Source organism: Natronobiforma cellulositropha (genome assembly GCF_025629245.1).
GTDB lineage: Archaea > Halobacteriota > Halobacteria > Halobacteriales > Natrialbaceae > Natronobiforma > Natronobiforma cellulositropha.
In genome coordinates, this window is the sequence record NZ_JANZXN010000006.1 from 53,692 (window position 1) to 108,757 (window position 55,066).

59 protein-coding genes and 1 pseudogene (2 of these 60 running past the window's edge) are annotated in these 55,066 nt (G+C 66.8%); 32 read left to right on the plus strand and 28 right to left on the minus strand.

The window, feature by feature from the left end:
• On the minus strand, positions 1-213 hold the 5' portion of the coding sequence (locus tag N0B15_RS03005) for a nucleotidyltransferase family protein (RefSeq protein ID WP_263017926.1). 756 nt of this gene lie to the left of the window's left edge; 213 of the gene's 969 nt are visible here — the first part of the coding sequence; it begins with the start codon at positions 211-213; its stop codon lies off the left edge, out of view.
• Positions 214-350: 137 nt separating this feature from the next.
• Here N0B15_RS03005 and N0B15_RS03010 point away from each other — a divergent pair, with 137 nt between their 5' ends.
• From N0B15_RS03010 to N0B15_RS03025, 4 genes and pseudogenes are all read left to right on the plus strand, one after another.
• Positions 351-647: a transcriptional regulator gene (locus N0B15_RS03010; RefSeq protein ID WP_263017927.1), complete on the plus strand. Its 297-nt coding sequence runs from the start codon at positions 351-353 to the stop codon at positions 645-647.
• Between the two features lie 161 nt (positions 648-808).
• Positions 809-1,171, plus strand: a complete 363-nt coding sequence (locus N0B15_RS03015) for a DUF7344 domain-containing protein (protein WP_263017928.1) — start codon at positions 809-811, stop codon at positions 1,169-1,171.
• A 29-nt stretch (positions 1,172-1,200) separates the two neighbouring features.
• Positions 1,201-1,417, plus strand: a pseudogene (locus N0B15_RS03020) (IS1595 family transposase); the annotation flags it as partial.
• 283 nt (positions 1,418-1,700) lie between these two features.
• Positions 1,701-2,057: a hypothetical protein gene (locus N0B15_RS03025; RefSeq protein WP_263017929.1), complete on the plus strand. Its 357-nt coding sequence runs from the start codon at positions 1,701-1,703 to the stop codon at positions 2,055-2,057.
• 497 nt (positions 2,058-2,554) lie between these two features.
• On the opposite strand, the gene N0B15_RS03030 is transcribed toward N0B15_RS03025, so the two are convergent.
• Positions 2,555-3,325, minus strand: coding sequence for a hypothetical protein (locus N0B15_RS03030; protein ID WP_263017930.1), 771 nt, complete (start codon positions 3,323-3,325; stop codon positions 2,555-2,557).
• 70 nt (positions 3,326-3,395) lie between these two features.
• Between N0B15_RS03030 and N0B15_RS03035 the strand changes: the two genes are divergently transcribed.
• Positions 3,396-4,472, plus strand: a complete 1,077-nt coding sequence (locus N0B15_RS03035; protein ID WP_263017932.1) for a saccharopine dehydrogenase family protein — start codon at positions 3,396-3,398, stop codon at positions 4,470-4,472.
• Positions 4,473-4,488: 16 nt separating this feature from the next.
• Here N0B15_RS03035 and N0B15_RS03040 read toward each other — a convergent pair whose 3' ends face one another.
• The 5 genes from N0B15_RS03040 to N0B15_RS03060 form a co-directional block, all read right to left on the minus strand.
• Positions 4,489-5,358 carry an aminotransferase class IV gene (locus N0B15_RS03040; protein WP_263017934.1) on the minus strand — a complete coding sequence of 290 codons (870 nt, stop codon included), beginning with the start codon at positions 5,356-5,358 and terminating at the stop codon, positions 4,489-4,491.
• Positions 5,355-6,020 (minus strand): anthranilate synthase component II, encoded by a 666-nt coding sequence (locus N0B15_RS03045; RefSeq protein ID WP_263017937.1) that lies wholly within the window; start codon positions 6,018-6,020, stop codon positions 5,355-5,357. The genes N0B15_RS03040 and N0B15_RS03045 overlap by 4 nt, the downstream gene beginning before the upstream one ends.
• Entirely contained in the window at positions 6,013-7,617 is a 1,605-nt protein-coding gene (pabB, locus tag N0B15_RS03050) for an aminodeoxychorismate synthase, component I (RefSeq protein WP_263017938.1), read from the minus strand. Before pabB ends, N0B15_RS03045 begins: the two co-directional genes overlap by 8 nt.
• A gap of 151 nt (positions 7,618-7,768) precedes the next feature.
• Positions 7,769-8,401, minus strand: a complete 633-nt coding sequence (locus N0B15_RS03055) for a helix-hairpin-helix domain-containing protein (protein ID WP_263017939.1) — start codon at positions 8,399-8,401, stop codon at positions 7,769-7,771.
• Between the two features lie 56 nt (positions 8,402-8,457).
• Positions 8,458-9,264, minus strand: a complete 807-nt coding sequence (locus N0B15_RS03060; protein WP_263017941.1) for a shikimate dehydrogenase — start codon at positions 9,262-9,264, stop codon at positions 8,458-8,460.
• A 108-nt stretch (positions 9,265-9,372) separates the two neighbouring features.
• Here N0B15_RS03060 and N0B15_RS03065 point away from each other — a divergent pair, with 108 nt between their 5' ends.
• Positions 9,373-10,323 (plus strand): calcium/sodium antiporter, encoded by a 951-nt coding sequence (locus N0B15_RS03065; protein WP_263017943.1) that lies wholly within the window; start codon positions 9,373-9,375, stop codon positions 10,321-10,323.
• Here N0B15_RS03065 and N0B15_RS03070 read toward each other — a convergent pair.
• Positions 10,320-10,745 carry a VOC family protein gene (locus N0B15_RS03070; protein ID WP_263017944.1) on the minus strand — a complete coding sequence of 142 codons (426 nt, stop codon included), beginning with the start codon at positions 10,743-10,745 and terminating at the stop codon, positions 10,320-10,322. The two genes, N0B15_RS03065 and N0B15_RS03070, sit on opposite strands and share 4 nt — an antisense overlap.
• 123 nt (positions 10,746-10,868) lie before the next feature.
• Here N0B15_RS03070 and N0B15_RS03075 point away from each other — a divergent pair, with 123 nt between their 5' ends.
• Together N0B15_RS03075 and ftsZ are read left to right on the plus strand one after the other, a co-directional pair.
• A complete protein-coding gene (locus tag N0B15_RS03075; protein ID WP_263017945.1) occupies positions 10,869-12,284 on the plus strand; it encodes a D-aminoacyl-tRNA deacylase in 1,416 nt (471 codons plus the stop codon).
• 133 nt (positions 12,285-12,417) lie between these two features.
• Entirely contained in the window at positions 12,418-13,548 is a 1,131-nt protein-coding gene (gene ftsZ, locus N0B15_RS03080) for a cell division protein FtsZ (RefSeq protein WP_263017946.1), read from the plus strand.
• A 94-nt stretch (positions 13,549-13,642) separates the two neighbouring features.
• Here ftsZ and N0B15_RS03085 read toward each other — a convergent pair whose 3' ends face one another.
• Complete coding sequence (locus tag N0B15_RS03085) at positions 13,643-13,975, minus strand: 2Fe-2S iron-sulfur cluster-binding protein (RefSeq protein WP_263017947.1); 333 nt, start codon at positions 13,973-13,975, stop codon at positions 13,643-13,645.
• Positions 13,976-14,145: 170 nt separating this feature from the next.
• On the opposite strand from N0B15_RS03085, the gene N0B15_RS03090 reads away from it, so the two are divergent.
• Positions 14,146-15,549, plus strand: a complete 1,404-nt coding sequence (locus tag N0B15_RS03090) for a geranylgeranyl reductase family protein (protein ID WP_263017948.1) — start codon at positions 14,146-14,148, stop codon at positions 15,547-15,549.
• A gap of 77 nt (positions 15,550-15,626) precedes the next feature.
• The gene (locus N0B15_RS03095; RefSeq protein ID WP_263017950.1) at positions 15,627-16,151 is read left to right on the plus strand and encodes a plastocyanin/azurin family copper-binding protein; all 525 of its coding nucleotides are present in this window, start codon (positions 15,627-15,629) and stop codon (positions 16,149-16,151) included.
• Between the two features lie 44 nt (positions 16,152-16,195).
• Here N0B15_RS03095 and N0B15_RS03100 read toward each other — a convergent pair whose 3' ends face one another.
• The 3 genes from N0B15_RS03100 to N0B15_RS03110 form a co-directional block, all read right to left on the minus strand.
• Positions 16,196-17,299, minus strand: a complete 1,104-nt coding sequence (locus N0B15_RS03100) for an outer membrane protein assembly factor BamB family protein (RefSeq protein WP_263017952.1) — start codon at positions 17,297-17,299, stop codon at positions 16,196-16,198.
• Entirely contained in the window at positions 17,296-18,564 is a 1,269-nt protein-coding gene (locus N0B15_RS03105) for an amidohydrolase (protein ID WP_263017954.1), read from the minus strand. The genes N0B15_RS03100 and N0B15_RS03105 overlap by 4 nt, the downstream gene beginning before the upstream one ends.
• A 66-nt stretch (positions 18,565-18,630) precedes the next feature.
• Positions 18,631-18,969: an uS10/mL48 family ribosomal protein gene (locus N0B15_RS03110; RefSeq protein WP_263017956.1), complete on the minus strand. Its 339-nt coding sequence runs from the start codon at positions 18,967-18,969 to the stop codon at positions 18,631-18,633.
• 109 nt (positions 18,970-19,078) lie between these two features.
• Here N0B15_RS03110 and N0B15_RS03115 point away from each other — a divergent pair, with 109 nt between their 5' ends.
• The 3 genes from N0B15_RS03115 to N0B15_RS03125 all read left to right on the plus strand — a co-directional run bounded on the left by N0B15_RS03115 (position 19,079) and on the right by N0B15_RS03125 (position 21,601).
• Positions 19,079-19,516: a bis(5'-nucleosyl)-tetraphosphatase gene (locus tag N0B15_RS03115; RefSeq protein WP_263017957.1), complete on the plus strand. Its 438-nt coding sequence runs from the start codon at positions 19,079-19,081 to the stop codon at positions 19,514-19,516.
• A 246-nt stretch (positions 19,517-19,762) separates the two neighbouring features.
• On the plus strand, positions 19,763-20,446 hold the full coding sequence (locus N0B15_RS03120; protein ID WP_263017959.1) for a DUF4013 domain-containing protein: 684 nt from the start codon (positions 19,763-19,765) through the stop codon (positions 20,444-20,446).
• 84 nt (positions 20,447-20,530) lie between these two features.
• On the plus strand, positions 20,531-21,601 hold the full coding sequence (locus N0B15_RS03125; RefSeq protein WP_263017960.1) for a DUF5787 family protein: 1,071 nt from the start codon (positions 20,531-20,533) through the stop codon (positions 21,599-21,601).
• Positions 21,602-21,626: 25 nt separating this feature from the next.
• On the opposite strand, the gene N0B15_RS03130 is transcribed toward N0B15_RS03125, so the two are convergent.
• Complete coding sequence (locus tag N0B15_RS03130; protein ID WP_263017962.1) at positions 21,627-22,130, minus strand: DUF5797 family protein; 504 nt, start codon at positions 22,128-22,130, stop codon at positions 21,627-21,629.
• A 153-nt stretch (positions 22,131-22,283) separates the two neighbouring features.
• On the opposite strand from N0B15_RS03130, the gene N0B15_RS03135 reads away from it, so the two are divergent.
• Complete coding sequence (locus N0B15_RS03135) at positions 22,284-22,538, plus strand: DUF5789 family protein (protein ID WP_263017964.1); 255 nt, start codon at positions 22,284-22,286, stop codon at positions 22,536-22,538.
• Between the two features lie 55 nt (positions 22,539-22,593).
• Positions 22,594-22,902 (plus strand): transcription factor S, encoded by a 309-nt coding sequence (locus N0B15_RS03140; protein WP_263017965.1) that lies wholly within the window; start codon positions 22,594-22,596, stop codon positions 22,900-22,902.
• A gap of 355 nt (positions 22,903-23,257) precedes the next feature.
• Here the strand turns inward: N0B15_RS03140 and N0B15_RS03145 are convergent, their stop codons facing one another.
• From N0B15_RS03145 to N0B15_RS03155, 3 genes are all read right to left on the minus strand, one after another.
• On the minus strand, positions 23,258-23,986 hold the full coding sequence (locus N0B15_RS03145; protein ID WP_263017966.1) for a methyltransferase domain-containing protein: 729 nt from the start codon (positions 23,984-23,986) through the stop codon (positions 23,258-23,260).
• Between the two features lie 70 nt (positions 23,987-24,056).
• Positions 24,057-24,422: a nascent polypeptide-associated complex protein gene (locus tag N0B15_RS03150; RefSeq protein ID WP_263017967.1), complete on the minus strand. Its 366-nt coding sequence runs from the start codon at positions 24,420-24,422 to the stop codon at positions 24,057-24,059.
• 92 nt (positions 24,423-24,514) lie between these two features.
• Positions 24,515-25,006, minus strand: a complete 492-nt coding sequence (locus tag N0B15_RS03155) for a PUA domain-containing protein (protein ID WP_263017968.1) — start codon at positions 25,004-25,006, stop codon at positions 24,515-24,517.
• Between the two features lie 133 nt (positions 25,007-25,139).
• On the opposite strand from N0B15_RS03155, the gene N0B15_RS03160 reads away from it, so the two are divergent.
• Entirely contained in the window at positions 25,140-25,328 is a 189-nt protein-coding gene (locus N0B15_RS03160; RefSeq protein ID WP_263017969.1) for a hypothetical protein, read from the plus strand.
• Here the strand turns inward: N0B15_RS03160 and N0B15_RS03165 are convergent.
• Both N0B15_RS03165 and N0B15_RS03170 read right to left on the minus strand, forming a co-directional pair.
• The gene (locus N0B15_RS03165; protein WP_263017970.1) at positions 25,325-25,822 is read right to left on the minus strand and encodes a LabA-like NYN domain-containing protein; all 498 of its coding nucleotides are present in this window, start codon (positions 25,820-25,822) and stop codon (positions 25,325-25,327) included. The genes N0B15_RS03160 and N0B15_RS03165 overlap by 4 nt on opposite strands.
• A gap of 78 nt (positions 25,823-25,900) precedes the next feature.
• The gene (locus N0B15_RS03170) at positions 25,901-26,728 is read right to left on the minus strand and encodes a M48 family metallopeptidase (RefSeq protein WP_263017971.1); all 828 of its coding nucleotides are present in this window, start codon (positions 26,726-26,728) and stop codon (positions 25,901-25,903) included.
• A gap of 347 nt (positions 26,729-27,075) precedes the next feature.
• On the opposite strand from N0B15_RS03170, the gene dapA reads away from it, so the two are divergent.
• The 6 genes from dapA (at position 27,076) to lysA (ending at position 31,790) form a co-directional block, all read left to right on the plus strand.
• On the plus strand, positions 27,076-27,999 hold the full coding sequence (gene dapA, locus N0B15_RS03175) for a 4-hydroxy-tetrahydrodipicolinate synthase (RefSeq protein WP_263017972.1): 924 nt from the start codon (positions 27,076-27,078) through the stop codon (positions 27,997-27,999).
• Positions 27,996-28,760, plus strand: coding sequence for a 4-hydroxy-tetrahydrodipicolinate reductase (gene dapB / locus N0B15_RS03180; RefSeq protein WP_263017973.1), 765 nt, complete (start codon positions 27,996-27,998; stop codon positions 28,758-28,760). Before dapA ends, dapB begins: the two co-directional genes overlap by 4 nt.
• Positions 28,760-29,590, plus strand: coding sequence for a 2,3,4,5-tetrahydropyridine-2,6-dicarboxylate N-succinyltransferase (locus tag N0B15_RS03185; protein ID WP_263017974.1), 831 nt, complete (start codon positions 28,760-28,762; stop codon positions 29,588-29,590). The genes dapB and N0B15_RS03185 overlap by 1 nt, the downstream gene beginning before the upstream one ends.
• A gap of 277 nt (positions 29,591-29,867) precedes the next feature.
• Complete coding sequence (locus N0B15_RS03190; RefSeq protein ID WP_263017975.1) at positions 29,868-30,113, plus strand: AbrB/MazE/SpoVT family DNA-binding domain-containing protein; 246 nt, start codon at positions 29,868-29,870, stop codon at positions 30,111-30,113.
• The gene (locus N0B15_RS03195; RefSeq protein WP_263017976.1) at positions 30,103-30,471 is read left to right on the plus strand and encodes a type II toxin-antitoxin system VapC family toxin; all 369 of its coding nucleotides are present in this window, start codon (positions 30,103-30,105) and stop codon (positions 30,469-30,471) included. The genes N0B15_RS03190 and N0B15_RS03195 overlap by 11 nt, the downstream gene beginning before the upstream one ends.
• 83 nt (positions 30,472-30,554) lie before the next feature.
• Complete coding sequence (lysA, locus tag N0B15_RS03200; protein ID WP_263017977.1) at positions 30,555-31,790, plus strand: diaminopimelate decarboxylase; 1,236 nt, start codon at positions 30,555-30,557, stop codon at positions 31,788-31,790.
• Positions 31,791-31,822: 32 nt separating this feature from the next.
• On the opposite strand, the gene N0B15_RS03205 is transcribed toward lysA, so the two are convergent.
• Entirely contained in the window at positions 31,823-32,347 is a 525-nt protein-coding gene (locus N0B15_RS03205; RefSeq protein WP_263017979.1) for a GNAT family N-acetyltransferase, read from the minus strand.
• Positions 32,348-32,452: 105 nt separating this feature from the next.
• On the opposite strand from N0B15_RS03205, the gene N0B15_RS03210 reads away from it, so the two are divergent.
• Complete coding sequence (locus tag N0B15_RS03210; RefSeq protein ID WP_263017980.1) at positions 32,453-33,538, plus strand: M20/M25/M40 family metallo-hydrolase; 1,086 nt, start codon at positions 32,453-32,455, stop codon at positions 33,536-33,538.
• Positions 33,539-33,559: 21 nt separating this feature from the next.
• On the opposite strand, the gene N0B15_RS03215 is transcribed toward N0B15_RS03210, so the two are convergent.
• Positions 33,560-33,760, minus strand: a complete 201-nt coding sequence (locus N0B15_RS03215; protein ID WP_263017981.1) for an HVO_0649 family zinc finger protein — start codon at positions 33,758-33,760, stop codon at positions 33,560-33,562.
• Between the two features lie 143 nt (positions 33,761-33,903).
• Between N0B15_RS03215 and N0B15_RS03220 the strand changes: the two genes are divergently transcribed.
• Positions 33,904-35,763, plus strand: coding sequence for a bacterio-opsin activator domain-containing protein (locus N0B15_RS03220; RefSeq protein WP_263017983.1), 1,860 nt, complete (start codon positions 33,904-33,906; stop codon positions 35,761-35,763).
• A 155-nt stretch (positions 35,764-35,918) separates the two neighbouring features.
• On the plus strand, positions 35,919-36,107 hold the full coding sequence (locus N0B15_RS03225; RefSeq protein ID WP_263017984.1) for a DUF1328 domain-containing protein: 189 nt from the start codon (positions 35,919-35,921) through the stop codon (positions 36,105-36,107).
• A 266-nt stretch (positions 36,108-36,373) separates the two neighbouring features.
• On the opposite strand, the gene N0B15_RS03230 is transcribed toward N0B15_RS03225, so the two are convergent.
• The 6 genes from N0B15_RS03230 to N0B15_RS03255 form a co-directional block, all read right to left on the minus strand.
• Entirely contained in the window at positions 36,374-37,639 is a 1,266-nt protein-coding gene (locus N0B15_RS03230) for a sensor histidine kinase (protein WP_263017985.1), read from the minus strand.
• Between the two features lie 20 nt (positions 37,640-37,659).
• On the minus strand, positions 37,660-38,856 hold the full coding sequence (locus N0B15_RS03235) for an FIST signal transduction protein (protein ID WP_263017987.1): 1,197 nt from the start codon (positions 38,854-38,856) through the stop codon (positions 37,660-37,662).
• 108 nt (positions 38,857-38,964) lie between these two features.
• Positions 38,965-39,330 carry a hypothetical protein gene (locus tag N0B15_RS03240; protein WP_263017988.1) on the minus strand — a complete coding sequence of 122 codons (366 nt, stop codon included), beginning with the start codon at positions 39,328-39,330 and terminating at the stop codon, positions 38,965-38,967.
• A gap of 51 nt (positions 39,331-39,381) precedes the next feature.
• The gene (locus N0B15_RS03245; RefSeq protein ID WP_263017989.1) at positions 39,382-39,891 is read right to left on the minus strand and encodes a hypothetical protein; all 510 of its coding nucleotides are present in this window, start codon (positions 39,889-39,891) and stop codon (positions 39,382-39,384) included.
• 214 nt (positions 39,892-40,105) lie between these two features.
• Positions 40,106-41,215, minus strand: a complete 1,110-nt coding sequence (locus tag N0B15_RS03250) for a glycosyltransferase (protein WP_263017990.1) — start codon at positions 41,213-41,215, stop codon at positions 40,106-40,108.
• Between the two features lie 50 nt (positions 41,216-41,265).
• Complete coding sequence (locus N0B15_RS03255; RefSeq protein WP_263017991.1) at positions 41,266-41,745, minus strand: hypothetical protein; 480 nt, start codon at positions 41,743-41,745, stop codon at positions 41,266-41,268.
• A gap of 819 nt (positions 41,746-42,564) precedes the next feature.
• Here N0B15_RS03255 and N0B15_RS03260 point away from each other — a divergent pair.
• From N0B15_RS03260 to N0B15_RS03290, 7 genes are all read left to right on the plus strand, one after another.
• Positions 42,565-43,578 carry a Cdc6/Cdc18 family protein gene (locus N0B15_RS03260; RefSeq protein WP_263017992.1) on the plus strand — a complete coding sequence of 338 codons (1,014 nt, stop codon included), beginning with the start codon at positions 42,565-42,567 and terminating at the stop codon, positions 43,576-43,578.
• A 148-nt stretch (positions 43,579-43,726) separates the two neighbouring features.
• Positions 43,727-44,374 (plus strand): hypothetical protein, encoded by a 648-nt coding sequence (locus tag N0B15_RS03265; protein ID WP_263017993.1) that lies wholly within the window; start codon positions 43,727-43,729, stop codon positions 44,372-44,374.
• Positions 44,374-44,664, plus strand: a complete 291-nt coding sequence (locus N0B15_RS03270) for a DUF8156 family protein (RefSeq protein ID WP_263017994.1) — start codon at positions 44,374-44,376, stop codon at positions 44,662-44,664. The genes N0B15_RS03265 and N0B15_RS03270 overlap by 1 nt, the downstream gene beginning before the upstream one ends.
• Positions 44,665-46,851 (plus strand): type B DNA-directed DNA polymerase, encoded by a 2,187-nt coding sequence (locus N0B15_RS03275; protein ID WP_263017996.1) that lies wholly within the window; start codon positions 44,665-44,667, stop codon positions 46,849-46,851.
• A gap of 109 nt (positions 46,852-46,960) precedes the next feature.
• The gene (locus tag N0B15_RS03280) at positions 46,961-50,911 is read left to right on the plus strand and encodes a PAS domain S-box protein (RefSeq protein WP_263017998.1); all 3,951 of its coding nucleotides are present in this window, start codon (positions 46,961-46,963) and stop codon (positions 50,909-50,911) included.
• Positions 50,908-51,372, plus strand: coding sequence for a response regulator (locus tag N0B15_RS03285; protein WP_263018000.1), 465 nt, complete (start codon positions 50,908-50,910; stop codon positions 51,370-51,372). The genes N0B15_RS03280 and N0B15_RS03285 overlap by 4 nt, the downstream gene beginning before the upstream one ends.
• Positions 51,369-53,090, plus strand: coding sequence for a bacterio-opsin activator domain-containing protein (locus tag N0B15_RS03290; protein ID WP_263018002.1), 1,722 nt, complete (start codon positions 51,369-51,371; stop codon positions 53,088-53,090). Before N0B15_RS03285 ends, N0B15_RS03290 begins: the two co-directional genes overlap by 4 nt.
• Before the next feature lie 83 nt (positions 53,091-53,173).
• On the opposite strand, the gene N0B15_RS03295 is transcribed toward N0B15_RS03290, so the two are convergent.
• Positions 53,174-53,767, minus strand: a complete 594-nt coding sequence (locus N0B15_RS03295) for an HdeD family acid-resistance protein (protein ID WP_263018004.1) — start codon at positions 53,765-53,767, stop codon at positions 53,174-53,176.
• A gap of 109 nt (positions 53,768-53,876) precedes the next feature.
• Positions 53,877-55,066, minus strand: partial view of an archaeosine synthase subunit alpha gene (arcS, locus tag N0B15_RS03300; protein WP_263018005.1) — the 3' portion only. It continues 583 nt past the right edge of the window; only the last 1,190 of its 1,773 coding nucleotides appear in the window; its start codon lies beyond the right edge, outside the window — the gene reads right to left on this strand; its stop codon occupies positions 53,877-53,879.

Below are 55,066 nucleotides of genomic sequence, written 5' to 3' on the forward strand. Positions count from 1 at the left end.
GAACGGACTCTCCTCGAGGTGGGCCTCGAAGTCGGGGGCGAAGCGCTCGTTCGTGCTGACGAACACCTCGTCGATCCGGTCGTCTCGCTCGAGGTCGACGAAGATACGGTCGATGACGGTCGACTCGCCGATGGGGAGGAACATCTTGGGTCGGCGCTTCGTGATGGGCCACATCCGGGTCGCGTATCCGCCCGCGAGCACGACGGCTTTCATTACTCGCTCGTTCTCTGCCGGAGTGTAAGTCACTTACTCTTTTTCCGGTCGGTCGGGCTAAATAGAATTGTGGTGGCGTGGAAAAACACGCCGACGCGAGGCGAGGCGTTATGTGGCCGCGCTGCCTGCGTTCGTGTATGCGCGTGAGTGACGAGACGACGCGCCAGCGGATACGCGAGGCGCTCCGATCGGAACCGGCGACGCCGAGTTCGCTGGCAGCAACGTTCGATCTCACCCCCGACGCCGCACTGGGACACGTCGAACACGTCGCACGGAGCGTCGACGGAGCCGACGACGACGAGCAGGTCCTCGTCGCCCCGCCGACGTGCACTTCGTGTGGCTTCGACGACTTCGACGACCTCCTGAACCGGCCGTCGCGCTGTCCGCACTGTCGGGGCGAATCGGTGAGCGAACCGACGATCACGATCGAGTGAGATCCCTCGCGATGTCGACACGCCTATTTACGCGGACGGATACTGCTCGAACAGACCTTCGAGTGTGCGACCAGTCCGTGTGTACGGCCTTCGACCGACGAGCGACTGGTTACAGACCGGTGTACGCCCCCGAACAACGCCTCCGTAGGTCCGGAGAACGCATGACGACTACCTCGCCACCCTCGGACGGAGACTGCATCAGAACCGTACTGGCGATCCTCGAGTGGATCGACGACAACGACGTCTCGGATGCAGCGCTCTCGGAGGCGTTTCACATCCTGATGGACGAGCGCCGGCGGACCACGCTCGAGGTCGTCCACACCTACGGCGAAGCGCTCACGCTCGCCGACGTCGCCGAGGAGGTCGCCACTCGAGAGTACGACCGTGCGGTCACCGACATCTCGGCCGAGACGATCAGCGAGGTGTACATCTCGCTGTACCACGACCACCTGCCGCGGCTCACCGACGCCGGACTGCTCGAGTACGAACAGGAGCGCGACCTCGTCGCACCCGGCTCGGCCTGAGTCGGCCAGCGTTTAGCTAAAGACCAATTCTAACCGTCAATACCGACGGGTTTCGAGAAGACGGCCCCTGAAGGAGGACGACGCATTCGACCGCGAGTACGTCGTTCATGGGAAATGCGCGGATGAAGACATCCGCGTCAATACCTGCGAGAGCCACGAATCGCTGGTTCGGCATGGCTGTCGCCACATCGAGGCATCTCGAAGGATAAACTCACACAGTACCGAGCCAGGTGGTGTTTAGTTTAGCTCGATCCGCCGATCCGTTGGCCGCGAACGCCCAGAAAGCCCCGACGCTCTCGAGGGCTGCGACTCGCTGTCGTTCGAGAGAGCAGCGCTCTCTCGTGACTGAGCGAATCGGAGATTCGCGAGGTCACGAAACGGCTGCGCCGTTTCGAACGATCTCGCACCTCGGGAGCGTCGCCCCTTTCAGCCCCAGCCAGCGGCGGTTGGTCGGCTGGTTTTCGCCTAACTAAACACGACCCCGAGCCAAGGCCAAACATATAAATGTACCCAGGTTGTAACTTGTCCCATGCCATTTGAAGAAATTACAACAGGATCAATTATTGTTATTATGTTCTCAGTTTCTATGGTAGTAGTGAGTGCAGTAAGCCTCATTGATATAGTTCTAGCCTCTAACAGCGTGAAGAAATCACGAGGTGGAAAAGTAATTTCATTTGGCTGGATACTCGTTGGGACAGGAGGCATTGGAATGATTGCATTGGTCACAACAGATACTACGATTTCTGTACCACTTGCATTTGTGGGACTTCTCTTTACACTCAGCCTGCTCAGCTACGAGGCGATCCTTTATAATAGAAGTGGAATGGATGATAGGGTGCGCCCAAGTGCGCAGTGGTTGTTAAATCACACTAGAGGGAATAAATGACGACTTCTTCTGGAAGACCTGAAGGGAGAGCAATCCGGGACAGTTCGAACACTGATATCGCTGCACCATAGGCGTTGCTCCGTGTCGCGTATATCTGCCACACTCATAGAGGTTGGTTCTGCTGCAATTATCGTGCTTAGTTAAGCGAGTTCCACCAAACGGCGAAGGCTTGTAACCGAGTTCGGCGGTTGTTGGATCAACGTAACTGAAGCTATTACTGAACGAGGAAGTACGTAAATTCGGTCCAGTCGCTACAACCACTAAGGCGGGCGATTTTCGCCGTGAATCAGCTGAAAATCACCCGCCTCATCCATCAGCCTTAATTAAACGCGACCAGATATTCAGTCGGAATAGATAAACCAACAAATTGTAAAGTCAGATATGCTTTTGAAAGCTCTCTAAATATAAGCCGGTCACATCCATAGGGAGGGTTAATATCGCACCACCCATACCAATAAAAATTATATATATTCTTGAGACGATTATATTAATGTATTTTATTGTGGTTGGAATGTTATTCCAATACCCGGTACTGGGGGGGCTGCAGGATAATGACGAATACGAACACCGCACCCTTCATTGGCCTCAAATATTAGCGTTGCACCGAGACCTGCGAGGACAGCAGCAACCCCCGAAACGACGCTAGCAGGAGCACCGATCCCGGTGGAAGCAGCAATCTTTGCTCCAATCACACCTGCTGCTGCTCCAGATGCCATCGCCGCCGCGATATTACGGCTCAGGCTATCGTCGAAGTAAAACGCGTGTCGTACTCCTCCACGCCAGGTGGTTTCTGCTTCATAATCGTTTCTTCCGCAGAGAGTATTGGTTTGCTGTGATTGACGATGTACGTTGAGTCCACTCGACGAACGCACCGAAACGTTCGTACTTGGTGGCTGTGATGGACCATGTTCGTTAAGTCCCTTCTGCGTTGGGACTACCCATGGTTCACCATCTCTTTCTTCAAATCGGACATAACCATCAGATTTGGCTTCATTCAATCCTTCCACCCCCATCTGCACGTACCCATCAAGGTCGGTGTGCGAGACATCTGCAGTACTTTTTTCCGCTTGAGACGAGGAAACAGACCTCTCTGGGCCTCTATACACGAGCTCTCCATCTTCAAGTTCAACTTCCACTTCTTTTGAGTCGGTGTTTTTCCCCTTGTTCGCTTGAGCACTCGTCATCAGTGCTGTAGTTGTGAACAAACCAGCTGTGGCTGTTCGTACAAATTTCCGTCTCGTCTTTGGATCCCAGTCGCTATTGTTCACGGAAATTGTATTTGCGCATTGCCGACACATAAATGTTATTGATTTAGGACCTCTTGGAATGAAGACGACGATGGACACCCTTCTCGTCTACGGCTCGTACGGCTACACCGGCGACCTGATCGTCCGCGAAGCACTCGCTCGAGGCGGTGCCCCGGTCCTCGCCGGGCGCGATCCGGATCGGCTCCGCGAACAGGCGGACGCCCACGGACTCGAGCACCGGGCGTTCGCCATCGAGGACGACGCCACGCTCGGCGGCGAACTCGAGCCGTTCGACGCCGTCGTAAATTGCGCGGGTCCGTTCGTCGACACCGCCGACTCGCTCGTCTCGGCCTGTCTCGAGGCGGGCACCGACTACCTCGACATCACGGGCGAGTACGAGGTGTTCGCTCGGCTGGCGGCGACCGACGAGCGAGCGCGAGACGCGGGCGTCACGCTCCTCCCCGGCGTCGGATTCGAGGTCGTCCCCTCGGACTGTCTGGCAGGCTTTCTCGCCGGCGAACTGCCCACGGCGAGTGACCTCACCCTCGCGATCTCGGGGAGGCCGTCGTTCTCGCGCGGCACCGCCCGAACGCTGCTCCGGTACCTCGGTGACGGTGGACTGATCCGCCGGGACGGGCAGCTGTACCGGGTCCCACGCGCCCACGACACGCGCGAGGTCGACTTCGGCGACGGCCGGGGACCGACGAGGGTGGTGACGGCTCCCTGGGGCGACATCGTCACCGCCCCCTACAGCACCGGCATCGGAAACGTCACCGGCTTCGCCGACGTACCGAACCCCGCGATCTGGGCGATGCGAGCGAACGACACGCTCTCGCTCGAGCGCGTGCTCGGCTCACGGCCGCTCAGAGCGGCGCTCGAGCGACTGGTCGACGTCGGTGTCGGCGACCCCTCCCCGGCCGAACGCGAACGTGACCGGGTGACGATCTGGGGAGAAGTGACCGACGGCGAACGGACGGTCAGCGCCAGGCTCGAGACGCCGGACCCCTACACGCTGACCGCCGAGTCGGCCGTCGTCGCCGCCGAGCGACTCCTCGATGGTGGCGTCGACGCTGGCTTTCAGACCCCGGTCACCGCCTTCGGCCACGAGGTCGTCACCGAGTGCTCGGGCGTCGAGGGTCCCTTACTCGAGACTCGCGAGGTCGCCTGAAGCGCGAAATGCGTCCTCAGGTCCCGCCGTAACAGGTCCGTTCGACGCGTTTGTCGAACAGCCGCGAGAGCAGCGCCGTCACCGGACCCGCGTCGACCGCGAGTCCGTCGACGCTCGTCACCGGTCTGACCTCCCAGGTGGTGTTCGTGAGGAACACCTCGTCGGCTTCGCGGACGGCCGTCGGCTCGTAGAAGCCCTCGGAGACGGGAATCCCCGCCTCTTCGGCCAGCTCGAGGACGACCGCCCGTGTGATGCCGGGGAGGACCGGTCCCGCCGTCGTCGGCGTGTGCAGTCCCGATTCGGTGACGAAGAAGACGTTGCTCGTCGTCCCCTCGGCGACGTAGCCCTCGAGGTCGCGCACGAGCGCCTCGTCGGCGTCGTAGAGTTCGGTGCGTGCGAGGATCCCCGGGAGGTAGTTGTGCGTCTTCGCCGCCGCCGGAAGGGACGCATCCGGGACGCGCCGGGCTTTCACCGTCTGGAGCGTCGCCGGGCCGTCGTAGACCGGCTCACCCTCGAGCCCGCCCCGCGGAAGCGGTTTGACGTAGACGACGACCGTCGGCTCGACCGCGGGCCGTGGCGTGAGCGTCCCCGGCTGGACGCCGCGCGTGATCGAGAGGCGGACGTAAGCGTCTGCGAAGTCGTTCGCCACGAGCGTCTCGTCGATCCGGTCGCGAAGCGCCTCCCGTGAGAGACCGTGCTCGAGCGAGAGCGCGTCACAGGTTCGCTCGAGGCGCTCGGCGTGAGCCGCCCACTCGAAGAGGTCGCCGCCGTAGGCCCGGAGGGTCTCGAACGCGCCGTCGCCGTAGCGAAAGCCACGGTCGTCGACCGACACCGTCGCCTCGGCACGCGGGACGAGGTCGCCGTCGACGTGGTAGTAGGTCGTCATCGCACACTCCGCTCCCTGGTGGCGAACGCACAGAAGTTCTCGATGAGGCGTTTGCCCACCTCGAGTGAGATGCGTTCGCCTGCGAGCGAAGGGGTGCCGGCCTGCTGGCCGTCGTCACTCTCGCGCGTCAGGATGCTCTCGGGGTGGAACTGGACGCCGAGGTGTGGTTTCTCGCGGTGGGCGACCGCCATGAGGACGCCGCGCTCGTCGGCGGTCCGGGCGGTCTCGCGGAGGGGCGCGGGTAAGTCCTCGCGTTCGACGGCGAGTGAGTGGTACCGGCCGACCTGGAACGTCTCCGGCAGCCCTTCGAAGAGTCCGCGGCCGTCGTGGGTGACCCGCGAGGGCTTGCCGTGGACGACCGTCGGCGCGTGGACGACGGGCGCACCGTTGGCCGCACACAGCGCCTGGTGGCCGAGACACACCCCGAGGATGGGAATCTCGGTCTCCGCGAACAGCGGAATCGAGATGCCCGCCTCCTGGGGAGTCCCCGGTCCCGGCGAGACGACGATGCCCGTCGGCTCGAGGTCGCACACCTCGGCGACGGTGAGCGCGTCGTTTCGCTCGACGAGCACCTCGTCGGCCACCTCGCCGACGTACTGCACGAGGTTGTAGGCGAACGAGTCGTAGTTGTCGACGACGAGGATGCGAACGTCCTCAGACACCGCGATCACCCGCGTTGGCGTGGCCGTTACCCTCACGCCGCTCGCTCGCACCCTCGAGTGCGCGGCCGCCGTCTGTCTCGAGGTCGACCGTCATCGCCGCCCGGTCGCCGAGAGCCTCGTCGACGGCGGTGACGAGCGCGCGCGCCTTATCGAGCGTCTCCTCGTACTCGCGGTACGGCTCCGAGTCGTGGACGATACCCGCCCCCACCCGGAGGTGGTACTCCTCGCCGTAGCGGACCAGTGTCCGGATCACGATGTTGAGCGTCGCCCGGCCGTCGAAGCCGAACAACCCCACACTGCCGGTGTAGGGACCGCGCCGGGTCGACTCGAGTTCGTCGATGATCTCCATCGTCCGGGGCTTCGGCGCGCCGGTGATCGTCCCGCCAGGGAAGACCGCCGCGATGGCGTCGGCGAGCGAGCAGTCGCCTCTGAGGGTGCCGGTGACGTTCGAGACGAGGTGCATCACCTCGGAGTAGCGATCCACCCGCCGGTACTCCTCGACGGCGACGCTACCGTACTCGCTGACCTTCCCCAGGTCGTTTCGCTCGAGGTCGACTAACATCGCGTGTTCGGCGCGCTCTTTCTCGTCACCGAGGAGGTCCGCCTCGAGCACCGCGTCCTCCGCTGGGGTCGCCCCCCGCGGACGCGTCCCCGCGATTGGCTCCGTCCGCAACCCGTCGCCGACCCGCTCGAGGAGGAGTTCGGGACTCGCACTCACGAGGTCGGCCGACGGAAACTCGAGCAGGCAGGAGTACGGCGCGGGGTTGACACTGCGCAGCGCCTCGTAGGCGGCGACCGGGTGGACCGCCGCCGGGGCGACCAGCCGCTGGGAGACGTTCGCCTGGAAGGTCTCGCCCTCGTGGACGTACGCTTTGACCCGGCGAACGCGCTCTGCGAACGCCTCGCGGCCACAGGCGCTCTCGAAGCGCGCCTCGTCGGCGCGTACCGGCGGCTCCTCGAGCGGTGGCTCACCGCTTCCGAGTACGTCCGCGAGTTCCAGCGCCCGCTCGAGACCGCGCTCGTAGGCGTCGTCCGCGTCGTGGTCCTCGACGCGCGGACACGCCGTGATCCGGACCTCGAGTCCGCCCTCGTCGGTCTCGGCCGGCGACTCCCAGGAGACCAGCCGATCGAACAGCGCCACCTCCAGGTGGGGCAGCCCACGGTCGTCGACGGCCGACGCGGGCAACGCCTCGAGTTCGCGCGCCACGTCGTAGGAGAGCCACCCCACGACACCGCAGGGGTAGGCGACCGAACAGTCGCCGCGAACGAGCGTCTCACCCGCCAGCAGCCCCTCGAGTGCGGCGAGTGATGGTGCCGTCGTCACACCGTCAGCCGCCTGCGAGCGGACGGCCGCGTCGGGGTACGCCGTCAGCCGCTCGAGCGGGTCGACACCGAAGTAGTTCCCACCTGGCTGGCCGCCGCTCGTCTCCAAGAACACCCCCGGACCGTCGAACGCGTCTCGAGCGCGCCGGTAGGCGAGAAACGGATCGTCGACGCGGGTTCGGACCTCGACGGGGATACGTGCGCCCGCTGGCGCGTCGTCGCTGGCGTGTCGAAACGCCGCCGCCGTCGTCTCCACCCGAACCCGATCCCTCATAGTCACGAAAACGTACCGCCCGCGTAATCCTCTTGCGGTTTCTGCCGATTCCGCCGGCACCTTGCTACGGACGCCCACCGCATCGATGAACGCGAGAGCGGGTGCGTCCGGCCGGCGTTACGGTCGGTGAACGGCCGCGAGAGCGGCGATATCAGCGGACCTTCGCCTGGTCGATCCAGCCCTGGATACGGGTCGCCGAGACGTCCGTCTCCGCCTCGAGGTCGTCCGCGTCGGCGGCCGCAAGGTCGGCGACCGTCTCGATACCCGCACCGTTCAGGCGGTCGGCGTAGGCCGGGCCGATCCCCTTGATCACGTCGACGGATTCGGACTCGACTGCGGGTTCGCCGCTGGTTTCGGCGTCGGGGACCGCGTCGTCGCTGTCGGGACCCGCCACTTCGGCCGGTTCGGCGGCCGAATCGTCCTCCGGCTGCTCGATCAGCGACCCAGTCGAGGCACTGGCCGTCGTCTCCGCTGCGGCCGGCTCGTCCGGGTCGACGTCCTCCTCGGTGGTGTCGGCGGCGTCTTCAGCATCGGGGGCCGCCACCTCCTCGTCGGCGTCGTCGGCGTCGTCGGTTGCTTCGTCGGTCTCGCTCGTCTCGGAGCGCACGGCGTCCGCAGTAACCGATTCGCTGGTGTCGTCGCCCGTCTCGTCCGGTTCGTCCGCCGAGACCGGCGACTCCTCACGCTCACGCTCGACGGTAACCGAGACGTCACTGCCAGGACGGTCGGCCGACCCCGACCCGCCCAGCCCCAGCAGCGATTTCAGTTTCTGAAAGATTGCCATTGCCTCGAGAGTAGTGGGTTCCGACACTTAAAGCCGGCCGATTAGCGACAGACGGTCTACAGGCGCGAACGCAGCGCCTCGTTCATCGCCTCGACCGGCGCGGACTCGCCGGTCCAGCGCTCGAGCGCGTCGACACCCTGATAGAGCAACATCCAGGCGCCGTCGACCGTCTGCGCACCCGCCGCGGCCGCCTCGCGGAGCAGGCGCGTCTCGAGTGGCCGGTAGACCGCGTCCATCACCGCGAGGTCGCCGTGGAGCGCGTCTGCGGGCACCGGCGTCTCGTCGGACTCCATGCCGACGCTCGTCGCGTTGACCAGCACGTCCGCCGAGGCGAGCAGCGAGGACAGTTCCTCGAGTCCGTGGCCCGACGCGCCGGGAACCGCGTCCGCGAGGCCGTGAGCGGCCGACTCGGTCCGGTTCGCGACCGAGACGCTCGCCCCGGCGTCGGCGAGACCGAAGGCGATGGCCCGTCCCGCCCCGCCCGCGCCGACGACGACCGCCGTCGCCCCCTCGAGCGCGACCTCGTGGTCGGTCAGCGCGCGCAGCGCTCCGCTGGCGTCGGTGTTGTGGCCGGTCACCGTCTCGCCGGAGAAGTCGAGGGTGTTGACCGCGCCGATGCGCGTCGCGAGGTCGTCCGCCTCGACGAGCGGGGAGGCGAGAACGTCCTGTTTGAACGGAATCGTGACGTTGAGTCCGGTGATGCCGAGCGCTTTTGCGCCCTCGAGCGCCGTCTCGAAGGTCTCTCGAGTCGGTTCGAAGGTGACGTAGCGCGCCTCGAGACCGAGCGCGTCGTAGGCGGCTTCGTGCATCGGTGGCGAGAGCGAGTGACCGACGGGGTTGCCGATCAGACCGAAGACGTACATACCCACCCCTCTGGGGGCGAGCGGTATAATCGATACGGAGTGGCCACCTGTCGGTGTTCCCCCGCCGGTTCCGGACGGTTTTTAGGACGCTCGAGAGTAGCCACAGGCATGGTCGCCACCGAGAGTACTGTCGTCTCCATCGCGTTCCTCACCGGTGGCGTGCTCCTGTTGTTCGGTGGCGCGGAGTTGCTCGTTGCCGGGGCGGGACGGCTGGCGCTCGGTCTCGGCCTGCGCGCGGCGACCGTCGGCGTGACGGTGATCGCCTTCGCGACCACCGCACCGGAGCTGTTCGTCGCGACGATCGGGGCGCTCGACGTCTCCTCGGACATCGGTCTCGGTGCGATTATCGGCTCGAACATCGCGAACATCGGTCTCGTCCTCGGTCTCTCGGCACTCATCCGGCCACTGTCGATCAGCAACACCGTCATGCGCCGTCACGTCCCGTTCATGGTGTTCGCCGCGCTCCTCCTGGTCGTCCTCGGAGCCGACGGCACCATCGGCCGACTCGAGGGCGTGGTCTTACTCGCCGCCCTCGCCGGATTCACCGGCTACCTCGTCTACTACGTCAACGCCGATCCGCTGACGGTCGACACGAGGAAACCGGGTGCCGGAGCGGGGGTGAACCCGCGAGACGTCGCGTTCGTCCTCGGCGGCCTGCTCGCGCTGGTCGTCGGTTCGCGCTGGCTGATCACCGGCGGGACGAGCCTGCTCGCCGAACTCGGCTTCTCCGATCTGTTCATCGGACTCACGGTCCTCGCGCTCGGTACCTCGCTGCCGGAACTCGCGGCGTCGGTCGTCGGCGCGCTCCGCGGGAAGACCGAGTTCAGCATCGCCAACGTCGTTGGCTCGAACATCTACAACGTGCTCGCCGTGCTCGGCATCGTCGCGCTGATCGTCCCGATCGAGATCTCGAGTTCGGTACTCCGGTTTCAGCTCCCGGCGTTGGTCGCCTTCACCCTCCTACTGGTCGCGATGATGGGCTACGGCCGTCGGCTGAGCCGCCTCGACGGGGCGGTACTCGTCGGCTGTTACGTCGTGTTCGTCTCTCTCCTGTTCTAGTCGTCGGCGGTCTCCGCTGCCTGCGTCGCCGAATGTGGATCCCACGCGACCTCCCAGAGGTGGCCGTCGGGATCCGCGAAGTACCCCGAGTAGCCGCCCCAGAAGACGTCCTGGGCGGGCTTTTCGATCGTCGCACCGGCCGCCTCGGCCTCGGCGAGCACCGCATCGACCTCGTCTCTCGAGTCGGTATTGTGGGCGATCGTCACCCCCGAGAAGCCATCACCCGTCGGGGAGACGGTCGCGTCCTCGGCGAGCGCGTCCCACGGATACAGCGCGAGCCACGTACCAGACAGCGTGAAGAATGCGATGTCGTCGTCCGGGTCACGCTCTCGCAGCGGCAACGAGAGACCGTCGCGGTAGAAGGCGATCGAACGCTCGAGGTCGGAGACACCCAGTGTGACGATACTGACGTGTGGATCCATGCCCCGCGTACGAACTGCACACTCGTATACGCTCGCGTGGTCGCACACGACTCGAGCGTCACGGACCGATTCCACGGGCGAAAAAACGGAGCGTATTCAGGGCTCGCCCGCCCAGAGACGAGCGTGATCGCCATCGTCGAGAGCCGCGCCGACCGCGCCTCGAGTCACATCTGCGAGCACCTCCTCGCGCTGGCCGACTGGGAGGAACGCATCGACGACTCGAGAGCCGACGGCGACGGCGGCGGCAGGTGGTACCGGACGAGCGGCTTCGAACTCAGACGCTTCGACGAGCGCCACTTAGACCTCGAGCGGCCCGTCGAGGCGTTCGACGGCGACCCCGAGTTTCTGGTGTTCGCCTCGCGCCACGCGGGCGACACCGGCCCGCTGCTGACGGGACACTTCACCGGCAACGTCGGCCCGGCGGAGTTCGGCGGCGAGGACCACGCACTCGCCGAGGCGGCCCCGAACGCCCTCGCCGCGTTGCTCGAGGCGTTCGAGCGCTACGCCCCCGACGGCTACGAGGTCGGTCTCGAGTGTACCCACCACGGTCCGACCGACGTCGGCTGTCCGTCGCTGTTCGCCGAACTCGGGAGCGCCGACGAGCAGTGGGACGACCCCGCGGGTGCCGAGGCGGTCGCCCGCGCCATCCTCGCACTCGAGGGCGTCGCGGCGGACGGCGACCGACTCGAGAGCCACGGCGAGCCGACGCCACGCCGCCACGTCGTCGGTCTCGGCGGTCCACACTACGCGCCGCGGTTCGAACGGATCGGTCGGGAGACGCCGTGGGCGGTCGGCCACGTCGCGTCGGACTGGGGGCTCGAGGCGCTCGCAGCGAGTGACGCCGGGAGCGAGACCCGCCGGCGGGTGATCGGGCGCGCGTTCGAGGCGAGTGCGGCGACGGTCGCCGTCGTCGACGGTGACCACCCCGACCTCGCCGCGCTCGTCACCGACCTGGGTCACCGCGTCGTGAGCGAGACGTGGCTGCGCGAGGTCGGCGACCGGCCGCTCACGGCGGTCGAGCGAGTCGAAACCCAACTGGGGGCGGTCGACGACGGCGTCCGCTTCGGCGAACACCGGGGAGCGTTCTCGGTGGTCGACCTCCCGACCGACCTCGTCGCCGCCGCCGAAGGGGTCGACCCCGACGCGGTCCGGGCGGCGCTCGAGCGCCGAACCGTCGCGTTCGAGACGAGCAACGGGGCGAGCCGAAGCGGGGCGCGGGCGGCGTTTCCAGACGGTGAGGGTGCGTATCTCGGCCTGGTCGGCGACCTCGCGGGGATTCTCGAGGCGTCCTACGACGAGGTTCGCATAGAAGTGGAGGAGGCAGACGATGGGCCAGCGCAGGCAGGGCAGGTCGTCGCCCGGACCCAGGCGTTCGACCCGGAGCGCGCCCGCGCCCTCGGCGTCGAGGCGGGACCCGACTTCGGCGCGCTCACCCGCGGCGAGTCGGTCACCGTCGACGGCGAGCGTGTGCAGCCCGCGGACGTCCACGTCGAACGGGTACGGCAATTTTCACTTACCGGCGACTCGAGCGAGGAGTAATCGGCCGACCGCACGCAGTCATTCGATTTTTCCGCGCGTGTGTGTCAAAAGTAATTATGGGTTGGGTGTCAGACACGCGTCTGACGGTCGGGGGGAAAGATAATTACGCTCGCCCTGCTAGGGTGGGTCAAGAATGGACTCAATTGTCGAGAACGCCATCGACGAGGCCGAAAACCGGGAGGATGAGCCAGTCCCGGACTCGGAGGACTCGCGCGGGGCGAACCCCTCCGGAACGATGACCGACGAGGAACTGGCCGACGTCCTCCAGGACCTCCAGACGGACATCACGGTCGTCGGCTGTGGTGGCGCAGGCGGCAACACTGTCGACCGCATGCAAGACGAGGGCATCATCGGCGCGAAACTGGTCGCGGCGAACACCGACGTCCAGCACTTAGTCGAGATCGAAGCCGACACGAAGATCCTGATGGGCGAACAGAAGACCTCCGGACGGGGCGCGGGGTCGCTCCCGCAGGTCGGCGAGGAGGCCGCTCTCGAGAGCCAGCAGGACATCTACGACGCCATCGAAGGTGCCGATATGGTGTTCGTCACGGCAGGTCTCGGCGGCGGCACCGGGACGGGTTCCGCCCCCGTCGTCGCGAAGGCCGCCCGCGAGTCCGGCGCGCTCACCATCTCCATCGTCACGACGCCGTTCACCGCCGAAGGTGAGGTGCGACGCACCAACGCCGAGGCCGGACTCGAGCGCCTGCGCGACGTGAGCGACACCGTGATCGTCGTCCCGAACGACCGCCTGCTCGACTCGGTCGGGAAACTCCCCGTCCGCCAGGCGTTCAAAGTCTCCGACGAGGTCCTGATGCGCTCGGTGAAAGGCATCACCGAACTCATCACCAAACCCGGCCTGGTCAACCTGGACTTCGCCGACGTACGCACCGTGATGGAACGCGGCGGCGTCGCCATGATCGGTCTCGGCGAATCCGACTCGGAGGCGAAAGCCCAGGACTCGGTGAAGACCGCACTCCGCTCGCCGCTGCTCGACGTCGACATCTCGGGAGCGAGTTCCGCACTCGTCAACGTCACCGGCGGCAACGACATGTCCATCGAGGAAGCAGAGGGCGTCGTCGAGGAGATTTACGACCGGATCGACCCCGACGCGCGCATCATCTGGGGAACCTCCATCGACGAGTCGCTCGAGGGCAGCATGCGAACCATGATCGTCGTCACGGGCGTCGAGTCGCCACAGATCTACGGCCGGCCCGAGACCGAAGCCCCCGCCCAGCAGGGGAGTGACATCGACTTCGTCGACTGATCGGACTGCAGAAGATAGAACGGTTCTTCTCGTCGACTGATCGGACTGCAGAAGATAGAACGGTTCTTCTCGTCGGCTGCTCGAGAGCGCTTCGCTAATCGTCAGCGGCCGCGCCAGCGTCGGCCGCTGTCTCCGCGTCCGCTTCGATACTCGGTGGATACTTCCCGCGCTCGAGTTTGAGATCGGAGAGCGGCCGGGCCATGCAGGTCAGCGCGTAGTTCTCGGCTTCCTCTTCGGTGAACCCGCGGGCAGCAGGCTGGGTGACCTCGCCTTCGATGATCTCGGCCGTACACGCCAGACACATGCCGACGCGACAGGAGTACTCCTGGGCGATTCCCTCCTCGAGACAGCGGCTGAGGATGGTCTGTTTCTCCGAGCAGGTGATCGTCTCGCCGGTGCCGACGAATTCGACGGTGTACTCTGTCATAGCGGCCGCTACGGCAGAGACCACTAAAACTCTTTTAGTACCGATCTGTCGTGGTGGGAGCAACGAAATTTCGGAAGCGAGATACGTCCGCTCGGTGAGACGAAAACCGGCCGCCGCGGCGCACCCATGCACACATAAAACGTTTTCTCGTCTCGGTGAACACACGGGGTATGAGCACAACGGACGGGTCGGCGTCGCCCGGCGCTGGCACCCAGACACCGGACGTGGTCGTCGTCGGGGCTGGCACATCGGGCTGTTACGCCGCCGCGACCATCGCACGCGAGGGCTACGACGTGGTCGTCCTCGAGCGAAAGACCGAATCGGAGGCGGGCCACATCGCCTGCGGCGACGCGCTGAAAGGTGCCGACGCCTTCCCCGAGGCGATTCCGAAGTCGAGACTCGAGCCGGCGATGACGAACACGGACGTCGACCACGGCCGCTTCGAGATTCCACAGGAGGATACCGTCCTCGAGATTCCGGTCCCCGGCGAACTCGCCGTCATCGACCGCTTCGCCTACGGCCGGGCGATCATCGAGGGGGCCGACGACGCCGGAGCCGACTTCCACTACGACACCGTCGTCCAGGACGTACTCCAGGACGACGACGGCCGTGTCACCGGCGTCCGCGCGATGCGCCGGGGCGAACCGCTCGAGTACCACGCCGAGGTCGTCATCGACGGGGCAGGGTCGCTCTCGTTGCTCCAGGACAAAGTCGACTTCGCGGGCTCGACGTTCGACACGAACGTCAACTACTCGCAGTTCTGTTCGGCCTACCGCGAAATCGTCCACGTCGAGGAACCCGTCGAGTGGTCGGACGCGCTGGTGTTCAAACCGACCGAGCGCGCGGCGGGCTACCTCTGGTACTTCCCGCGGACGGAGACGGAGATCAACGCCGGACTCGGCTTCCAGATGACCGAAGCACCGATGAAACTCGTCGAAGACCTCAAACGCGACCTCAGAGACCGCCCCGAGTTCTCGGGCGCACGCGTGAGCGACAAACTCGGCGCGGCGCTGCCGACGCGTCGACCCTACGACTCGGCGATCCACCCCGGCTTCGTCGCCGTCGGTGACGCCGCCGGCCACGTCAACCCGACGACAGGCGGCGGCATCGCCGGTGCAGCCTACGCCGGGAAGTACGCCGGCGAGCAGGTGATCGAAGCCATCGACGACGGCGACGTGAGCGAAGCCACCCTCTGGCGGTACAACGAGCGCGTGATGGACCACTACGGGGCGCGTTACGCCGCCCTCGACGTCTACAACATTCTCTCGACCGCCGTCGACGTCGACGACCTGATGGGCTTGCTCGCCGCGATGCCCGGCGACAAACTCGCCGAGGCACTCTACTCGGGCAGTACGAACATCGGTCTGAAACTCAAACTCGAGGCGCTACTGAAGAGTCGCGGCCACTGGGGCACCATCTGGAACCTCTACCGGACGAAACGCCGCGCCGACGAGATTCTCGCCCACTACGAGCGCTACCCCTCGAGTCCCGACCGGTTCGCAGACTGGCAGGCAGAACGCGACCACCTGATGGACGCCGTCTACGAGACGACCGGCGCCGATCCGAAGTACTGACCGGGTTATTCTCATCAGCAGTTATTCAATCACATAACCAATGACAGTTATTGCTACATGTATGGAACGCTCGGAAGATGAGGGAGACTCTCACGCGGCGAGACGTGGTGACGGCGGTCGGTGTGAGCACAGCAGTGGCCGTCGCCGGCTGTCTGAGTGACGGCGAGGACGACGCGCTCGATCACACCGGCGAACCCCACCTCGAGATCGCCGTCGGTGACGACGGTGAGGACGCCTTCGACCCACACGAGGTTCGGGTGAGCCAGGGGACGATGGTCCACTGGGTCGCCGCCTCGAGCGGCCACACGGTCGTCCCGACCGATCAGCCCGACGGTGGCGGGTGGGACGGCTCGGACGGGCCGATCGACGAGGGCGACGAACACGTCTTCACCTTCGAGACGCCCGGCGAGTACGAGTTCGTCTGTGAACCCCACGAAGAGGGAGACATGGTGGGAACGGTGTACGTCGAAGAGGGACACGTCGACGATCACAGCCACGACGACGACCACAGCCACGACGACGACCACAGCCACGACGACGACCACAGCCACGACGACGACCACAGCCACGACGACGACCACAGCCACGACGACGACCACTGAGGTCGCCACGTGGTCGTCCGGTGGGGCCGAACTCGAGTGCTCGATCAGCGGCCGTCGCCGTAGGCGAGCAGTTCGTGTTCGGCCATCGAACCGGCGACGTATACCCTTCTGTCGCCCACACCGCACGCGTACCTCGAGCGCACGCCCGTGTCGACGTCGAAGTGCGTCTCCCCGCTGTGGCGGTCGAGTCCGTACAGTCGGTGTGAACACGTCGCGACGTACACCCACTCGGGAGTGACGATCGGCTGGCCGAGGAGACCGCTCGAGGCGACCACCCAGTCCCACTGGAAGGTAGACAGGTCGAGCGCCGCGAGGCGGGTTCCGACGGCGACCAGGAGCCGCTCGCCGTCGGACGCCAGGTGAGCACGCCAGCGCAGGTCGCCCTCGCCCAGGGAGACCGTCAGGTACGCCTCGCCGTCGAGTGTTCGAGCGTGGAGCGTCTGCTCGCGGTCGACGTACCACACCGCCCCGGCGACGACTGGGGTGGGTGACAGCAGGCCAGGAGTGGAGACGGTCCAGCGCTCCTCGCCCGTATCAGCGTCGATGGCGACGAGCCACTGGTTGTCGTAGCCGTCGTCGCGGCTGGCGACGACGAGTCCGTCGGCGACCGACACCGGGTAGTGTGACGTTCGCCCACCCAGTGAACACGACCACAGTCGCTCACCGGTCTCGACCTCGACGGCGCGCACGGTCCGCCCGGCAGCGAAGATCGCTCGCCCCTCGGAGACGACCGGCGCCCGGTGGACGCCCGCGTTCGACGCACCACACCGGTAGCGCCAGCGCTCCTCGCCGGTCTCACGCTCGAGCGCGTAGAGGTAGTTGTCGATGCCGTAGCCGCCGACTACGAGCGTCTCCTCGAGAACGGCGGGCGGGGTAGACCTCCCGGGCATCGTCACCTTATAACGCACGTCGCCGCTCGCCGCATCGAGCGCGAGGAACGCACCGTCGAGCGAGACGTACAGCCGCCCGTCGGCGACGAACGGCGCGGCGGTCACCTCGAAGTCGGACCGTGACCAGGCGAGTGCGGGTTCACGTGCCGGGACGACGGCGTCGTGACAGTAGTGCTGGCCCGGCGTCCCGCCGAGCGTCTCGGGGGGCGTCACCGCACCCTCGGCCGACGTGCTCGCTCGAGTGGAGTCACCGGTCACACCCTCTCGCGGCCGATCCGCTCGATCGTTCCCGCGAGGACCTCGACACCGTGGCGGATGCTCTCCTCGTCGACGTCGAACGTCGCCGTGTGGTGGCCACCGGGGTGGTCGGTTCCGATACCGACGTAACACGCGAGACCGCCGTGTCGCTGGACCTCGCGCATGAGAAACGTGGCGTCCTCGCTCCCGCCTAACTCGTCGCGCTCGAGGACCGTCTCGACGCCCTCGACAGCTCTCGCCACGTCGGCGACGAGCGAGACGAGGCCGTCGTCACTCCGCGCGCTGGGTGCCCGGGCGACGACCTCGGTCTCGAGGGCACAGTCGTGCATGGCCGCGGCCGACTCGAGGACGGTGCGCGCTCGCTCTTCGACGTACTCCATCAGTTCGGTCGTCTCGCCACGAACCTCGGCGACGAGGTGAGCCTCCTCGGCGATGACGTTCGCCGCGCTGCCGCCCTCGACGACGCCGACGTTGACGCGGGTCGCCCCGTCCGAGTGTCGCGAGATTCCGTAGAGGTTCTCGATGGCCGTCCCCAGCGCCTGGATCGCGTTCCGTCCCGCCTCCGGACGGCCGCCCGCGTGGGCCGACTCGCCGGTGAACGTCGCCTCGAGGTGAGTGACCGCGAGGAAGCCATCGACGCCCGCGACGACCTCGCCGGTCGGGTGGTCGAGACCGACGTGCACCGCGAGCAGTGCGTCGGCGTCCTCGAGGTGGCCACCCTTCGCCATCGCCGCCCCGCCACCGACGACCTCCTCTGCGGGCTGGAAGAACACCCGGAGCGTGCCCGTAAAGTCGCTCGCCGTGACGGCGTCGATGACGCCGACGCCGATCGCCGCGTGCGCGTCGTGGCCGCAGGCGTGCATCGCTCCCTCGTGTTCGGATCGAAAGCCCTCGGCGACGGGGCGGTGTCCGGGGTCGGCCGACTCCGGGCGCGCGAGTGCGTCGATGTCGACTCTGAGCGCGACCGTCGGGCCGGCACCCCGCTCGAGCGTCGCCACCAGGCCCGTGTAGCCGCCTGCGAGACGGTCGAGGACTTCTTCGTCGGCACCGGCCGCCCGCGCGCGCTCGAGCCAGCGTCCGCGCTCGTCGGCGTCGGGGACGGCGAGGCGCTTCTCGCCGGCGAGCGCGTCGGGACCGACGGCACAGGAGGCGTCTCTCGAGTCGAGTTCCTCGAGGATGCGCGCGGTCGTGTAGAACTCACACCAGGCGGGTTCGGGGTGTCGGTGGAGGTCGCGCCGGAGCGCGATCAGTCCGTCCGTGTCCATGACCGTAGCGGGAGGCGAGCGGGCTAAAGCGTGGCGACAGGCCGGGCGGCGACGGCGAACGGCGCGTCAGTTGCGCCCGCGGCCCATGCCGTGGATCTGTTCGATCTCGACTTCGACGTGGACCGAGTCCGGAAAGCTCCGGGAGGCGAGCGTGCGCGCGAACTCGTCGTGGCCGTGAATCTCGAGGTCGCGGGTGAAGACGGTGTAGTCCCAGGAGGAGAAGGTGCGCTCGTCGTCGGCGTGGAGACGGCAGTGCTGGGGGACACGGAGCGTACGCGGCGGACGGGAGTGTGGTCCCTTCAGCGCCGCGCCTTTGCGTGCTGCGGTGGCTTTGAGGTCGTCGACGGTGCCGTCGAGGGCGGCCCGGTCGCCGCTCTGAAGCGTGAGGCGGGTGACGAATGTCATGGACGTTCTGCTATTCGTGTCCACGGCCGAGGCGTAAAAATCTGCTGAGATGGCTTCGAGAGACGGCCACTCCGATATTCTCTTTACCACTCACACACTATCCGGTGTAATGGCAGTCGAAGCTACGAGCGCAGGTGCGATCCTCTTCCGCGACACGCGGGGCCGGCGCGAGTATCTTCTACTCAAGAGCCGCCCGGGCGACTGGGAGTTTCCAAAGGGCGGTGTCGAGGGAGATGAAGAACTACAGCAGACGGCGATCCGCGAAATAAAGGAAGAGGCAGGTATCGACCAGTTTAGACTACTCGACGGCTTTCGCGAGGACTACCACTACGTCTTCGAGGCCAACGGCACGACGATCCACAAGACCGTTCACCTCTTCGTCGCGAAATCGTTCGAAGCGAGCGCGGAGCTCTCGAAAGAACACCGCGACCTCCAGTGGCGCGACTACGAACAGGCGGTCAACACCGTCACACAGGACGGCCCACGGGAGATCTTAGAGCACGCACACGAGTTCTTAGACGAACTCGAGACCAACGGCGGCTACTGAGCTACCCGGTGACCGTCGGTGGGGGCGAGAGCGGACGCGCTGGCTCGAGTGGTGTCCAGACCGGAAGGCGCCGAACTGTCGACGTGGGCAGCCAGCCGGCACCTGTTCGGCCGAAGGGAGACATTTTCTGAGAGTTATCGAAGATTCTATAACGATAAACGGCGACCGGTGACCGGTTCGTCGAAATCGACAGGCAAGAACATATAAATAGTGTTCGTGAGACGCAGGTACTGGGATTGTGATACAATGATAGAAGATGGACTTTCGTACCCAGCACGCGGTGAGTGGGCCAAACGAACGATTATCGGCGGTGTGTTGCTGCTCTTCGCGTGGCTGATCCTCCCGGCGCTCATTTTCATGGGCTACATCGTGAACGTGCTCAGAACGACGGCGGACGGCGACGAGGAGCCACCGGCGTTCGAGGACTGGGGGAAACTCCTCGTCGACGGACTGCTCGCGATGGTGATCGCACTCGTCTACGCGATCGTTCCCGTCGTCCTCTACATGATCGTCTCGGCGGTACTGGTCGGCGGCAGCGCAGCCATCGGCGGCGACGGCGGCGGGTTCCTGGCAGGATTGCTCTCGATGCTCCTGTTCCTCCCGGTCTTACTCGCCATCTACTACGTCGTCCCCGCCGCGTTGACCAACTTCGCGAAGGAGGGATCGATCGGGGCAGCGTTCGACTTCGGCGCACTGAAACCGGTCGTGCTCAGCGTCGACTACCTCGTCGCCGTCCTGTTCCCGCTGGTCATCGCCGTCATCACGTACATCGTCACGTTCGTCCTGGCGATCACGTTCATCGGACTGATCCTCGTGCCGTTCGTCCAGTTCTACGGTAACGTCGCCATCATGCGGATGTTCGGCGTGGCGTACGCGAACCGGACGGGAGACAGCGCGCGGGCGACCAACCAGCCCTCGGCCCCAGCGTAAGACAGTCGACTACCCGCGTTTTTTGGCGTCCACCCCACGAGCGGAGCAGACAGCTTGTTAGTCACCGCGGACGAACCCCCGTCAGTGACTCGAGCGACCACGAGCGAGTTCGCGTTCGAACTCCGGGTCTGTCGCTGGGCCGAACGCTGCTGGCGGCCGGCGGCTGACTCGGCCGTCATCGTCGCGCGCCAGCTGGGGACGAGAGACCGCCGGTGGGACACGCTCGTCCTCGAGTGTGATCCCGACGGCCTGCGCGAGCGGGCGCGGTTCGGACCCGAGCGCCTCGATTCGAACCTGCTCGACGTGATCGGCCACGCCCCCGCTGAGTGGGGCTACTACCGCGAGGCCCTCCCCGATCCCGGCTACCCCTGGCGCTACGTCCGCGAGACGATCCACGAGGCCGACGACCGGGGCATCCTCGAGACCCGCCGCGCCGGTAACCGCATCGAGATCCGCCGGAAGTGGCCCTACCCCGACTGGCTCGAGCGCCTCGTCGTCGTCGAGAACAAACCCGACCTCGACGCGAGCGCCGCCCGGCGTCTGGGAGCGCAACTCGAGTTCGACGTCGCGCTGGCGCTCGCCGACGAGGTCTGGGTCGCCACCCGGCGGACGGGCGAGCGCGTCGAACCGGCGCTGTTCGAGGACCTGCCGGTCGAGGCGGGCATCCTCGCGTTCGACCCGGAGACGCTCTCGGCGTCGGTCGTCTGGCATCCCAGAACGCTCGCGGTCGACCGGCCGGGGACGCAGATCCTCGAGCGCCCCTCGGGAACCGCACGCGACGCCTCGGCCGCGCGCTTCGCGTACGTCGACCCCGACGTGAAGGCGCGGACGCGACTCGAGATCGCCGAACGCGCCTACGAACGCGGCTGGCGCTCGTTCGTCGAGACGATGCGCCCGGACTGCCGGGGCTTCGAGTTGCGCGCCGTCGCCGACCGGCCGACACGCGACGGCGAGTGCGAGCCACGCGGCTCACAGCTGTTGCCGTACTGTCGGGCGCTCGAACGCCAGCCGCGCGCCGCCGAGTGCAGCGGGTCGTGTCCGGCGTTCGAACCGGAGCCACCGGCGTGGCGGATGCGAGGGTGGCCGCTCGAGGGCGGGCCCGGGACGCGGTGTCGGGCGCTGCTCGAGGCGCGCAAGCGACGGCGGCGGCCGTAGAAGAGTCGAAAGCTGTCGTGGGCGCTCAGTCGGCGACCTCGACCTCGAGGTCGTCGCGCTCGACGGTCAGCCGAAAGGTCGGCACCGTGCGGTACTCGACTTCGACGACGTCCTTGCGCCGGAGGCTCTGGAGTCCGCGTCTGACCTCGTCGGTCTCCGGGTCGACGTCGAACTCGTCTCTAACCTTGTGGAGCACCGAGACCACGCTCTCGGAGGTCTCCTCGGGTCCGGCGAGGACGGCGACGATCTGTGCGTGGAGTTCGGGGACGCGGATGCGCGAGGGCGGTCCCTCCGACTCGGGGTCGATTTCGACGCCGGGTTCGACGTCGACGAGCTCTGCGGCCTCGGCGGTCGCGCGGATCAGGCTGTTGTCGTCGCGAAAGTAGTAGTCTTTGAGCTCCTTCTCGAGGTACTGGTGGACCTCGCTGCCGCTCTCCAGTCCCCAGCGCTCTTGCAACTCGGCGTTCTTCGTCGGCTGTAACTCCACGACGTCCGCCAGTCGTTCCGTGGCTTCCTCGGAGAGCGTCATCGTCCGAAGGTATGCGAATCGAGTACTTTTGCGTTGCGTCACGGGACCGACTGGAAGCGAGCGTCCGTCAGCCCGCTCGAGAGCCATCGACGAGCGAGAGAGTCACTAGGACCGTCGGAACGTTACAAGCCGTCGGCGAGCGAACGGACGGGTATGGACACCGTCAAACTCAGCCGCGTCGAGACCGCCCTCGAGGAACTCACCTATCCGGTCGCTCGAACGACCGCGAGCGACCAGCTCGCAGGAACCACGCTCTTGCTCGCCGACGGCGAGCGTGACCTCGGTGAGTTAGTCGGGCGCATCGAGAGTCCGCGCTTCGATACGGCCGAGGACCTCGGATCGGAGCTACACAACGTCTTACCGCGCGAAGCGGTCGGCGAACCCTACCAGTCGGAGGGGGAAGGGTGAGGCGTACGGGCAAACGCGTGGCTTAAGTCCCTCGGCCGACGTAGCCCGGATACCGATGGAGTTCTGTGACGAGTGCGGTTCGATGATGAAAGCCGACGACGGGACGTGGGTCTGTGCACAGTGTGACTTCACGAAGCCGAAAGGCGACGCGGCCCACTACACGCTGACCGAAGGCCAGGAAGCCACGGAGGTCATCGAGTCCTCCGAGGAGAGCGCCCTCCCCGAGACGGACGCACGCTGTCCCGAGTGTGGCAACGAGAAGGCCTACTGGTACATGCAACAGATCCGCTCGGCCGACGAGTCAGAGACGCGCTTTTTCATCTGCACCGAGTGTGAGTACAAGTGGCGCGAAGACGACCACTGACGCCTCTCTCGAGGTGAAGATCACGACCGGCAGCAGCGTCGTCCGTGCTCGTCGACCACACAGACCCAGAGTGACCGTCGACGACGGCGACCCCGGTCAGTGTCGCCGTCGTTCCACGAGTCGGACGACGCCGGAGACGGCGTCCCGGCCACGAGAGGGAAGGAAACGGTCCCTGCCGCGGCCACTCGATAGACACGGCCCGAATACTGCACTGCCATCGGCAGTCCGACGCCGTCACACACCCGCCGTCCGCAGTGTGTAGGCCTACCGACGCTGGACTGCGGGCGAAGAGATGGACGTTGTAGATAAATTATCGTGGCCTAACGACGTAGAAAGGCGCGTCGCGGACCCTGATTCACTCCCGCCGTGCGACCGTCAGGTAGCCCGTGTGGCCGACCGGTGCGGTCGACGGGCGCGTCCCGCGCTCGTCGACGTCGAGTTCGCGCTGGATCGTCTCACGGGTGACGATCGAGTCGAGACCGCTCTCGCGGGCGGTCTCGACTACCACCCGCGTGGTCTCGACGAACGGGCTGTAGACGGCGAGAAAGCCCCCCTCGACGAGCAGTTCCGGGGCGCGTTCGACGACCGCCGGCGCGTCGCCGGTGTCGAGAGTGAGCACGTCGAAGCGCTCCGTAGCGAGGTCGTCGACCTCGTCGACGACGTTCCCCGTCCGGACCTCGACACGCTCGTCGACGTTCGCGAGCGCCATGTTCTCGCGGGCGACGTCGGCGAACTCGGGGTTTCGCTCGTAGGTGAGCACCGACGCACCGGCGCGCGCCATCGACGCGGCGAGCACGCCCGTTCCCGTCCCGGCGTCGAGCACCCGGTCACCGGTGCCGACGCCCGTCTCGCCGATGACGAGACCGACGTCTCGCGGCACCATCGGCGCGCCGGTGCGCTCGAAGTGGTGAAAGAGGTCCGGCCCACGGAGCCTGCGAACCCGAAACTCGGTGCCGAGGTGGGTCTCGAGCGTATCTCCCGGTTCGACGTCTTCGGGCACCTCGAGCACACCGAGGTCGGTGCCGAGTTCCTCGCCCGGTTCGACGAGGTACTCGCGGTCCTCGCCGGTGAGCAGCACCGTCACCGGTGGCTCACCCCGAGTTTACACAGCGAGTGTGTCTCACCGCCACGGCCGAGGGCGGGGCGTCTCACGGTCACTCGAGGTCGGCGACGGCACCGGCGAGGTCGCCGTCGTTGGTCTCGAGCGCCGCGCGGGCGTCCTCCTCGCTCGCGCCGGTACGGTCGGCGACGATCTCGACGTCGGCGTCGGGAATCGCACTCGCCGCGTCGGCGTCGGTCTCGTCGTCCGCCCGCTCGCGCTGTTCGGGCGAGCCGATGATCTGGTAGGTCTCCTGACCGCGAGCGTCCATCTTGGTCACGTCCGGACTCGTGAAGACGAGGTCGTGGTCTGCGGTGCGGATGACGACCTCCTCGGCGTCGAGTTCCTCGACGTCGATACCCATCTGCTTCATCATCTGTTCCATCTTGCGCGGATCGAGTCCGCCACCTCCTCCAAACATACCCGTCACGTTGCCAGCCGGGGCAAAAAGACTACCGAACGATCGTTCTGTGCGCGTACCGGTTGGCCGCCGCATCCGAGCGCCGTTCGCACCTAGTCGGCGTCGGCCGGAGCGACCCCGTCTCGAACGCTGACCGCCATCCCCGACTCGAAGTCGGCGATGGCGTCGGCCGACAGCTCCGCCCGGCCGACGGCGAGCAACTCGCCGCGCTCGTGGGTCACCAGCACCTCGTCGCCGGGTCTGATCTCCGGACCGACCCCGCGGACGAACTTCGCGAAGACGTTCTTCCCGTCACGGACGAACGGTTCGCTCTCGTCGTCGACGATCACCCGGTAGGCGGGCGACTCGAGCGCTGCAGCGAGCCGTCGCCCGCCCTCGAGTCCCAGCGTGAACCGCCCGTCGGTGCCGTAGGAGACGAGGCGGCCACCGTCGACGTGTAGCTGCTGAGGGCGACCGGAGGACGTCCGTTTGACCGTCACGGCTTCGTCGGCTGGGAACAGCGCCATCCCGGCGCCCCGGCCGAACTGGTAGTCGGCGATCGTACGGAGGTCCGGAAGGTCGTCGTCGGTTCGCTCGTCGCTCATACACCCCGTTGTGCTGGCTCGGTCGAAAGCCCTTCGACCGCAGCCGGCCAATATATTTCGGCGCAAAGCATACATATGAGAAGAGTATCTCGAAGGGAGAACGTTATAACGAATGGTTAGGAAGTGTGGGTAGATGGATGTCACGCAGGTCGGACTCGGTCTCGTGCTCGTCGGCAGTGGTGTGGCGGCGCTCGCGAGTCCGTCGCTCGTCGACTCGAGTCTGGTCGTTACGGCGCTCGCGCTCGCGACGGTCACGCTGGCTGGCGGCGTGTTGCTGGTCACTGCCGCCCGGGAACGGCAGAAACAACGCCAGGGTGGCTAGAGCAGGAACGTCTCGTGACGCTCGCCGAGGTCGTGAAACGAGTCGGCCTCCCTGATCAACTCGTCGGCGGTCGAGGATTCGAACGCGAGCACCTCGACGCGGACGCCCTCGTGGCGTAAGTGCGAACACAGTCGCGAGAAGTCACCGTCGCCGGTGCAGAGAACCATCGTGTCGATGTGATTGGCGAGCGTGATCGCGTCGAGGCTCATCCCGACGTCCCAGTCGGCTTTCTTCGTCCCGTCGGAGAAGCGCTTGATGTCTTTGATCTTCGTCTCGAAGCCGATGTCGACGAGCGCGTCGAAGAAACTCTCCTCTTCGGGCGAATCCGCACGGATGACGTAGGCGATTGCACGGGTGAGCTGGCGCCCCTGCACGGCGTTCTCGAGCAGCGCGGAGTAGTCGATGTTTCGGCTGTAGATACTCTGGGCCGTGTGGTAGAGGTTCTGAGCGTCGACGAGTACGGCGACGCGCTGTCCCGGATGGATCTCTGTCATTATTCCTACAGTGTGCGGCCGAGACTCAAAATAGCTTCCTTCACGCGGTTGAAACGTGGCCGTGAGAGAACGTAGCGCTCAGCTTCGGAGTTTCTGAATGCGCTTCTCCGCCGGCGGGTGCGTCCGGAGCAGGCTCTGGAGTAAGCCGCCACTCGAGTTGAAGATACAGAGGGCGGCGACGCTGTCGTCGACGGTCGATTCGCGCCCCTCCGAGCCCAGAGCGATCTTCTCGAGTGCGCGCGCTAGCGGATCGCCGTTGCCGCCGATGGCCGCTTTCGCGTCGGCGTCGGCGACGTACTCGCGGTAGCGGCTGATCGCGAGGACGAACAGCATCACCAGGAAGTTCGCGAGCATCGAGGCGACCATGCCGAGGATGATCGACGCCATGCTGCGCTCGCCGAGAGCGGTCACGATGAAGTAGGCGGCGTAGCCGACGATCGTCCCGATCGACTGGCCGATCACCATCGTGATCACGTCACGGTTCTTGATGTGGGCGAGTTCGTGTGCGATGACGCCCTCGAGTTCGTCGCGCTCGAGGATGGCGAGCAGTTCCGTCGAGACGACGACGACGCCGGCGCCCTTGCGGCCGGTCGCGAACGCGTTCGGCGTCCCCATCTCCATCACCATGAGTTTCGGCTTCGGGAGGTCCATCCGCTGACAGAGCGTCTCGGTCATGTGGTGGATCTCCTGGTACTGGCCCGTCTCGGGCATCTCCTCTGCCCCGCGGGTCGCGAGCCACTTGCCGAGTTTGTACTGGAACGCCGGGAGGAGCACGATCCCGACGAGTAAGATCGGCAGCAGTGGGAAGCCGGTGAGCCCGGAGACGACGACCGCTGCGAGGAGGTAAAACCCCAGCAGGATCGAGCCGACGACGGCCATTCTGAGGTACAACTGCTTGTTGTTCATGCCCGCCGGTAGGGAATCGTGACCTATAAAGCACGCGGGATGTCGTGTGGCGTGTTCACACGCGAATCCGGAACAGTGTCGGCCGAAGACACAACCGCTAAGTCGCTCGAGGGCCGTCCCCCAGGTATGTGTCCCGTCGCTCTCGAGGTTCGAGCCGTCGACGCGAGCGACGCGACCCCGACTTCTACAAAACGGGCCTGAGAGCGCTCGTGGCGGGAGTGACACCCCCGTTTCGGGCGCGACCGCGAATCCGCAATTCACATGGCGTCTGCGAGCGCAGACGACCGTAGAACCGATCCGGCCGCGACGCTGGCGGTCGGCGACAGACCCGAGACCTACAGAACACCATGACAGCAATCGACTTCACCGGCGTCTTCCCGGCGATGACCACGCCCTTCGACGCCGACGGCAGCATCGACTTCGACCACCTCAGACGCGACGCCCAGCGCCTAGAGCGCGCGGGCGTCGACGGTCTCGTCCCCGTCGGCTCGACCGGCGAGTCGGCGACCCTGACCCACGACGAACACGTCGAGGTCGTCGAGACCGTGATCGACGCCGTCTCCGACGTGCCCGTCATCGCGGGCACCGGGAGCAACAACACCCGCGAGGCGCTCGAACTCTCCGAGCGCGCCGCCGACGCGGGTGCCGACGGCCTGCTCCTGATCTCGCCGTACTACAACAAGCCCGAACAGCGGGGCTTCCTCGAGCACTACCGGACCATCGCGGACGCGGTATCGATCCCACAGATCGTCTACAACGTCCCCTCGCGGACGGGCCAGAACATCGAACCCGACACCGCGGTCGAACTCGCGAGCCACGAGCACATCGCGGGCTACAAGGCCGCCAGTGGCGACCTCGGCCAGATCACCGAAGTGATCGAGCGCACGCGCGAAGCGGAGTTCGCCGTCCTCTCGGGCGACGACGCGCTCACCCTCCCGATGCTCGCCGTCGGTGCGAGCGGCACGATCAGCGTCACCGCCAACATCGAACCCGAACGCACCTGTGCCATGGTCGGCGCGGCACTCGACGGGGACTACGCGCGTGCTCGCACGCTCCACCACGAACTCGGCCCGCTCAACCGCGTGCTCTTCTCGGAGACCAACCCGATCCCCGTCAAGGAGGCGATGGCGATCCGCACCGGCGCGTCGCCGGACCTGCGCTCGCCGCTCACCCGGCTCTCACCCGAGCGGCGCGAAGAACTCGAGACCGTCCTCACGGCCCTCGATCGGACCCCGGCGACTGCGGTCGCCGCGACGGAGGGAGAACGATGACGGTCACCCTCGCGGTCAACGGCGCGGCCGGGCGCATGGGAACGACCGTGATCGAGACCGCCGCAGCGCGCGAGGACTGTGAGGTCGTCGTCGGTTTCGACGTCTCCGACGTCGAGTCGGTCGCGGGCGTCCCGGTCGTCGACGCCGCCGAGACCGAGACCGCCCTCGCCGAGTACGAACCCGACGCCGTGATCGACTTTACGGTCCCCGAGTCGACGGTCGCCCTCGCCCCCGCCTGCGCCGACGCGGGCGTCGCACTCGTCGTCGGCACCACCGGCTTCGACGAGGAAGGGTTCGCGACGCTCGAGGCCGCGGGCGAGGCGGTCCCGGTGCTCAAAGCCACCAACTTCTCCCGCGGCATCCAGGTCCTCCTGCGGACCGTCCGCGAAGCCGTCGGCGCACTCGAGGGCTACGACCTCGAACTCCACGAGACCCACCACAACCAGAAGATCGACGCCCCCTCGGGGACGGCGAAGACGATCCTCGAGACCGTCCAGGACGAACGCGACGTCGAGCCGGTCTACGGCCGGGAGGGCTACGCCCCCCGGAGCGAGGACGAAATCGGCGTCCTCGTCAGTCGCGCCGGTGACGTTCGCGGCGAACACACACTGGTGCTCGCGGGCAACGACGAGGTGCTCTCACTCGGCCACCGCGCCGAGGACCGGGCGGTGTTCGCCGCCGGGGCGATCGACGCCGCCGTCTGGCTCGCCGACAGAGATTCCGGGAACTATACCTTCGGGGAGGTCATCGACGCGAACTAATGAGTCTTCAGACCGACATCGAGGCGCTGTGGGAGCGAAAAGAAGACGGACTGACCGCCGCCGACGCGGGCGAGACCGAACTCGAGACGCTCGCAGCGTTCATCGCGGCGCTCGAGGCGGGCGAGGTTCGCGCGGCCGAGAAGCGCGACGGCGAGTGGGAGGCCAACGCCTGGGTCAAGCGCGGCATCTTGCTCAACTTCGCGCTCCGGGAGACCGAACCCCGCGAGTACGGCGGCGTCACCTACAACGACGTCTTACCGCTCGCGGACACGAGCGCCTACGGCGAGCGGGGCAGTCGAAACACCCCCGACGGCACCGTGGTCCGCCAGGGAGCCCACGTCGGCTCGAACTGCATCCTGATGAGTCCCGCGTTCGTCAACATCGGGGCCTACGTCGGCGACGGCACGCTCGTCGACTCCTGTGACACCGTCGGCTCCTGTGCCCAGATCGGCGAGAACGTCAAACTCGGCGCGAACACCCTGATCGGCGGCGTCCTAGAGCCGGTCGAGAGCGCACCCGTCGTCGTCGAGGACAACGTCTCGCTGGGCGCTGGCTGTCGCGTCACCTCCGGGTTCGTCGTCGGCGAGAACAGCGTCGTCGGCGAGAACACCCTCCTGACCCCCCGGATACCGGTCTACGACCTCGTCGAAGAGGACGTGATCTACGGCGAACTCCCCGCCGACCGCCGCGCCTTCACCCGCTTCGTCGAATCCTCCGTCAGCGACCACGACCTCTTCGAGGGCGGCGCGTACAAACCCGCCGTCGTCGCGACCGGACTCGAGGAGGAGACGCTCGAAGCCACCGAACGCGAAGACGCGCTGCGGGAGTAAGCGGCGAGTGAGCATCCGCGGCGAAGCCGCGGTTCGCGGCCGCGAGGGAACGAGCGGCCGATTTTCCATCCACGGTTTTACGCGAGTGGGACCATCGGTCCCGAGCGGAAATCCGGGAGCGTGAGGGCGTGCTGTACGGGTGCTGCACCCGAGATGCGGTGTCTCAGCACCGCTCGCACGACGGACCCTGCTGTCGATCGCTGAGGACAGGTGCCCACTTTTTAGCCAGTGGTGGGCGAGAGAGTTTTGGTTACCCATCGCATAGTACCGTGTACCCATGACCGAAGTCGCAACGGACGAGCGTGGACGAATTACGATTCCGAAGGCGGTCCGCGACCGCCTCGGTGAGCGCTACCGGCTCGTCGAGTTACGAGACGAAGTGAAGTTACTCCCCGTTCCGGACGATCCGGTCGCATCGCTTCGCGACGCCTCGAGTGAAGCGTTCAAACGGGCGACGATGGAGGAACTACAAGAGACCGCACACGAACGAGCGAGAGCGCAGACGAGCGACCGTGTACGCTGACACTGACTTCTGGGTCGCGCTGCTCAAAGACGACGATTGGCTCGCCGAACGGGCCACGTCGTTACTCGAGGAACACCGCGGGAACCTCGAGGTGTCGGTGGCGACGTTCATCGAACTCTTCCTCATCGAAGAGCGCTACGACTTCGACCGAGAACAGGCGACGCTCGCGATTTTCGAACTGGCTGACTCGAGCGTCGAGACCGAGGTCGTCTTCCAGGCATCGGCCTACATCGAGGACGGACTCAACACCTTCGACGCGTTTCACGCGGCACTCGCCGGTGACGCAATTCTCTCGAGTGACCAGGCGTTCGAGACGATCAGTATCGACCGTGTCCCGCTCGAGCCAGCCGAAGAGTGATCGGAAAGGAGTCGGTCTCGAACGCCGGTGACCAGCCCCACGGAACCAACAGATTCAATCCTCGCAGTTACATCGGACAGAGCATGACTGACTTCGCCGACTCGCCGCCGGTCCGGCGTCTCGCCGACTGGGACGACGAGCGCCTCGAGTCGCTCGCCGACGAGTACGACACCCCGCTGTACGTGATGGACCTCGACCGCGTCAAAGAGAACTACGCGCGCTTCTCGGCGGCCTTTCCCGACGCCCACGTGATGTACGCCGCGAAGGCCCACACGGGGAAGGCGGTGCTCGAGGCACTCCTCTCGGCCGGCGCGGACATCGAGTGTGCGGCGTGGGGCGAACTAAAGCGTTCGATCGAGGCAGGTGCGGACCCGAACACCTTGCAGTACACCGCCGTCAACCCACCCGCCCACGACCTCGACTACGCGGTCGACCTCGCCGCCGAGGCCCCGGGGCTGACGATCACCATCGGGGCGACCGACACGCTCGAGCGACTGGCCGAGCGCGGCTACGACGGCCGGATCGCCATCCGGATCAATCCCGGCATCGGGACGGGCCACCACGAGAAGGTGGCGACCGGTGCGGACGCGAAGTTCGGCATTCCTTACGAGGAGGTGCCCGAGGTGGCCGAGCGCGTCCGTGAGGAGTTCGACCTCGTCGGTCTCCACGCCCACGCGGGCAGCGGCGTCCTCACCGAGGGTCTCGACGAGCACTGTCGCGCCATCGCCCGCGTCGGCGAGATGGCCCGCCGGATCGGTGACGACGACCTCGAGTTCGTCGACGTCGGCGGCGGCTACGGCGTCCCCTACCGCGAGGACGAGGAGCCACTCGACCTCGCGGTGACCGCCCAGAAGGTGCGCGAGGCGGTCGGCCCACTCGAGGCGACGCTGAAACTCGAGCCGGGTCGCTACATCGTCGCGGACGCGGGGCTGATTCTCTCGCGGGTGAACACCATCAAGGAGGCGCCCGACACCACCGTCGTCGGCATCGACGCGAGTCTCGCGACCCTGATTCGCCCGGCGATGTTCGGCTCGTACCACCCGATGCGCAACGTCAGCGCGCCCGAACGCGAGACCCACCCGGTGACCGTCGGCGGTCCCGTCTGTACGAGTGCGGACGTCTTCGCCCACGACCGGCCGGTCGCGAGACCCGAACGCGGAGACGTGCTGGCGATCGGCAACGCGGGCTCGTACGGCTACGAACTCGCGAGCCAGTTCCACTCCCAGCCCCGCCCCGCGGAGGTCGGTCTCGAAGACGGCGAGGCGCGCGTGGTTCGCCGACGGGAGACGCTCGCGGACGTCACGCGCGTCGAACAGTAGGAACCGTTCCAGGCGTCACGCAGGAGACCCACTCACCCTTCACGCGCGTAGTAGACCGTGTCGATCCCGGGTCCGCGGTCGTCCGGCACCCGGCCGACGCAGGTGAACGCGAGGCGCTCGAGAATCGCGAGGTGGGCGTGGTTCGTACTCCAGGTTTTCGTCGAGACGAACGGCGTCTCGAGCGTCCGCGGTAGTTCCTCGAGCAGGGAGTGGTAGAGTCGCGTCGCGACGCCGCAGTTTCGGTGGCTCTCCGCGACGACCAGCACGTCGACGTGCGTCGTCGGCGTGTAGGGCTCGAGCGTCGGGTGGTCGTCACACCGGTGGAACGAGGCGAAGCCGACGAGCGTGTCGCCGTCGAATGCGGCGACCATCGGCCGCGCGAGACAGGCGTCGAGGTAGTCGGCGATACTGGTCGCGTCCCCCTCGTCGCCCGAGCGGGCGATGGCTGCGCGCGCGTCGCTCGAGAGCGGTGGGACGAACGAGTTGTCGGCGGCGGTGAGCAGTCGCTCGATGGCTGTGACCTCCGTGTCGGGGTCGACGAGGCTGACCGAGACCATCGGCAGAGGGTACGCACTCGAGAGCGAAAGCCCACGCGGTCGCGCCAGCCGGGGGCGATACGGGCGTTTATATCGGGGCGGCGGCGAGAGTCGGGTGAGTCGGCCATGACATTCGACATCGATACGTTTCACGAACGCGCCGTTCGGACGCCCTCCCACCACGAGGCGGGCGTCGAGGAGATGCGAGAACTCGTGTGTGAGACGCTCGAGCGGGCGGGCCACGACGCCGAGGTCGACGCGCTGGGGACCGTCCTCGCGACTCGCGGGGGCGAGGACGGGCCTCACTTCGTGTTGAACACGCACGTCGACACGGTCGCGCCGCACGTGGCGTACCGCCGCGAGGGCGAGCGGGTGTACGGCCGCGGTGCGTGTGACGCGAAGGGACCGCTCGCGGCGTTGCTCGCGGCGTTCCTGGCGGTCGAGCCGGAGGCGGGACGGCTGACGGTCGCGATCACCAGCGACGAGGAGACGCTCCAGACCGGCGCGGCACACGTCGCCGAGACGCTCAGTGCCGACGGCTACATCGTGGGCGAGCCGACCGGTCTCGACGTCTGTATCGCCGCCAGAGGCCAGTGTGAAGCGACCGTCACCGTCTCGGGGGCGAGCGGCCACGCCGCGAGCGTCGCCGCCGAGGAGAACGCCGTCTACGCCGTCGGGCGCGTTCTCGAGGCGCTCGCGGCCTACGACGAGCGGGTTGGAATGCCGACGGATCCGGTGCTCGGCGAGGCGAAACTCACGCCGACGGTGCTCGCGGGCGGCGAAACGTCGAACCGGGTACCCGAAACGTGTCGAATCACGGTCGACCGGCGGAGCGTCCCCCCGGAGACGAGCGAGTCGTTTCGTGCAGATCTCGAGCGGTTCCTCGAAGAGACACTTCCCGACGTCACGACCTCGGTCGACCTCATCCGGCCGGACACGCCGTTTCCAGACGCGTTCGTCACCGATTTGGAGACCGCGCTCGTCCAGACGCTGTCTGCGGCCAGCGGCGGCGAGGTGCGCCCGTTCGCGGCCGCTACTGAGGCGTCGTACTTCGCGCCCGACGCGCCGACGGTCGTCTTCGGCCCCGGGGTGCTCGCCGACGAGGACGGACCGGTCGCCCACGCGAGCCGAGAGTACGTCGACCTCGAGTCGGTCGAGCGCGCCGCTGCGGCGCTCACCGAGACGCTTCGAGCGGTGGTGAGCGACGAGTGAGACGCGAGGCCCGGTGCCGTTTCAGGCACTGAGTCTGAGTTCGCGCGTGTCGAGTGCGCCACAGGTCGGACAGCAGTACTGGTAGCGGACGCGCGAGCCGGAGGTCGTGACACGCCACTCACTCGAGTCGTCGACGTACCCACACGCATCACAGCGCAGCGGTGCCTCCTCGAACGTCTGTCGGAGTCGGTCGAACGGCGAGTGTGCTCTGCGTGGAGACATGTGTTAGCATAGGACACGTCGGATCATAAGTGCTGAGGGGAAGTGATGTCGCTCGCTCCGAAACCGCGCCGGCGGCCCGACCGGACGGGGCTGGCAAGGGAGGGGCCCCACAGGATTTTGACGATACCCTTCCTACGTAGGGTATGACCCGAGACGGCCCCGAGCACACGGTCAGGTTACCTGACGGAGGCGAGTCGGCAGCCGCGAGCGTCCTCGAGAACGTGGTCGATCCGGTCGTGGCGGTCGCCGACGGGACGGTTACCTACGCGAACGCCGCGGCGGTCGATATGTTCGGCCTCCCGGCGGAGCCGGCGGGAGTCGACGCGAGCGTACTCGGTACCTACTGGGAACACCTCGAGCGCGAACTCGTCGAGACGGCAGTCGGCACCGTCCGTACCGTCGGGATCGAGGACGAACCCTACGACGCGCGCATCCACCGCGGAGCCGAGAGTGCGACGATCACGTTCGACGACGACGGTGGCCAGCCCTCGAGCGACAGCCGGGTCAAAGATCGGGCGATCAACGAAGCGCCGGTCGGGGTCGCGATCACCGATCCGTCGCTCGAGGACAACCCGCTGGTGTACGTCAACGAGGCGTTCGAGCGCGTTACGGGCTATCCGAACGAGGCCGTCGTCGGGCAGAACTGTCGGTTCCTGCAGGGACCGGAGTCGGACGAGGCGGCCATCACGCAGATGCGCGATGCGGTCGACGCCGAGCGGCCGGTCACTGTCGAAGTGGAAAACTACCGCCGTGACGGCTCGATGTTCTGGAACGAGGTGACGCTCGCACCGGTCCGCGACGACGACGGTGACGTCACCCACTTCGTCGGCTTCCAGAACGACGTCACCGACCGCAAGCGCGCCGAACTCGAGGTCGTCAGGCGTCGGCGCGAGCTCGAGGACGTCCTCGAACGCGTCGAGGGTCTCGTCGAAGACGTCACCGCCATCGTTGCCGGCTCGCGCACGCGAAGCGACCTCGAGCGGGGGGTCTGTGAGCGGATCGGCGAGGAGCCGACCTACGCGAGCGCCCGGATCGACGAGCGGAATCCGGGAACGGGCGCGCTCGAGCGACGCGCGAGCGCTGGAACGGACCCGGAGTCGGCGTCAGCGGGAGAGGCGGACGTACTGGACGCACTCGAGCGCGACAGCCACCGTGTCGAGACGAACGGAGGAGTGATGACCGGCACCTTCGCGCTCACCTACGACGGGATCGAGTACGGCGCGCTGACGGTCACGGCCCGAGAGGGAGCGACGATCGACGACCACGAGACGGTCGTCCTCGCCGCACTCGCCCGGGCGGTCGCCAGCGGGGTCAACGCCCGCGAAACCAGCCGGATTCTCGAGGCGGACACCGTCGTCGCCGTCGAACTCGACCTGACCGACGAGACGGTGACGCCGCTGGTGGTCGCCGAACGCACGGGCGGGACGCTCGAGTACCACGAATCGGTCCGGCGGATCGACGACGAGACCGCCTCGCTCTACACCGTCTACGGGGTCGGCTGGGACGACCTCGAGGCTGCCGTCGCCGGCCTCGAGGGCGTCTCCGTCCGGCCGGTCGTCGAGCGAGACGAGGAGATACTCGTCGAACTCGAGACCGACGGCGAGGGGCTCGTCGAGTGGCTCTCGAAACGTGGCGCGCTCACCCGCGAAGTCGACGCACGCGACGGTACCGCGCGCGTGCGCATCGACCTCCCACAGTCGGCGAACGTCCGCCGTCTCGTCGAAGCGCTCGAGGAGCGCCACCCCGGGACGGACGTCGTCTCGTTCACCCAGCACGAGCGAGCCGGCGATACGCGAGGGGAGGTCGCCGCCCGGCTGGAAGCGTCGTTGACCGACCGCCAGCTGACCGCGCTCCAGCGCGCCCACCTCGGCGGCTACTTCGAGTGGCCCCGGCCGACGACCGGTGAGGAACTGGCCGCGTCGATGGACATCTCGCGGCCGACCTTTCACGAGCACCTGCGCTCGGCCGAGGCCAAACTCTGTCGCGCCCTGTTCGACGAGTGAGAAACGGCGCGCAGTCTCGCCGGCCACCGACGTGAATCGACCCGCCTGCGCCGGCCGGACCGTCCGCGTAACTCGAGACTACACGCGAGTTAGTGACGCGAAAGCGGTGAGACGGTCACGGGCGTTTATGTACGTCCCCGTCCGAGGTCGGGGGGATGCTCTCGTACGCAATCCCCCTGCAACTCGGCGGTGGCGGCTTCCTGTACTGGGCGATCATCTTCTTCGTCCTGGCGATCATCGCCGCGGCCATCGGCGCGAGAGGCGTCGCCGGGATCTCGATGGAGATCGCTCGCATCTTCGTGTTGATCTTCATCGTCCTCGCGATCGTCGCGCTGTTGCTGTGAGAGCCAGCTACGCGTCGCTCAACCGACCGAAACACGGTCACCCTCGAACGAGAAGGACGAGCGGGCGTCGGTCGCCCCGACACTGGTGTTTGAGGCGAGCGAGACGTGCCCGCGAACGAACGCCTCGGTAGTCTCGAGCGACGCGACAGCCCCCGGATCGAGCGCGTTCCGGCGGCGCGGTCGCCGAACTCACGCTGCCGTCCCGGCCGGGTGGAGACGGTCCTCGCGTCCCTCGAGCCGGACACAGCGTCGTCGTGGCGACACGCTCACGCCCTCCGCTCGAGCCGACCGACACCGCCGATCTCGAAGCGCGCGCCGCCGTCGGCGCTCTCGGTGGCCGTAATCGACCACTCGTGGGCGTCGGCGATGGTCTTCACGATGGCGAGACCGAAGCCGGTTCCCTCGGTGCGCGTCGAGTAGCCGTGTTCGAAGACGTCGGCGCGGTTCTCGGGGGCGATCCCCGTTCCATCGTCTTCGACGAAGAATCCCCGGCGGCCGTCGGTGAGCAGCCCGACACGGACCGTGACGAGCGAGTCGTCGCCACCGTCGGTCGCCGCGTCGTCTCGGCCGTGTTCGACCGAGTTTCGAAAGAGGTTCTCGAACAGCTGGCGCAGTCGCGACGGATCTGCATCGACGACGACCCGCGCGTCCGTCTCGACCTCGAGGCAGACGCCCGTCGTCGAGACCGACGACCACGCCTCCGAGATGACGCGCTCGAGCGAGACGGGTTCCGGCGAGTCGACGGTCTGACCCTGGCGTGCGAGCGCCAACAGATCCTCGATGAGGTGGCTCATCCGCCGGTGGGCGTTGCTGACCCGTCGAAGGTGCTCGCGGGCGGTCGGGTCGGCGACGGTGTCGAGAGCGAGTTCGAGGTTTCCCTCGGCGATGGTCAGCGGATTACGCAGGTCGTGGCTGACGACGCTCGCGAAGCGCTCTAACTGTTCGTTCTGGCGCTCGAGTTGGCGTTCGTAGTGTTTCCGGTCGGTGATGTCGGTGTAGATGGCGTAGCCCTCGACGTCACCGTTCTGTCGCGTCACCACGATCGAACGGAACAGAAACGTGCGGATGCCGTCGTCCGTCCGGTGGTGGACCTCGATGCCGCCGTGGTGGTCGGAGCGAAACCACCTCGAGATGACGTCCGAGCGGTCGGCACCGGCGTCGATGACCGCAGTGAGTGGACGGCCGACCACGGCCGAGCCACAGTCGAAGGCCTCCTCGAACGCGGGATTCATCGCGCGGATGATCGGTACCGAGTCCTCGAAGGTGACGGTGACGATCGGATCGGTGATCTCGTCGAGCAGCGCGTCGAAGCGTTGCTGGGCGCGCTCGTAGACGTGAATCTCGTTGGCGACGAGCCTGACGTAGCCCTCGTTCGTGTGCTGGATCGTCTCACAGATGTCCGCGAGTTCGTGGTGGGTGTACGTCTCGGCGCGGTCGATCGCGAGTTCGTCGAGGGCGTCTTCGACCAGCGATTCGGCCTTCTCGATACCGACGGTCTGGCTGAACTTCCCGACGAGTTCACGATGGTTCATGGCGTGTCTCTCGGCTCGCGTCACTCGGGGAGGAGCATGACGACCGTCGTCGTGTTGTGAAAGCCGCTGAACTGGCCGAGACCCATGCACATCTCACCGTAGGTTTCGAAGCCGACGAACGGAAGGTCGAGTTCGTCCGCCATCACCTTGACGGCCGCCGGAAACTCCTCGCCGAGGACGATGCCGCGACAGGCACAGTCGTAGATGAACGCACCGGCCATCGGCGTCCCCTCGGCCTTCTCTCTCGCCCGGCGAGCGGCCTCGCGTGCGGATTCGATCTGCGTGTCCGCAGTGCCGTGCATCACCCGGAAGACGGTTCCCTCGGGAATGTCGAGGGCGAAGTGTAACACGTCGTCGTCGGCTTCGATCCACGGCCAGCGCATCTTGTATCGCTCGCCCTGGTCGATACCGAACTCGAACTCACACATGAGTCGTGCGAGCAACTGGTTACCGGGTTCGAGGTCGTCGATCTCGACGTCGAGTTCCTCGCGAACGCGCTCTCTGACGGCGTCTTTCCAGACCTGGAAGGCGGGCTTGCCGTCGAGTTCGTAGACGAGCGACCCCTCGGCGCGGGTGACCTCGACCGGCTCCGAGAGCGGTTCGTGGCCGTGTCTGACCGAGACGATCGGCCGCTCTTTCGAGGCGATCAGCGCCAGCGCGACGGCGTCCTGGGCGACGACGTCGTCACAGAAGACGTGCGTCGCCTCGAGGAGGTGGTCGTCGGCCGCAGAGCCACCGACGATGCTGACCGTCGGGCCGAGTTTCTGCTGGGTGACCAGCGCCAGCTCTTCGCCGACGCCCGCCAGCCCGTCGTGGAGGTTGATCGCCGAGAGGTACGGATAGCCGTCGACTTCGGAGGGGAACTCGGCGACGGCCTCGCGGACCGCCCGGGAGACGTTCTCTCTGAGACCGGTGCCGATGCCGGTGACGAACGTGAGCGTATCGCTCGCGACGAGCGCGATGGCGACCGCGCCGTTCGAGACCTCGCTCTCTGAGAACGCCGACGCGGTCGAACAGCCGATCAGCGACGGCTCGGCACCGATGACCGAGCGAATTCCGTCGAGCGTCGCCTCGTAGTCGTACTCGACCGAGCAGAAGACCTGGCAGAAGTCGACGCGCTCGCTCGGCAACTGCTCGAGCGCAGCCGCTGCGGCCCGCTCTCCGGCGGCACGACCGTCGGAGGCAACCTCGAGTGCGGTCCCAATCGCAGTGTTCATGATACCTACCATATCGTAGCAAAACTAATATCGTTTGGGTACACCCGCGCCGAAGCGACGTTCGACGATCGTCGGAACGACCGTGAGAGAGTCGCGCCCGTTCGCGGGCTAAGCGGTCTCTGAGAACCGTGGCGGCGACGTGTAGGAGACGGAATCCAGTTCGCTCGCTGCGAGTGCGTCCGCGATGGTCCGCGCTCCGGCCCGTTCGGCGCGCTCGGCGTCCGGCGCGTCGACTGTCACGGCGACAGTGATCGATACGGACACGGTGTAGGGTTCGAACGGGGCGGCCGGGTGTTCGTGGATCTGGGACCCGGCTACCTGGCCGTCGGTGAGGTCGCCACGCCCGGTCAGCGCCTCGAGTCGGCCCGCGACCTCGTCGGCGGCTTCCTCGCGCGCGGTGGTGTCAGAGCCACCGTGGAGGGTGTAGCGCACCGTCGCCTCGCGGGTAACCGTGTACGTCGTCTCGGTCTCCATGCCCACCCGTTAGCGCGAGTGACCGTGAACGCTTGGGCTCACCTGGTCGAGTCAGGCCGAGTCGTCGATGCGCTGGGCGAGTTCGGTCTCGGAGAGGTCGCCCTCGTGGTAGGCCAGCACCCAGTCGACGTCGACGAGGAACGACTCCGTCGAGCCGTCTTCGTCCGTGACGCTGACGTGGACGAGCGAGATTTCGGCGGCGAACTCGTCGACGTCACCGATGGCGCGGACGAATCCAGCACTCAGCCAGGCGGGTGGCGCGTCGGCGACGTCGTCGGTCGCAACCAGGTCGACGAACAGTTCGTCACCGTCGCGCTCGACGCCGTTGACGAACAGGCCGTTGTCGTTCGCGATCGACTCGAGATCCTCGAAGTCGAATCCGGGGATGTCGTCGCCGGTGGTCGCGTCCCCACCGCTGGAACCGCTCGAGCCACCGTCAGTAGCGTCGCTCGAGTCGTCGTCACCGTTGTCGTCGTCTTCGTCGTCTCCACTGCTCATACACCCTGCGAGGGCGGCAGCGAACGTGACACCAGTACCGAGGAGGAGTGTGCGTCTCTCCATGAGAGCGTGATCCTCACACCGACTGATTAGTAATCGCGACGTACCAGTTCGGTACACGGCACACACCTGGCCGGATCGCAACGCGTTCGAGCGTGGCGCCCCAACGGAGCCAGACACCGGCGCGCGAGCGACGGGCGAGAAGGCACACCGAACCACAGCAGGAGCGGCGAACGGGCGGGGCGAACGGTCCGTTCGCGACGACAGTAACGACCGCCTAGAGCAGTCGGTCGTAGATGCCCGCGAGCTGTTCGAGGGAGTGGTCGACCGAGAGCATCGCCCGGCGGCGACGGCAGAGGTCGGCGAGGCGCTCGCGCTCCTCGAGCACGCGGGTGAGCGCGTATCGGAAGTCCGCGAGGTCGCCGTGGGCGTAGCGGTAGCCCGTCTCGCCCTCGATGACGGAGTCGGTGAGCGCCCCCGCGTCGACGGCGACGACCGGCGTGCCGCAGGCGGTCGCCTCGAGCGCGACGAGTCCCTGGGTCTCGACCGGACTCGGGAAGACGAACGCGTCGAGCGCCGAGTAGAAGGCCGGGAGGTCCGAACGCTCGAGCAGCCCCAGGAAGCGGACGTCGGCGTCGACCGAGGCGGCGTGTGCCTCGAGGTCCTCGCGGGCGGGACCGTCGCCGCCGAAGACGAGCGTGATGTCAGTGCCGGAGACGGCATCGATCGCCTCTTCCAGGTTCTTCTCGTGGCCGTGGCGGCCAGTGTAGCCGACGACGGGGCGTTCCTCGGGGAGATCGTACAGCCGGGAGAAACTGGTCGCGTCGACCGGCCGGAAGAAGTCGGTGTCGATACCGTTCGAGACGACCGTCACCGAGACGTCCGCCCCGACGCGCTCTAGGAGGTTGTCCCGGGCGAACGCCGTCGGGGCGACGACGTGGTCGACGCGTTCGAAAAAGGAGCGTTCGTACGCCCGGCACGTCTCGCGGAGACCGTCGACGAACCCCACCGGCACGTGCTGGTCGGCCCGGTCACCGAGCAGCGTGTGGTAGGAGGCGACGACGGGCACGTCCCGCTTGCGCGCGAAGCGGACGCCCGCGACGCCGAGGGTGAACGGCGTGTGGACGTGCACCAGGTCCGGCCGCTCGAGACCGGCCGGGACGCGGGGCAGCCCCAGGCGGTACTGCGGGTACAGCGGCGCGCGAACGCTCCTGACGGGGTGTTCACCCGCACCCGGTGTGTAGCCGTCCATCTCGGGGTAGACGACGGGCATCTCGCTGCGACAGTGGGGCCAGCGTTCCCGCCAGAGACGGACGGTGTAGGTGACGCCGTTGACCGTCGGCAGGTACAGGTCGGTGAACGCGGCCACGGTCTCCGCTCGAGACATGTCTCAACCGTTCACCGGAGTGGAGATATAAGCGGTCTGCTTTCTTCGCGTCACTCGACACGGAAGGCGACGCCGTGGTCGGCCAGCAGCGAGCGCATCCGTTCGACGCCGCCGGTCGTATCCCAGCCCTGGGCGGTGTAGTGTTTGTAGGGGTGGCGCAGCCAGGAGTACTCGCGGTGGGCGAACACCTCGAGCGACTCGCGACTCTCCTGAAAGAGCGTGACGTGGAGTTGCCAGTCGTCGAGCAGTGAGGTCCGCCGGGCCCAGCTCCCGACCGAGAGGTGGCCGTCCTGATGGACCTTCAGCGACGCGATGGGTTCGGGCGCGAACTCCATCGCCTCTAAGTCCGGTTTGAACTCGGTGAGTTCCCGCTGGACGGTCCCCACGTACTCTGTGGGGTGCATCGTACACTGAGCGAAGCCGCCGAAGGGCTTCTTGATCCGGTGGACGGTCGGGAGCACGCGACGCCTGACTCGAGTGGCCCAGTCGAGCGGCGGAGTGTAGGCGTCGCCATCGTCGTTCGTCGGCACAGAGAGAGTGTATCGAGGGAGGAAGCAAAATCGTTGTGGTCGGAGCGACGAGCCTCGAGCACCGTCGCGAGCGATTCGATATCGCATCATAGGGTATATTGAATGGGCGGGTGTGATCACGAGCAGTAGCCCACCAGACCGTGAACGGAGCAGAAACGGCCGATTCGGGTCGAGATCGGTCGACCAGCACGCCGTCGACACCACTGACGCGGCCCGAGGGGGCGGCCACACCATCGAGGTGCTGCCCGGGACGGCTCGAGTCAGCCGACGGCCGCCAGCGCACAGCGAGGGTCCTCGAGAGCCATCGCTAGTTCGTTGGCAAACCTGAACGAATGCGTGGTCTCGATGCGGTTGCCTGGGTTCATCACCGGCCGATGCGCGACGGACTATCCAACGCCGACACCGTCGGGTAGCCGGTGTTCGGCCGACCGGGATCAGACGCTGGGTCGGCCGTGGCCAGGCGACCGGCGGCCCGGAGGATGCGTGGACGGCCAGCGCGCGAAAGAGCCGCAGCCAAGACGGACGGCCGGTCGAAACCGTCAGCCTCGCCTCTCACGCAGACGGACGGCCGCAGGCCACGCGCTCGAGCGCACCCGCGAGCGGCGAGACCAGTGGACAGACGGCGCCACAGCAGCGAGAGATCGCCCCGACAATCCGAACGCAGGCGATGTGAGCGTGCTCGAGGGACGCGTGTACAGACTGTGGACGGCCAGACAGCCGTCGATAAACCACATACGAGGATACGAAATCGGTTCTGGCGCGCACCGAGACCGGCTGTCGGGGGACCGTTTTAAGCCCACACAGCCGAAATCGCGGGGTGTGATCGTCGACAGCCGCGTCCTCCGTGAGGACTTCGTCCCGAGCGAGGTGCGCCACCGCCACGACGAGGTGAGCCACCTCTCGGAGACGCTCGAGCCGCTGCTCTGTGACGAGCCGCCGGAGACGGCGTTCCTCTTCGGTCCGACCGGCGTCGGCAAGACCTGCATCGCCCGCTACACGCTCGCAGCGCTCCGCGAACAGCGCCCGGACGTCCGCGTCGCCTACGTCAACTGCTGGCAGGAGTACACCCGCTACCGCGTGCTCTACCGGGTGCTCGAGGCGCTCGAGCGGGCGTTCGACGTCCACGGCTCGACGCCGACGGCCGACCTGTTCGACCGGCTGGCACGGGCGGACGAGCGCCCCATCGTGGTCGTCTTAGACGAGGCCGACCAGCTAGAGGAGACCGAGGTGCTCTACGACTTCCACCGGCTACGCCACGTCTCGCCGGTGTTGATCGCCAACCGCGAGGAGGAGCTGTTCGCTCACTTCGACGACCGCGTCCGCTCGCGCCTGCGCGCCGGGACGCGCGTCTACCTGGAGCGCTATCGCGCCGACGAACTGGTCGCGATTCTCGAGGAACGGGTGCGACAGGGGCTCGAGCCCGGCGTCGTCGACGAACCGCAGCTTCGCGCGGTCGCCGACGCGGCGGCGGGTGACGCCCGCGTCGCCATCGGCACGCTCCGGACGGCCGCACGGCTGTCGAGCCAGCGCGGGCGCGAGCGAATCACCGACGAGGTACTCGAGACCGCGATTCCCGACACGCGGGCGGCGATCCGTCGAGAAACCATCGAGGGGTTGATCGAACACCAGCGCGTCCTCTACGAGCTGATCACCGACGCGGGCGAAATCGCCCCACGAGACCTCTACGACGCCTACGAGACGCGGGTCGACGAGCCGAAGACGACGCGGACGCTGCGGAACTACCTGACGAAGATGGTCCACTACGACCTGATCGAAGCGCGCGGGCGAAAACGCGGGCGTACCTACCGCGTCCTCGAGGACGACGCGGTGTGAGGCTACGGAGCACGTTTCGGAAACCGGGGGAAACGGCGGAGAGCGCCTCGAGAGCGGGTTTTCACCGGCGCTGGCGATGGTGGGTGGTTTCGGAACCGCCAGAAACGACCGCCCGACGGTTATGGGGTGCGTCGCCGACTCGCCGTGTATGGACCCGACAGACGAACTCGAGACCGGTCTCACCCTGCTTCGAGTGCCGGCGGCCCGGTCGACGGTGCTCCACCGGCTGGTGTGTCACCACCTCGAGCGCCAGCGCGCACCGGCCTACTGGATCGACGCACGAAACACCGCCTCGACGCACGCGCTCTACGAGTGTGCCTCGACGCCTCGGACGCTCGAGGGACTCGAGATCGCGCGGGCGTTCACCGCCTACCAGCACCACACGCTGGTTCGCGAGGTGGCTCGGCGTGCCGACGCGAACACGGGTCTCGTCGTCGCGCCGAACGTCGCAGATCCCTATGCAGAGGTCCCCGACTGGGAGCGAGCGGAACTGCTCGCCGCGACGCTCGTGACGCTCCGCGAACTCGGCCGTGCGCTCGCGTGTCCGGTGGTCGTCACCGGAACCGACGAGCAGGCCCTCGAGACGGTCGCCGAACACGCAACCACCGAGATTCGGAGTGTACAGACGCGCGAAGGGGTCAGACTCGAGGGTGAGCGCTACCGGACGGCCTGGTACGACCACGGCACCTACTGGCAGACGACGATTCCCTACTGGGTCGAGGTCTGTGGATCGCTCGAGGAGGTGGTCGATCCGGTCGTCGTCGCGGCCGACTGGGGGCTGGTGGAGGTGGCCTGATGGGGCGGACGACGCCGACCTACCGGGACGCACTGCGCGGGCTCGAGACCGAGTGGGAGCCGATGCGGCGGGCGCTCAGGCGGGAACACCAGGCGGACTTCGACCGGCTGTTCGCCCGCGCCCACGGCTTCGCCGACGCAGCGGGCTACGCGAACCCGCCGGAGCCGGAGCGTGCGCTGCTGGTCTCGCTGTTGCTCGCCCACGAAGCGGAGCTTCGGGTCCTGCGCGAGCGACTCGAGGCGAGGGATGCTGACGAAGGGTCGGGAGATGTGGACGACGAGGTGGTCTGAGTGGCCTACGCGTTCGATTTCGAGGAGGATCTGGTGCGCGTCTGGAATCTGTCCGCCGACGGCGCGACCTACGAGGAGCGAACCGACTACCGGCCCTCGCTGTTCGTCGACGCGCCCGAGCGGCCACTCGAGCGCCTCAGCGCCCGACTCGAGCGAGATCCGAAGGTGAGCGAAACCGGCTTCGAGATCCGATACACCACATTACGCGATATGAAATGTGACGAGCCGACGCGCGTCCTGCGCGTCTCGTTCGAGCGTGTCTCGGAGGGACGGACGCTCACGAGGGAGATCCGCGGCGTGCACGCCCGCGAACTCGCGTGTGCGCCCGGAACGGTGCGTCTGTTCAACGTGGGCTTCGCACCGGGATTTCGCTACTGTCTGGACGAGGGGGTCGACCCGACGCCGTCGTCAGTCCGCGACCTCCGGGTGTTGCGGATCGGCATCGACGAGCGCGCGCTCGCGGCCGGCGACGTCTCCGCGCTGGCCGTCGACGGCGAGGCGGTTCGTGGCGATCCGGCGGACGTCTGCTGGTCGCTCGGCCGGCGACTCGAGCGGACGGACCCCGACGTGCTGTGTCTGAGCCACGGTGATCTCGTCCCGGCGCTCGAGACGGCGGCGGCGGAGGCGGGGATCGAGGAATTCCACCTCGGGCGGCTTCCCGGCTGGCAGCGTCTGTCGAGGGCGAACACGTACACACACGAGGGGCGGGCGGGGTCCGCCCCGGCCAGGTACCACGTGCCGGGGCGGGCGGTCGTCGACGAGTCGAACAGCTTCCTCTGGCACCAGTCCGGACTCGAGGGAATCCGCTACCTGGTCGGACGGACCGGCAGGCCGCTCGAGGAGACCGCGTGGGCGAGTATCGGGACGCTCCTGACCGCGCGCCAGATTCGGCTGGCGCGCCGCGAGGGTGTGCTCGCACCCCACCAGAAGTGGGAGCCAGAGCGGTTCAAGGACGTGGGGACGCTCCACGCGGCCGACCGCGGCGGCTTCACCTTCACGCCCGACGTCGGGTTTCACGAGGATGTCTTCGAGATCGACTTCGCCTCGCTCTACCCGCGCATCATCTGCCGGCACAACGTGAGTCCGGAGACGGTCGACTGTGCGTGCTGTGACGAGGGGGCAGGGGCGCGCGTGCCCGAACTCGAGTACCGACTCTGTGAGCGCGACGGCTTTCTCCCCGGCGTGTTACGCCCGTTGCTCGACGACCGGGCCGCGTGCAAGCGCGCGCTGGCGGGCGACCCCGACGAGGCGGAGGCGGCGCGCCTCCGGGCGACCTCGGGGGCGATCAAGTGGGTGCTCGTCTCCTCGTTCGGCTACCAGGGCTACCGGAACGCCACCTTCGGCCGGATCGAGTGTCACGAGGCGATCAACGCCATCGCGCGCGACATCCTCCTCCGGACGAAGGCGCACCTCGAGCGGGCGGGCTGGCGGATCGTTCACGGGATCGTCGACAGCCTGTGGGTGACGCCGGAGGCGTCAGCGCCGGAGCCGCTCGAGGGCGTCCTCGAGACGGTGAGCCACGACGTGGGGATCGAACTCGAGCACGACGGGACCTACGAGTGGGTGTGTTTCCTCCCGCAGCGGACGCCGGGGCGACGCGCGGACGTGCCGAGAGGCGCGCTCACCCGGTACTTCGGGAAACGCGAGAGCGGCGAGTACAAACTGCGCGGTATCGAGGCACGCCAGCGCTCGACGCCCGCGTTCGTCGCCGAGTGTCAGCGCGAGTTCATCGACGTCCTCGACCGTGAGCGCGAGCCGGAAGCGGTCTGTGACCGTCTCCAGCGCCGTCTCGAGGACCTCAGACGGGGTGTGGTCGACCCGGCCGACCTCGTGGTCACGAAGCGGGTCTCGAAGCCGGCGTCGGCCTACCGCCAGCGGACGCAGGTCGTCGCCGCGCTGGGCCGTTACGAGTCGCACGGACTGACGCGGCGGCCGGGACAGTCCGTCTCGTACGTCGTCACCGACAACGGTGCGCGCCGGACGCGCGAGCGCGTTCGGCTGGCGTTCGAACTCGAGTCGGCGAACACCACCGGCGGCGGTTCCGGCGAGTACGACGTCGAGTGGTACAGCAAGGCACTGATCCGCGCGTGTGAGAGCGTCGTCTCGGCGCTGGGGTGGGACCGGGCGGCGATCAGGCGATACCTCGAGCGTCGGGAAACGGTCAGGCTCTCTTCATTTGTCGAATGAGAAGACGACCATTCGTAGCTGAAAGTCCCCCATAAGAGAGTGTTCAGGCGGTTTCGGACGGTCGGGCGCCACATTTACACGTGACGGGCGACTCTACCACGACAGTTCAATGGCAACCTCCGACCACGCAAGCGACGGCGAGTCCGGCCCGTTCTCGGCTCGCCAGGAGGCGCTCGCCGGGGTGAGCCGACGCGCGCTCGAGGACCAGGACGTCGACCGGGTGCTGTACGAGGCGGCGGCGACGGTCAACGACGAACTGGCGGCGGACTACTGCGGTGTCTTCGAGTGTGTGCCTGCAGTGACGGCGGACGACGACGGGGGCGAGAGAGCGCTGCTCCGTCAGGGTGACGGCTGGCAGCCGAGCGTCGTCGGTGAAGCGAGCGTTCCCGGTGGGAACGACTCGCGCGTCGGACGAGCGGCGCGGGCGGAGACGGCGGTCGTCGAGACCGAGTCGTCGACCGACGGTGGGGACCTGTTCGAGGGCTGTGGCGTCGAGAGCGAACTCAGCGTCGCACTGTCGGTGAACGGCGAGCCGTGGGGCGTTCTCGGCGTCTACACCACCGATACCTGGAGCGCTACCGACGCCGACGTCACCTTCGTCTCGAGTATCGCGAGCGTGCTCGAGGCGGCCCTCGAACGCGACGAACACGAGGGTGCGACAGTCGAGCGCGAAGAGCGCGACCACTGGAAGACGACGCGGACGCTGCAGCGACTGTACGCGATCACGGCCGACACCGCGGCGTCGTTCGAGGAGAAAGTCGACCGCGTACTCGAACTCGGCCGGGAGTACTTCGGCGTGAGCATCGGCTTTCTGGCGGCGGTCGACGAAGGCGAGGGACGCTTCGAGGTCCGACGTGCCAGAAGCGAGAATCCGCAGATTCAGCCGGGTGTCGTCACCCCGCTCGAGGAGACCTACTGCCGAGAGACCCTCGAGTGTGGCGAGCAACTCGCGTTCCACGTGGCCGACGACGCCATCGGCGAGGCTGCCTACGAGCGCTACGGGCTGGACACCTACCTGGGCGGGCCGGTGGTCGTCGATGGGGTGCTGTACGGGACGCTCTGTTTCTGCGACGAGTCACCCCGCGGGAAGGCGTTTTCGCCGAGTGAGCGGACTGTCGCCGAGTTGCTGACCCAGTGGATCGGCGACGAACTCGGCCGCCGCGAACGAGCGCAGGAACTCTCGCGCTACGAGACGATCGTCGAGACGGTCGAAGACGGCATCTACGTCCTCGACGAGGAGGGGCGCTTCGAGACGGTGAACCGGGCGTACGCCGACCTGGTCGGCTACGAGCGCGACGAGTTACTCGGCGCGCCGTGTGCGAACGCCGTCGGTGAAGACGTCGCTCGAGAGGCGGCGGCACGCATCGACGAGATCGTTGCCGGGGAGACGACCGTCGCGACGCTCGAAGCCGAGATCGGACCCGGAGGCGAGGTCGACGCCGAGAGCAAGTTCACCGCGCTCGAGGGCTCGGACGGCGAGTTCGCGGGGTCGGTCGGCGTCGTGCGCGACGTCACCGAACGCAACCGGATGAGCGAGGAGCTTCGAAAGAGCGACGCGCGCTTTCACCAGTTCGGCGCCCACACCGACGACGTGCTGTGGGTGTGCTCACCCGACGGCGACGAGATACACTACGTCAACGCGGCGTACGAGGAGATCTGGGGGCGCAGTTGCGCCTCGCTGTACGCCGAGCCACGGTCGTTCCTCGAGGCGGTCCACGAGGACGACCGCGCGCACATCACGGCGGCGTACGACGGATTAGACGACGGGTCGACCGACGGCTACGACGAGGAGTACCGGGTGGTGCGGCCGGACGGCTCGGTCCGGTGGGTGCGCGACCGGGCCTACCCCATCACCGACGACGGTGGCGCGGTGTCCCGCCTCGTCGGCATCGCCGAGGACGTCACCGAGCGCAAACACCTGCACGGCGAACTCGAGGCGACGTTCGAGCGGATTACGGACGCGTTCTACGCGCTCGACACCGACTGGACGTTCACCTACGCCAACGAGCGGGCGGCGTCGCTGATCGACCCCCGCGGGGAGGGCGTCGTCGGCGAGAACCTCTGGGAGGCGTTTCCGGCGGCGGAGTCCTCACTGGGTGAGGAGTACCGCCGGGCGATGGAGACACAGGAGGCGGCCTCCTTCGAGATGTACTACCCCGAGCCGCTGTCGACCTGGTTCGAGGTGAACGTCTACCCTTCGGAAACCGGTCTCTCGGTCTACTTCAGGGACGTTACCGAGCGCAAGGAGATGGAACACGACCTCCGCCAGAGCGAGGCGACCTTCCGGATGGTCAGCGAGCACCTCCACGAGGTCGTCTGGATGTCGGCGGCCGATCCGACGAACGTCCTCTACATCAACCCCACCTACGAGGAGGTGTGGGGGCGTCGCTGTGCGTCACTGTACGACGACGGACTGGCGTTCCTCGAGGGCATCCACCCCGACGACCGCGAGCGGGTCCGGGAGGCGTACACGGCGCTTCCTGACGAGGAGTACGACCAGGAGTTTCGCGTCGTCAGGCCCGACGGGACGCTGCGCTGGGTCCACGCCCGGGCGGCACCGGTCGAGAACGAAGACGGCGAGGTGTTCAGACTCGTCGGCATCGCGAAAGACGTCACCGAGCGTAAGGTGCGCGAGCAGAAGCTAGCGAAGTACGAGACCATCGTCGAGACGACGACCGACGGCATCTACTCGGTCGACGCCGAGGGGCGGTTCACCATGGTCAACGAGGCGTACGCGCGGCTGACCGGCTACACTCGCGGGGCGTTACTCGGCGCACACGCGTCGCTGGTCGTCGACGACGAGGCTCGCGAACGGGCACGAACCATCGCCGACACCGGCGGGGACACCGTCGTCGAGACGGAGATCGAAACCGCTGCAGGAGCGCAGGTTCCCGTCGAAGGGACCGTCTCTGCGGTTCCCGGGAGAGATCACGGCGAGTACCGACGGATCGGCATCGTCCGCGACGTCAGCGACCGCATGGCCCAGCAACGGGCGCTCGAGGAGAGCGAACGACGGTACCGGACGCTCGTCGAACACTTCCCAAATGGCGCAGTTGGACTGTTCGACGACGAGTTGCGCTACACGGTCGTCGGTGGGAAACTGCTCGCGGAGCTCGAGATCGAACCGGCGGACGTGGTCGGGACGACGGCCGACGAGCACTTCTCCGAGGACGTCGCAGCGGCGATCGAACCCGAGTTTCGCGCGGCACTGGCAGGAGAGTCGAACACCCTCGAGTTCGAGTTCCGAGAGCGCTACCTCCGGGTCCACACCCTGCCGGTCGAAGACGCGAGCGGCGAGGTCTTCGCCGGAATGCTCCTGGTACAGGACGTCACCGAGCGCGAGGAGAACGTACGGAAACTCGAGGCGTCGAACGAGCGCTTAGAGCAGTTCGCCTACGCCGCCAGCCACGACCTCCAGGAGCCGTTGCGGATGGTCTCGAGTTACCTGACGTTGATCGACCACCGCTACGGCGACCGGTTCGACGACGACGGCCGGGAGTTCCTCGCGTTCGCCGTCGACGGGGCCGACCGGATGCGCGAGATGATCGACGGACTACTTACCTACTCACGGATCGAGACACACGGCGACCCGTTCGACACGGTCGACCTCCACGAGGTGTTCGACGACGCGCTCGAGGACCTCCAGGTGAACGTCGCAGAGCGCGACGCGACGGTGACCGCCGACGTGCTGCCGACGGTCACGGGCGACGCTCGCCAGCTTCGTCAACTGTTTCAGAATCTGCTTCACAACGGAATTAAGTACGTCGAGAACGGATCACCACGAATACACGTCTCGGCAGAGGAGAGTGGACACGTGTGGGAACTGTCGGTCAGCGACAACGGCATCGGCATCGACGCGACCGACGCCGAACGCGTCTTCGACGTCTTCCACCGACTCCACAGCACCGAGGCGTACCCCGGGGCAGGGATCGGGCTCGCACTCTGTCAGCGAATCGTCGAGCGCCACGGCGGCGAGATCTGGGTCGACTCGACACCCGGAGACGGCTCGACGTTTCGGTTCACACTGCCGACTGCACACGACACGCCTCAGAACCAATGACCACGACACGAACCCAGACGGCCCAACCGATCGACATCCTCCTCGTCGAGGACAACCCAGGCGACGTCCGCCTCACCGAGGAGGCGTTCAAAGAGGGACGGATCGAGAACAACATCCACGTCGCCAGAGACGGCGTCGAGGCGCTCGCGTTCCTCCGAAAGGAGGGGACGTTCGACGACGCCCCTCGGCCCGACCTCGTCTTGCTCGACCTGAACTTACCGCGGATGAACGGCGACGAGGTGCTCGCGACGCTCAAGGCGGACGACGAACTCAAATCGATCCCGGTCGTCGTCCTGACGAGTTCGAAAGCCGAAGAGGACATCGTCACCTCGTACAAACACCACGCGAACGCCTACCTCACGAAACCGATCGATCCGGCGGCGTTCATCGAGACCGTCCGCTCGTTCGAGGAGTTCTGGTTCTCGGTCGTCCGGCTTCCACCGGTGGAGGACGGACGATGACCGAAGAGCCACCGGCCCACCAGGCAGACGGCGGGAGCGTCGAACTCGCGGAGACGGAGACGGCGGAGACGCTACAGATCCTCCTGATCGAGGACAACCCCGGCGACGCCAGACTCATCGAGGAGATGCTCCGCGACACCAGGGAACTCGCCCAGCGCATCGACCCACGAGGAGCGTCGAGCGGTGGCACCCCGCCGACCGTCCACCGCGAGACGCGCCTGCGCGACGGACTCGAGACGCTCGAGGGAGACGACGTCGACGTCAACGTCGTCTTACTCGACCTGAACCTCCCCGACAGCAGCGGTCTCGAGACCGTCACCACGGTCGTCGAGACCGTCGACGAGACACCCATCGTCGTCCTGACCGGCGTCAGAGACGGTGACTCGGGTATCCAGGCGATCCAGCGCGGCGCACAGGACTACCTCGTCAAAGACGAGGTGACGAGTTCACTGCTGACGCGAACCATCCACCACGCCATCGAGCGCAACCGACAGGAACGCGAACGCACCCGCCGGCGCAAGCAACTCGAGACGCTCAACCGACTCAACCGGATCGGCCAGGACGTCACCCACGCCGTCATCACGACCTCGACGCGCGAAGAACTCGAGCAGGCCGTCTGTGACCGCCTCGTCGCCTCCGACGCCTACCGCTTCGTCTGGATCGGCGAGGTGAGTCGCGGCGGCCAGGAGATCGCCCCCCGGGCGGTCGCCGGCGCAGAAGACGGCTACCTCGAAGAGACGACGATCACCATCGACGACGACGCGACCGGACACGGTCCCGCCGGGCGTGCGATCCACACCAAAGCGGTCCAGGTCATGCAGGACATCGCCGGCGACCCCGCGTTCGAGCCCTGGCGCGAACAGGCGCTCGAGCGGGGCTACCACTCGAGTATGGCGGTGCCGATCGTCTACGAGGAACTGCTCTACGGCGTGATGAACATCTACTCCGCGTCGCCCGCTGCCTTCTCCGAGTCGGAACGCGAGATCTTCGCCCGCCTCGGCGACATCATCGGCCACGCCATCACCGCCCTCGAGCGCAAGGACGCGCTGGTGAGCGACTCGATCCTCCAGCTCGAGTTCCAGATCGACGGCGTCGCCGACGCCCTCCTCGAGGCGACCAGAGCGACCGACGGCAGCGTCATCATCGAGAAACTCATCCGCAAGGACGAGACGCTCCACCTCTACGGGACGGCCACGGACCTCCCGCAGGAAACGTTCCTCGAGAGCGTCGAGGCGCTCGAGGTCGTCGAGGTAACCGACGTGCGCGTCCTCTCAGCCGGCCGGGACGGCTACGACTTCGAACTCGTCACCGCGGAGACGATCCCCCTGTTCGAAGAGATCGCGACCTACGGCGGCCGCGTCCACTCGATGACGTTCGAAGACGGCGAACTCAGACTCTTAGTCGAGGTCTCGCGCGCCAGCGACACCCGTCAGCTGATCGAACACGTCGAAGCCGTCTGTGCGGGCGCGAGTTACGTCGCCCAGCGAACCATCGACCGCACCGACTCGAGCGTCCTCGACCACGCCGTCCTCGAAGGCGACCTCACCGAGAAACAGCGCGCCGCCCTCGAGATGGCCTTCTTCGCGGGCTACTTCGACTGGCCCCGCTCGAGTACGGGCGAAGAGATCGCCGAACGCCTCGGCATCTCGCCGGCGACGTTCACCCAGCACCTCCGGGCGGCCGAACAGAAGTTCTTCCAGAGCGTCTTCAAAGGCTGACCGGAGACTCAGTGCACGAGAGCTAGCGGATCGGTGTCTGAAAATCAGGTTTGCAGAGAACAGCATCGCACAGCAGAGGCGTCTCAGGAGTGGGGTGCCTCTGCGTCGGCGAGCGTCGCGTCGCCACCGTCGCGGCCGGCGACGGCAACGATCACCATCGAGAGACCGGTCGCCAGCAGGCTCACGCCGACGACCAGACCGACGGCCCAGACCGCGTCACCCGGGAACGCAGCCCAGAGCAACGCCGCCAGAACGATCGAGACCGCGCCGCTGGCGGCGATCCAGCCCCGACCTGGCTGGCCCTCGAGTCGGGCCGCCATCCAGAGTTCGGTGATGCCGTCGACCAGCAGGTAGGCGACGAGCAACAGCGTCAGGCTCAGCAGGCCAATCAGCGGGTTCGCGAGGACAACGAGACCGGCGACGATTCCGACGACCGCCAGCGCTAGCTGCCAGACCCGGCCGGTCCAGCCACTGGCAGAGAAGGTGTGGACGCCGTGGACGACGCCGCTGACGACCAGCAACGCGCCGACGACGTAGCTCATCGAGAGTCCCGTCGCGAAGGGGAAGGCGATGGCGAGGATGCCGAGCAGGGCGATGACGCCGCCCGCGAGGGCGAGGGTTCGCCAGCGTCGCTCGAGGGAGAATCCCTCGGTTCCGGAGTCTACTGTTGTACTCATGTGTGTCACCACCCTTACAGAGGTCGTGTGAGGAGATAAACAGGTTTGTGAGGTTCGCGAGTAGGTCCGGAACGCGGACCGGTTCACTGGATTCGGGTGACGGCGGATATCAGCGCTCTTCGACGTGGCGAATCTCACAGGCGATGCCGCGCGTGCTCTCGACCATCTCGCGGCCGAACATCTCCGCGCGGGCGACGCCGAAGGCCTTCGGTCCCTCGACGAGTACCTCGTCGCCGACGCGGATGTCCTCGTCGGCGTCGACGACGCCCGGCGCGAGGACGCTCCCGCGGGGGACGAAGCCGTCGATTTCGACCCGCCTGGTCGGCGCGTCGCTCTCGGCCCACAGGCGCGCCCCCTCGAGCGTCAGCGAGAGGGTGCCGTACTGGGGAACCATCGTCGCGAGCTGGGTGTCGTCGGCGTCGCGAACCTGGAGGCGGGGGTACCGGCTGGTGGTCCGCAGGTCGACGTCGGCGAAGAGGGCGTCACCCGCACCGTCGCCGAGGAGGTAGTCGGCGATGGCGCGGACGGTGTTGTGCTCGCGCTCACGTTTGGGGTAGGCCGGCTCACCGGCGAGTTCCTCGGCGAGCGCGGCGAGCGACGCGTCGTCGGTCGGGTGGGCACCCTCGGCGACGGTGTAGGTGAACTCGAGACCGTCGACCTCGTCTTCGACGCGCTCGACGATCTCGCGGTAGCCCTCGTCGGGGACGTGGGCGATCACCCGCGAGTAGGTGTCGGCGGTGCGCTCGAGGTACCGACGGAGGACGCGGGCGACGAAGTCGACCTCGTCGGCCGACCAGCGGCCGGTGACGACGGTGTCGTAGTGCTGGGCCGGATACGTGGTCTCGAGTTCCTGGGGAACGACGCCGATGGGACTGGTGATCGAGACGACGTGGGCGCGCCAGCGGATGGCGTCGTGGAACTGGCGGTGGCTCTGGGAGTCGCTGTAGGGTTTCTTCGCCGAGCAGGGAACCAGCACGAGCGGGGCGTCGAAGCGGTTGCGGTAGCGGGTCGTGACGCGGTCGGCGTAGCGCTGGATCTCGACCCGGCGGAGGGTGTCCTCGGTCGCCGCGGTGAGCGGCGCATCCCGGAGGATGGGAGTTCGTTCCTCGAGATAGCTCCACTGGCTGTCGAGTTCGCGCATCGCGGCGGTGAGCCACTGGTCGTGGCGGGCCTGGCCCTCGAGATAGTCGCGCAGGCGGCCGTCGCGAATCCGCTGGCGGACGACCGCGAGTTCGGCGGCCAGCGCGTTCCGGTTGTGCTCGGCGCAGGACTCGCGGGTGAATTCCTCGCGGGGGACCT

Bases quoted from the DNA above. Each gene is read 5' to 3' on its own strand.
- N0B15_RS03010 (WP_263017927.1), top strand. From the start codon at position 351: ATGCGCGTGAGTGACGAGACGACGCGCCAGCGGATACGCGAGGCGCTC.
- N0B15_RS03015 (WP_263017928.1), top strand. From the start codon at position 809: ATGACGACTACCTCGCCACCCTCGGACGGAGACTGCATCAGAACCGTA.
- N0B15_RS03025 (WP_263017929.1), top strand. From the start codon at position 1,701: ATGCCATTTGAAGAAATTACAACAGGATCAATTATTGTTATTATGTTC.
- N0B15_RS03035 (WP_263017932.1), top strand. From the start codon at position 3,396: ATGGACACCCTTCTCGTCTACGGCTCGTACGGCTACACCGGCGACCTG.
- N0B15_RS03040 (WP_263017934.1), bottom strand. From the start codon at position 5,358: ATGACGACCTACTACCACGTCGACGGCGACCTCGTCCCGCGTGCCGAG.
- pabB (WP_263017938.1), bottom strand. From the start codon at position 7,617: ATGAGGGATCGGGTTCGGGTGGAGACGACGGCGGCGGCGTTTCGACAC.
- N0B15_RS03055 (WP_263017939.1), bottom strand. From the start codon at position 8,401: ATGGCAATCTTTCAGAAACTGAAATCGCTGCTGGGGCTGGGCGGGTCG.
- N0B15_RS03060 (WP_263017941.1), bottom strand. From the start codon at position 9,264: ATGTACGTCTTCGGTCTGATCGGCAACCCCGTCGGTCACTCGCTCTCG.
- N0B15_RS03065 (WP_263017943.1), top strand. From the start codon at position 9,373: ATGGTCGCCACCGAGAGTACTGTCGTCTCCATCGCGTTCCTCACCGGT.
- N0B15_RS03070 (WP_263017944.1), bottom strand. From the start codon at position 10,745: ATGGATCCACACGTCAGTATCGTCACACTGGGTGTCTCCGACCTCGAG.
- ftsZ (WP_263017946.1), top strand. From the start codon at position 12,418: ATGGACTCAATTGTCGAGAACGCCATCGACGAGGCCGAAAACCGGGAG.
- N0B15_RS03085 (WP_263017947.1), bottom strand. From the start codon at position 13,975: ATGACAGAGTACACCGTCGAATTCGTCGGCACCGGCGAGACGATCACC.
- N0B15_RS03090 (WP_263017948.1), top strand. From the start codon at position 14,146: ATGAGCACAACGGACGGGTCGGCGTCGCCCGGCGCTGGCACCCAGACA.
- N0B15_RS03095 (WP_263017950.1), top strand. From the start codon at position 15,627: ATGAGGGAGACTCTCACGCGGCGAGACGTGGTGACGGCGGTCGGTGTG.
- N0B15_RS03105 (WP_263017954.1), bottom strand. From the start codon at position 18,564: ATGGACACGGACGGACTGATCGCGCTCCGGCGCGACCTCCACCGACAC.
- N0B15_RS03110 (WP_263017956.1), bottom strand. From the start codon at position 18,969: ATGACATTCGTCACCCGCCTCACGCTTCAGAGCGGCGACCGGGCCGCC.
- N0B15_RS03115 (WP_263017957.1), top strand. From the start codon at position 19,079: ATGGCAGTCGAAGCTACGAGCGCAGGTGCGATCCTCTTCCGCGACACG.
- N0B15_RS03120 (WP_263017959.1), top strand. From the start codon at position 19,763: ATGATAGAAGATGGACTTTCGTACCCAGCACGCGGTGAGTGGGCCAAA.
- N0B15_RS03130 (WP_263017962.1), bottom strand. From the start codon at position 22,130: ATGACGCTCTCCGAGGAAGCCACGGAACGACTGGCGGACGTCGTGGAG.
- N0B15_RS03135 (WP_263017964.1), top strand. From the start codon at position 22,284: ATGGACACCGTCAAACTCAGCCGCGTCGAGACCGCCCTCGAGGAACTC.
- N0B15_RS03140 (WP_263017965.1), top strand. From the start codon at position 22,594: ATGGAGTTCTGTGACGAGTGCGGTTCGATGATGAAAGCCGACGACGGG.
- N0B15_RS03150 (WP_263017967.1), bottom strand. From the start codon at position 24,422: ATGTTTGGAGGAGGTGGCGGACTCGATCCGCGCAAGATGGAACAGATG.
- N0B15_RS03155 (WP_263017968.1), bottom strand. From the start codon at position 25,006: ATGAGCGACGAGCGAACCGACGACGACCTTCCGGACCTCCGTACGATC.
- N0B15_RS03160 (WP_263017969.1), top strand. From the start codon at position 25,140: ATGGATGTCACGCAGGTCGGACTCGGTCTCGTGCTCGTCGGCAGTGGT.
- N0B15_RS03165 (WP_263017970.1), bottom strand. From the start codon at position 25,822: ATGACAGAGATCCATCCGGGACAGCGCGTCGCCGTACTCGTCGACGCT.
- N0B15_RS03170 (WP_263017971.1), bottom strand. From the start codon at position 26,728: ATGAACAACAAGCAGTTGTACCTCAGAATGGCCGTCGTCGGCTCGATC.
- dapA (WP_263017972.1), top strand. From the start codon at position 27,076: ATGACAGCAATCGACTTCACCGGCGTCTTCCCGGCGATGACCACGCCC.
- dapB (WP_263017973.1), top strand. From the start codon at position 27,996: ATGACGGTCACCCTCGCGGTCAACGGCGCGGCCGGGCGCATGGGAACG.
- N0B15_RS03185 (WP_263017974.1), top strand. From the start codon at position 28,760: ATGAGTCTTCAGACCGACATCGAGGCGCTGTGGGAGCGAAAAGAAGAC.
- N0B15_RS03190 (WP_263017975.1), top strand. From the start codon at position 29,868: ATGACCGAAGTCGCAACGGACGAGCGTGGACGAATTACGATTCCGAAG.
- lysA (WP_263017977.1), top strand. From the start codon at position 30,555: ATGACTGACTTCGCCGACTCGCCGCCGGTCCGGCGTCTCGCCGACTGG.
- N0B15_RS03205 (WP_263017979.1), bottom strand. From the start codon at position 32,347: ATGGTCTCGGTCAGCCTCGTCGACCCCGACACGGAGGTCACAGCCATC.
- N0B15_RS03210 (WP_263017980.1), top strand. From the start codon at position 32,453: ATGACATTCGACATCGATACGTTTCACGAACGCGCCGTTCGGACGCCC.
- N0B15_RS03215 (WP_263017981.1), bottom strand. From the start codon at position 33,760: ATGTCTCCACGCAGAGCACACTCGCCGTTCGACCGACTCCGACAGACG.
- N0B15_RS03220 (WP_263017983.1), top strand. From the start codon at position 33,904: ATGACCCGAGACGGCCCCGAGCACACGGTCAGGTTACCTGACGGAGGC.
- N0B15_RS03225 (WP_263017984.1), top strand. From the start codon at position 35,919: ATGCTCTCGTACGCAATCCCCCTGCAACTCGGCGGTGGCGGCTTCCTG.
- N0B15_RS03230 (WP_263017985.1), bottom strand. From the start codon at position 37,639: ATGAACCATCGTGAACTCGTCGGGAAGTTCAGCCAGACCGTCGGTATC.
- N0B15_RS03235 (WP_263017987.1), bottom strand. From the start codon at position 38,856: ATGAACACTGCGATTGGGACCGCACTCGAGGTTGCCTCCGACGGTCGT.
- N0B15_RS03240 (WP_263017988.1), bottom strand. From the start codon at position 39,330: ATGGAGACCGAGACGACGTACACGGTTACCCGCGAGGCGACGGTGCGC.
- N0B15_RS03245 (WP_263017989.1), bottom strand. From the start codon at position 39,891: ATGGAGAGACGCACACTCCTCCTCGGTACTGGTGTCACGTTCGCTGCC.
- N0B15_RS03250 (WP_263017990.1), bottom strand. From the start codon at position 41,215: ATGTCTCGAGCGGAGACCGTGGCCGCGTTCACCGACCTGTACCTGCCG.
- N0B15_RS03265 (WP_263017993.1), top strand. From the start codon at position 43,727: ATGGACCCGACAGACGAACTCGAGACCGGTCTCACCCTGCTTCGAGTG.
- N0B15_RS03270 (WP_263017994.1), top strand. From the start codon at position 44,374: ATGGGGCGGACGACGCCGACCTACCGGGACGCACTGCGCGGGCTCGAG.
- N0B15_RS03280 (WP_263017998.1), top strand. From the start codon at position 46,961: ATGGCAACCTCCGACCACGCAAGCGACGGCGAGTCCGGCCCGTTCTCG.
- N0B15_RS03285 (WP_263018000.1), top strand. From the start codon at position 50,908: ATGACCACGACACGAACCCAGACGGCCCAACCGATCGACATCCTCCTC.
- N0B15_RS03290 (WP_263018002.1), top strand. From the start codon at position 51,369: ATGACCGAAGAGCCACCGGCCCACCAGGCAGACGGCGGGAGCGTCGAA.
- N0B15_RS03295 (WP_263018004.1), bottom strand. From the start codon at position 53,767: ATGAGTACAACAGTAGACTCCGGAACCGAGGGATTCTCCCTCGAGCGA.